Raw genomic sequence first — 57671 nt, forward strand, 5'->3', positions numbered from 1 at the left:
GCAGCAGCAGGTCGGCGGAGGCGGCGAGACCGGCGTCCATCTGTTCGAGAACGGTCAGCGTTGTCACCCAAGGAAGAGTCGCGCTGATGCCTGGACCGCCGTCCTGCACGAGCAGGACGGGCCGCAGCGGTGAGCCGGCGGGTACCTGGCCCGAATGCAACCTCAGCGACTCGTCGCCGTCCAGGCCGTGCAGCAGGGGCGCCCAGGCGGCCGGCCGGTCCGTGCTGACCAGGACGCGGGCACCGACGGCCAGCGCGCGGAAGGCGATCAGCTGTGCGCATCGGGTCGTGCCGACCAGGACCGTGCGGGTCGGCTCGGGGCGGAACGGACGGATCAGCACCGGACGGCCCTGACGGCTGCGGCCCAGCATCAGACCGTGGTTGATGGTGGGCAGGGCCGGTCCGATGCCGGGATTACCGGAAACGATGCCGGCCAGCGGAAGTGTCCCGGACAGACCGGCCAGGTGCTCGCCGTCGTGGCGCCGAACTGTCATCCGCTCGCTCGCCACGAGCCGGCCCAGATCTTGAACAGCCGGCCCCAGTAGGGGAGAGGCGATCCGGACCGACAGTGACGGCGGGTCGAAGGTCAGGGCCACGGTGGTGGCGGTCGCGGGCAGGTGCAGCAGCCGGGAGATCAGCCGCGCGGAGACGGCGGCGCCGGGTTCCGGGCTGCACCGGAACGTCGCCTGTGTCAGGCCGCCGATCGTCAAGCCGTTCCACGTCTCGTGCAGGCCGGCGCCTGCCTCGGCATGTGCCAGCTCGGCGATCACGCGTACCGTCGCTGTCTCGGTCAACGGCCCGGCGGCCGAAGTTCCCAGCTCGCGCCGCAGTTTGCGGATCGCGGCCGTCAGGGCGCGACGCAGATGCTCGTCCGGCTCGGTGCCCTGGCGCAGCGCCCGGATCGCCAGAATCATCCGGAATCGCGCCAGTGGATCACCGCGGCTCAGCGCCCGGTAGGAGATCGCGGCCGGGCCGGCGCGGGTGGTCGTCGCCGGCACGCCGGTCAGCACCAGCTGGAGCCGGATCGCGGGATCAAGATCCAGTGAGTCGAAGCGCGGCAGCGTGGGCAGCTCGACGAGCGCGGTCAGGCCGAGATCGTCGATCAGGACGGCGGCCGGCTCGCCGGACAGTCTCGTCGTCGCCAGCCGGGTGCCCGGCGCGACCAGGGCGAGGATCGCCGGCGGATCGCCGAGAGCCCGGATGCGGCGGCGCGCGGCGAATCGCGCCACCAGGCCGAGCCATTGGAACACCCAGCGCCCGCGGATGCGTACCCAAGTGATCGTCAACAAGCCGGCGGCGGCGCACGCGGCGCACGTCACCGCGAGGCCGCCGCCTGCGGCGCCGAGAAGCATCAGTACGGCGGCGGCCTGCGTTGCGACCAGCTGATTCATGGGTACGCGTAAAAGCCGTCCACTCCGGACGGATAGCTGCCCGGTCACCAGGCCATGGTAGGGCTCGGGTGGTGTCCGGACGAGGTTGTCCACAGGCGGTTGGCCCGGTTGTCCACAGGCTGCGAATCGCGCCGTCCCGATGTCCTGAATCCCGCTAACGTCGGATGCGAAATCGCACGCCTAGTGATCTGTGTCGATGGCGTGCAACAGTCCACAACAGATGTTCCGGCGAGGGTCGAGGGGTGGATCCGAAATGACCGAAACGCAGGCCGAATTGGCGGTGATGACTCGCACCGCGGCGAAGTTCGATCAGGTGAACGATGCGCTGCAAGGTACGTTGCGAGGCCTGATGTCCGAGTTGTCGGTGTTGCAGGGGGCCTGGCGCGGGCTCGGCGCGGAGGCGTTCGAGCGGGCCCGGTCGCAGTACGCGGCCGATCTGCGGCGACTCGGCGGGGCACTTGCCGAAACCGCCGAGGCGATCCGATCGGCGGGCGGCGGATATCAGGCCGCCGACGCGGGCGCGGCAGCCCGGATGGCCCGGTCCGGTGGCTCGATCGAGCTTCCGCTCTGACTTCCGGGGGAAATCGATGAACAACGGACTTCTCCGGGTCAGCTTCGTCGCGTTGCGGCAGGCCGGCGCGGACATCGACAAGGCGCTGCTCGCCCTCCGCGCTCAGCTCGATCAGCTGGAGCGCGACGCCGGCCCGCTCGTGGCGACCTGGTCCGGCACGGCCCGGGAGGCGTACGAGCAACGCCAGGCCACCTGGCGTGCCGCCTCCGAGGATCTCCAGACGATTCTGCGGCAGATCAGAGTCGCTCTGGACGAGTCAGCGGCCGATTACGCGGAGACCGAACGGGTGGCTACCCAGCGGTTCGGGTGACCGCGCCAGGCGGCGATTTGGCATCGCCCGTTCGCGTACTGACGTCGGCGACTTGCGCAACTACCATCGGTGGTTGGATGATCGCGCCCGGCGATCAATAGTGGTTCGCGGGGTCCGCTGGATCTCGTGCCGGGAACGCTGCGAAAACGACTCGGTAGTCAGCATGCCGCTGCCCATTGTGATTGCGGCCTGACCTTGTAGGTTATACGCGTTGAGTTGGCTCGTTCGCGGCGTGGCGCTTCGCAGTGTAGGGAGAGGGTGGACGTGTCCGAGTGGGAACCGGCTACGGACGCCGAGGTCGCCATGCGCGATGCGTTGCGCACCGACGATCAGGAGTCCTACTTCCGCATTCTCTCCGGTGTCGACCTTCTGTTACCAGTTTCTGCCGACGCGTTAGCGGGTCTGGCACCTCTGGGCTGGGGGACGTGGAGCACCGGTGGGCGTACGCATGTGCTCGCCTTCACCTCACAGGCCGCGCTGAAGTCGTGCCTCGCTGACTACACCGGTTCGGCACGACGTGTGCCTTATGCGGAGCTGGCCAATACCTGGCCCAACCTCGAGTGGTGGCTCGCCGTCAATCCGGGCCTGCCCGTCGAGGGATACCTTCCGGCCTGGTTCGTGGCCCAGCTCGCCCGTGGCGACCTGCGGCTGCCGACCCGTGGCCCGGGTCGCGAGGTGCAGGGCGCCGCGTCGAAGATCCAGGAGATCGGTGCGGCGGCGCTCGCTGCCAGCCGGAGCTCCGAGGCTGTCGGCGGGCCTACTCATGACTCGTCGCCGGTTGCCGTTCCCGCGGCTGCCGGTCCGGTTGCTGCCGGGTCGCCCGCTCCCGCTGTTGCGCCTGTTGCGCCGGTTGGTGCTGCTCCGGCCGGGCCTGCCGGCCTGCCGGTCCGCCCGACGGCCGCTCCCGCTTCCGCGCCTGGTGGCTTGCCGGTTCGTGGTGCGGAGGCGCCTGGTGGCTTGCCGGTTCGTGGTGCGGAGGCGCCTGGCGGCCTGCCGCTTCGTGCTCCTGAGGCGCCGGCTTCGACGCCTGCGGGCCTGCCCGTGCGGACCCCCGGCACCGCTGCTCCCGGGGGAAACCCGGCTGCTTACCAGCCGCCGGCGGCCTACCAGGCGCCGGCTGTGCCGGCGCCGGCCGCTGCCCCGCTGCCCGCTGCCCCGCCGGTTGCTCCCGCTGCTCCGGTTGCTCCCGCTGCTCCGGGGGCTACTCCTGCCCCGGCTGCAGCTCCTGCCGCCTATCAGCCGCCCGCGGTTCCGCCGTTGCCCGCTCGTCCGACCGGTCCGGCCGGTGGGTCTACGCCGGGCGTCGGTGGGTCGACGCCGGCCATCGGTGGGCCGACGCCGGGCGCTGGTCTGGCGACGCCGGGTTGGGACAAGCCGTCCGGCCAGTTCAACCCGGAACAGGACCCGCGCGGCCCGCTGCAGGACCTAGGTGCTCCGCTGCCGGTCCGGCAGCCGATGGCCAACACGCCGCCGGTTCCGGAGCACGTCGCGCCTTACGACCCGGCCGAGACGGAGTTCGCGCCGATCTGGTCGGGCCAGCGCCCGCCGGTCGCCCCCGCACCGGCAACCCCCACGCCCGCTGCTGCTCAGTTCGCACCGCCCGCGCCGGCTGCCTCGCAGTTCGCCCCGCCCGCACCGGCTGCTCCTCGGTCAGCGCAGCCTGCGCCTGCCGCTCCGGTCTCGGCCGCGCCGCCTTCCGGTGGTGGGCTAGCCGGAGCCGGAGCCGGAGCTGGAGCTGGAGCCGCTCTGCCGCGCCGCCAGCCTGGGCAGTCGGCGGGGACAGGGCAGGCCGGCAGTAGCGCTGCCGCGTTCACCAGCTTCCCCGGCTTCTCCAAGTCGGGTTCTTCACCCGCAGCGTCAGCTCCGGCCGCATCCGCGCCGCCGGCGCCCGCCGCGCCGGCTCAGGCGCCGTCGTTCCCACAGGGTCCGGCGTCCCCGCTGGCCGCGGCCGCTCACGGAGCCCTCGGCCAGGGAGCCCCCGGCCAGGGAGCCCCCGGCCAGGGTGCCTCGGGTCAGAACCTCTCGGGTCAGAACCCCTCGGGCCAGAACCCCTTCGGTCAGGGAGTCTCCGGGCAGGCGGATCCGGCTCTGCCGGTCTCGGCTCTGCAGGCCCCGGACGGACCCGGGAATGGTCTGCCTCGCCGTCAGGTCACCCCGCCGTCGGAGCGCCCTGCCTCGATGGCGGCCGCCGCGCAGGCGCTCGGCAGCCGTCAGCCGGCGGCTGAGCAGGCTCAGCCCGGCGCCGACCGCTTCGGCCCCTCCGGGCTGCCGCCGTCGATCCAGACGCTTCCGGCTGGGGTGCCCGCTGGTGCTCCCGGCCTCGCACCGCCGGTCATCCCGGGACCCCCGGCCGCCTACGCGGCACCACAGGCATACGCCGCTCCGGCAGCCGCTCCCAGCGCCTACGCCGCTCCGGCAGCCGCTCCCAGCGCCTACGCCGCTCCGGCAGCCGCTCCCAGCGCCTATGCCGCTCCGGCAGCCGCTCCGAACGCGTACGCGGCTCCGGGGTCGCCGGCTGTGCCCGGTGCTTACGCGGTTCCGGCTGTTCCGGCGCCTCCCGCTGCCTACGCCGCCCCGCCGGTGCCGCAGATCCCCGGCATGCCGCCGCAGGGCAGCCCGGCTTCGGCGTACGCCGCGCCCGGTTACGGGAACGCGTACCAGACCCAGGTCATCCCGGTGGCTCAGGCGAACTACGGGAACAACAACCCGGCCGCCTCCGGTCTCGGTGTGGCCGGCTCGGCGACCGGCGGTCAGTCGCCGGCGGACAGCGTCGACGCCGTCGAGTTCCTGCCCGCCAACGAGGTCGAGCGCGACCTTCAGGACGCCGCCGACGCGGGCAACACCGACGTCTTCCTCTCCACGCTCCTGCTGGCGAACGTGCTGGTGCCGGTCGCGAGCCACTCCCGGCCGGGCAGTTCGCCGGGTGAGTCGGGCTTCGCGTTCCTGCCGGAAGAGGTCGACGGCGAGCGGTTCCTGATCGTCTTCACGAGCCGGGACCGGCTCTCCGATCATTTCGGCGAGCCGACCCGGACGGTCGGCGTCCGGTTCTACGACCTGATCCGCAACTGGCCCGACCAGGCCTGGTCGTTCGCGGTCAACCCGGGCACCCCGGTCGGGGCGAAATACCCGGGCGCGCAGATCATCGCGCTGGCCAACTGGGCCACCGAGGCCGGCCTCGGAGCGGAGCCGGTCGACGGCCCGACCGCCGAGGAGACCTTCAGCCCGGTCCCCGCGCCGGAACCGGCAAGCGACGAGGCGCAGTCCGCGACCGTCATGCAGAAGACGATCTCCGCAGCGCAGGTCGACTACTACCTGGACCGTGGGTACGACCGGATTGCCGGTTTCGTGCACCGTGCTTCGGAAGTCGAGCACCTGCGCACTCCGGCGGAGCTGTTCGGTGCGCTCGGGCTCACCTACGAGGCCTCGCCGTTCCAGCAGGACGTCAAGGAAGCGTTCGTGCTGCGGTGGCCGGCATACCGGCCGAGTCTTTACCGGATTCCGTACGGCGGTCAGAACGAGCAGGCGCTCCGGGCGATGGACGGCTGGGTGATCGAGCGGCCGCCGTTCCGGGGCAACGGGTTCGCGCCCGGCGAGGGCCGCGACGTGATCGCCGAGTTCAAGGTGGACAGTGTCCGGCTGCCGCACGGCGCGCAGCTGTGGCAGATCGACGCGGACGGCAACGAGCGGATGCTGGCGATCTTCGACACGGACGCCCCGCTGTGGCGCCGGGTGGGTGAGCAGTGATGCGTGACGGTTACGTGGTGACCTGGCAGGGCCGTGAGTACGACGCGGCGCCCGACGGGGACAAGGTGCGCATCTACGCCACCGGTCCCGAGGAGGGCTTCGACGAGGTCAAGCCGGGACGGTACGTCCGGGTCATCGAGCCTGACGAGTACGACGAGATCGCGTACGTGCGTACCCTCTGCACGTGGCGCGGTGAGCCGTTCATCGTGCTTGCCGAGGCGGACAGCTGGCTACGCCTGGAATACACCGGTGGCCGTGCTCCCGTCGCCCGCCGGCTCGGCCTCGAAGAGTTCGATTACGGCGTCTACCAGGGCTGGGCGCCCGCCGCCGAGGTCCGCGACCTCTACGAACACAAGGTCTGAAAGCAGGTCAGGCCGGTGTCTTCAGCCAGCGCAGGATCTCGCCGGTGACCACGTCGGGTGCCTCGCGGTGCAGGAAGTGGCCGGTCTCCGGGATGAGCCGCCACTCGTACGGCGCGGTCACGTAACGCCCCGAGCCCTGTGCGGTGCGCGGCAGCACCGCGGTGTCCAGCGAACCGTGCAGCTGCAGGGTGGGCACGCTCGACGGACGCTGCATCAGCTTGACGAACCGGTACCCCTGAAGGCGCAGCGCGCTACGCGCGACCCAGCGATATGCCTCCAGCGCGCAGAACGCCGCCTGCGGGATCTGCAAGGCCTTCCGGCATCGGTACGCGTAATCGCCGAACTCCTCCGAGTCAGCGTATTTCGGGCTGCTCCACTTGGACATCAGCTCGCCGACCAGCGCGGCGTCGTCCCGGGTGAGCACGTGCTCGAACCGCGGCACCTGGAACCGCACGATGGCGGAGGACGCCGCGAACTGTCCGCGTGGATCGGCGAAGAGCGCCGCCCGCAGCCGCAACGGGTGTGCCGCACCGAGCACGACGAGCCGGTTGACCAGTTTCGGGTGGAAGGACGCGGCCGCCCAGCCGATCATGCCGCCCGCTCCGGCGCCGACCACGGTCGCCGATCGCTCACCGAGGGCACGGATCAGGCCGGTGACGTCGGCGGCCATCGTGTATCCGTCGTAACCCCGGGGTGGTTTGTCGCTGGCGCCGTAACCACGCAGGTCGATCGCGGCGGCCCGGAAGCCCGCGTCGGCGACGCTGACCATGATGTCGTGCCAGGCCCACCAGTACTCCGGGAAGCCGTGCAGGAAAAGCACCAGAGGGCCGGTGCCGACCTCGGCGACGTGGAAACGGGTGCCGTTGGCGCCGACGAAGCGATGGCTCCACGGCCCCTCCGTCAGTACGAACGACTCGTCCATGTGGTCAGACTATGCGGCGCTGTCACGGTAGCCCGCAAGACTCACTTGATCGGTTCGGCATCGGTCATCGCCATCAGGTTGCCGGGCCCGCAGTAGATCCGGATCATCGTGGTCTCCAGCTGCACCTTCACCCGATCGCCCTGGGTCAGCTCTTTGCCGTCGGCGTTGTACAGCGCGTACCGCGTACCGTCGTCGGCGGTGAAGCCGTAGCACGGACCTTGACCACCGCGGGTGACCAATCCGCTGACCCAGCCGGTCGCGGGTGGGTTGTCGCCAGGCTCGCGAGCAGGCTCCGAAGGAGCCGGAGCCGCACTGGGTGAGGTGGCCGGCGATGAAGGGGCGGCCGGCGATTCCGATCCGGTCGCGCAACCCGCGGCGACCGTCCCTGCTGCCATGGCGATGCCGATCCGGAGTGTGGCGTTTGCGCGCATTCCGTCATCCTTCCCGAACGGTTGTGTCCCGGATGAGACGAAACGCGGCGAGCCGGGGTTCCCGGGGAGCGGACTCCCCGGGAACTCACCTCACTTGGCGGTTACCGTGCCCACCTCCAGCCGCTGGTTCGCGGTGGATGCCATGGGCAGTTTCACCTCGACGATGACGTTGTACTCACCCGCCATCGGCACGTTCGTCATGGCCTCGTAAACGCCCGGCTTGCCGGACATCTCGGCCATCACGATCGGACCCTGCTTGTGCGCCGTCGGCATCGCGACCATGTCGGTGTACGCCACCACCTGACCCTTGGTGATCGGGTCATAACTGGTCGGTGAGCTGACCTTCGCCTCGATCCGCACCTGGAGGTCGCCCAGGTGCTCACTGACGATCGAGATGGCGGCCTGCGGATCGCCGGCGGCGCCATGATTCTGCTCCGCCGGCGCCTCGGCCACCGGCGCGGCCGTGCGCGGTGTGGTGAGCAGGAAGCCCGCCACACCGACAAGCAGCGCACCGGTCATCCCGATGCAGACACCCAGGATCAGGCCCTGCCGGAACGGCCGGGACCGCTGCTTCGTCCCTTTCCTGACCCGGGCCGGAGGCCGGTTCTGCTTGCCGTGCCGGAGATCGTCCGGCAATCGCCACTTCTCCTTCAGCGCGCTCATCAGGTCACCGGCCTGTCCGGCAGCGCGATCAAGCCGGTCTGCTTGGCCGCGTGCACCCGGAAGATCCCCCACTGGCCGCTGTTCAGATGCCGCTGGAGGGTGTTCGACTTGTAGAGGTAGTCCCCGGCCGCGGCGCGACGCCCTCCGGCGCCACCGGTCACCGCGGGATCAAGGACGATGGGGTACGACACCCCGGGGTTGAACTGCCCCTGGTTGGCCGCCAGCTGCGACTGGGCGTCGTTCGGCGCCCGCCGCCACAGATGGTCGTGCAACGCGAAGCTCGTCGACCGCGCGTCACCGGTCGCCTGTCCGACGTAGAACACCGTCTTGTCCCCGCCGTACGCCTGGAACGTCGGTGTCGACGGGTCCCCGTGCACGTACGAACTGAAGATGTTCGTGATGTTCTGGTCGGTCGCGTACCGATGGGACCAGGGTTCGTTCGTGTAGTTGATCGAGAATTCGCCCTGGTCCTCGGCGTCATCGGCCTCGTCGCTCGGCGTCTGGACCAGGTCGAGGTTGTCCGGGACCGGCTGGTCGTCGGCGGTGTTGCCGTTGGTGTCCTTGCGGAACAGCGCCAGGTCGCTGTTCATCAGGACGATGTTCTCCCGGAAGTCCGGCACGTTCGGGTTGGCGATCACCGCGCTGGTTCCGCTGGTCAGAGCGGCGCCGGTGGCCGGGTTGAGGTACGTGGACCCGGTCGGTTCGATGATCAGGGCGCCGTAGAGCCCGTGGGTTGCGTGGTGCATCGGGTCGGCCATGTCCCGCAGCATCGCCATGCCCGGACCGGTGTTCAGGTACCACCGGGAGGTGACCTGCTCACCGGGGCCGGCCGTCCGGTCGTAACCGCTCAGCGCACCGACGTTGACGCCGGACGAGAAGCTGTAGTGATCGGTCAGCTGTGGCTTGATCGACACCCGGTTGCTCACCTTGAGCGGCTGGAAGCCCGGGACGTTCACCTCGTTCTTGGGAGGCTGGTCCAGGCAGTCCGGGAAGCTGAGGTGGCTGTACCGATAACCCAGCTGTCCCGGCTCGACACCCTCGAAGCAATTCGGTTTCATCTTCGCGGGGTCGAGCTTGTTCTTCAGTGTGACCTCGACACAGTCACCCTGGTTGGCGCGGATCACCAGGGGTTCGTTCTTGACCGTGTTGTTCAGCCAGTCGGCTTCCAGGGCGTACTGCAGGCCGTTGGGGTCGTGGTCGCCGGCCTTGTTGTAGGTGATGTCCCGGTTGATCGCCACGATGCTGAACGCCTTGACCGGCGCTCCGGTGGCACACGGTGTGCCCGGCGGCTGGCTGACCGGCGTGGGCGGTGTGGTCGGCTTCTCGTTGATGCAGTTCAGCGCGTTGGCCGTGTTGTCCGGCAGCGGGTAGATGGTCACCGGGGGCGGCGGTGGGCCCTCCGGTCCCGGTGCGACGGCCGCGCCGTAGTACTGACATCGCATGACCCGCAACTGGCCCCAGGCGCCGAGGAAGAGGTCGTCGTTGCCGCCGAGGTAGTACAGCTCGTCCCGGTCCACCGGATAGGTCTTGTAACCCTCCTTCGTGGACTTCACGGTCATCTCGAAGTACTCGAGGATCCCGATGTGTTGAGCCGAGACTATGTTCGAGCCGTCGTCCTTCGGCTCATGTCGCCACTTGGCATCGATGTTGATGCCGTGCGACTCCTCCTGGGACAGCTGGAATATTCGCCATTTCACCCGGTCACCTGGGAACGCCGCGGGTGTCGGTGTGTACGGCAGGTTGCCCCATGGATCGTCGATCTGTGCTTCCGGGGGCTGGACCGAGAATATCTGCGATGGATCTCGGTCCCGGCGTGCTTCGAACGGCTCCAATCGATAGTTGATGCCCATCACGCCGTAATCGTCATTGCTGGACGGGAACTTCGCCGGATAGATCGGCACCCCGTCCTTCGTGACGAACTGATCGTCGTTGGTCGTGGTGGAGTCCGCCGGTTTGAACATCGGAACGTGGTCCTCGATGAAGAGGGAGACGTTCCGGTAATCGGATCCGCTGGTCACGGCGCCGTTGTAATCGGTGGTGCTGGTGCAGTGCACCGAGACGATCGTGCCGATCCTGACGTCCAGGTTCGTCTTCGGATCCTTGAAGACGCAGCCGGCGTCGTGGATCGTGCCGCCGCCGAACAGGCCGGCGTCCTGGTGGACGTTGGCGTAGAAGTGGTCGTGGAACGAGTTGGTGGAGGTGTTCTCGTGGACGAAGTTGCGGTACGTGATGGTCTGGCCGTTGCCGTTGGCCGCTCCGTCCGCGCCCTCGTCGTAATTCCACCCGTTGGCGGCGCCGTCCGAGGAGAGCACGTCGAACTGCACCATGTGCTGGTGCAGGCCCACCTCGTTGGTCACCTGCTGCCGGTCGAACGTGGTCCCGCCGTAATCGAGTGGCAGCCGGTTCGTCAGCTTGTAGATCACGCAGTCGCCGACGTTGAGAAGCGGTGAGAACGGTTCTGGCTTCTTACCGGCCAGCACCGCGTCCCGGTCGGAATTCAGCACATATATTCGAGATTGTGGATTGGTCCACTTGACCGTCGGGTTGTAGACCTGGCTGAGCTGGATCGCCGATATCTCGAATTCCTTCACCGGCCGGCCGGTCGGGCACGGGTTCTGGAAGAACCCGCCCGGCACCTGCGCTCCCGGGTCCGCCGCGGCCTGCTCCTTCGCGGTGGGAGGGAAAGCGCCGGTCGAGGCACGGCTGGATACACCGAGCGGCGGTTTCGGCGCCTTGAACCCGAACTTGCCGGGTACGAAATGCGGGTAACCGACCTTTGTCGCGTCCGGGGACGGCGGCTTGTCCAGGGCGGTGCCGGCGGTCGGCTGGTAATCGAAGTCGGCGAGCGGCTCCAGCCTCGGGATCGGCGTACCGTCCGGGTTCGTCCGGGTGCCGTCCTCCAGCTTGTCGAAGGTCCGGTTCAGCCCCCACATCCCGGTGGCGAAGTGTGGGTAGAGGTGGCAGTGGAAGATGATGTCGCCGAAGGTGGCCTGTTTGTCCTTGTGCGCCGAACCGGCGCCACCCTGCACGACCAGGTCGTAGTGCGCGCCGGGAGAGACCGACTGCACGTCCAGGATGTTCGTCGTCTTGGTGATGTGGTTCGGGCTGCTGATCGCGTCCAGCCCGCCCTCGTCCAGCGGGTCGTACGCCCACCGGTTCACGTGCCAGTGGAAGGTGTGCGTCTCGTACTCGGCGGCGTGCATGAGCCGGACCTGGGCCGGCTCGCCCCGGTAGTTCGGGAAGATCAGGTCACCGCCGCCCGGGTCGCCGTACACCCAGGACGACAGCGAGGTCTCCTCGCCGACGCACTCGTTGGCCGCGTAACCCTGGCCGGACACGCTGGCCGAGGGGCAGCCGAGCTCCTCCCGGTTGAATGTCGGTTCGGAGCGGTAGTTGAACGCGAACCACTCGAGCTTGATCGGAATCTGCTCGTGGTACTGCAGGATCGCGTCCGCGTCGCCGCCACCGAGGCCGGGAAGTGTGCCCTTGGTCAGGACCGCGAGCTGCGCCGCGGTGGGCTCGATGCACTCGCCGTTGTCGGCGGCTTCGTCATCGTCGTCGTTCCCGGTGCGGCAGTACCGCGTCAGGATGCCCGGTGCGGCCTCCACCTCGTCGTGCATGAAGAGCACGTTCTCGCGGAAGTCCTTGTTGCCCGGCCGTTTGATGATCGCTCTCGTGCCGGACGCGATCGCCCCACCGGTACGCGAGTCGACCCAGGTGGCGTCGGCCGCCTCGACGACGATCGCGCCGAACGCGCCGAAGCTGTGCGAACCGATGTACTGCTTGGCGCCGCCGGGCTGGGTCGACACGGAGGTGAAGTCCGCGCCGTCCTTGAACTGGAACTCCCCTTCGGCCTGCGCGTGCAGCAGGTACGTGATCGACGCGCCGGGAGCAGCAGTGGAGTCCGGGTTGTTGCCGACGGCCGTACCGTCTCCGGTCTTGACGTCGTAGTCGAGACCTTCGAAGTGCATCGACGCGTTCGGCGCCTTCGCCGGATCGAAGTCGATCTTCGGAGCGGTGAGGGCGGGTGCGAACTCGCGGGCACCGAGCGTCGACGCGCCGGCCGCCTTCTTGATCTCGCCGGGCAGCGTGTAGATCGCCGAGTCGCGTACCGCCCGGTCGAGTTGCGGCGCCGCTTCGTTGAGGCGGTTGGTGAACGTGACCGAGACGCAGTCGCCCTTGTTGGCGCGGATGGTGAGCGGCTCGATCAGGTCGTTGACGTTCGCCTTGGACGGGTCGGCGGCGTACTTGAAGTTCTGCCGGACCGTCGAGATGTTGGCGTCGAGGACGTACATCCGGCCCTCGGGGACCACGTCCCCGAACCGGTTGAGGAAGATCGGCAGATTGATCAGCGAGACGTTGAACGTCTTCGTCGGTGCCCCGCTGACACATGGGCTCACCGCCGCGCCGGCCTTGGGCGGAAGCACTGCCGCCGCCGTCGCCTGGCTGACCATCCACATCGCACCGGCGACCAGGCCCATCCACAGGCCTGCTCCGACGGTGAGGGCGACCCGTACCGGGCCGCTGGGCCGCCGCCGTGCGCTGAGCAGAACGTACGCGGCGAACGTTGTGACAAGTAGTAGTGGTATTAGGTCAATTGGTGTTGACACGCCACCTCCTGGACGCGGGACACAGGGCTCCGCGCAGGCGTGTCTGCCAGGTGGCGTGGCCCCGTATCCACGACAACTGTCGATCGCAAAGCTAATTTAGATATCTAGATACGTCTATCAACTTTCCGGGTTGGGAGCATGAAAAGGCCCGCCGGGGCCAACCCCGGCGGGCCTTCGCTGAACTGCGGTGATTACTCGGTGACGGCGGTCACGACGACCGAGCCGCGGCCGACGACCGCGCCCTCGTCCGTCACGATCGAGACGTCGCCGAACATCGAACGACCCGCCGGCGGGACCGCGGCAGCGGTGACCGAACCGGTGACCGTCGCACTCTGGCCGTTGGCGAGAGAGAACGGCGTGCTCTGCGTGGTGATCGCACCCAGAGCCGGGCTGTAGTAGACGTCCAGGTAGTCGTACGCCGTGGAGCCACTCGGCACCGCGTAGCCGTCCACCAGGACCGTGTAGGTGCCGGCGGCCGGGTTGGCGACCGCGACGGCCTCCTCCGAGTCGCCGTCCGCCTGCTGCGCGACGACCGCACCGGCCTCGTTGTAGAGGACCAGGTCCAGGTCGGCGGCCGCGTCACTGGTGTTGCCGATCGACACGCTCAGCCGCTGAACGCCTGCCGGCACCGCGACCTCGTAGTACTGCGACTCGTGGTCGGCGATCGTCGGCCGCGCCTTGAAGCCGCTGCCGAGCGGGCCACCCTGAGCCGTGAGGTTGAGCGGGCCGAAGTTGTTCGTGACCGTCCAGGTCAGCGGCGACGCCACACCGGCCTTGACGCTGGCGAGCGTCTGGGTGGCCGGGTCGACGGTGACGCCCTGGATCTTCGCGGTCAGCTTGTACGGGTTGTTCAGCGCCGGCGACGTACGACGGGACTCGACTTCGAGCTCCCAGATACCCGGGATCGGGTTCTCGTACGACCGCTCCTGCGGCTTGCAAGCGGCCGCGTCGGAGAAGTTGGTGTAGCAAGCGGTGCTCGCGGTCGACTCGACCGGAACGCCCCACGGGTTGATCGCGATCCACCGGGTCTGCGAGCCGGTGGCGATGCCCGCGAGGTTCACCTGCAGCGCCGTGGCGCCTTCCGGCACAACCACGAAGTACGAGTTGGTGGAGTTGCGGTCGACCGAACCCGCGAAGGTCTCGGCGTACGCCGGCTTCTTGGTCTCGACGCCGGTGACCACCGTGTTGAGCACCTCGAAGTCGATGACCGGCGTACGCGGGTCGTCGACCTTGAGGATCGCGCTGCTCGCGCCCTGAGCGGGCTTGACCTTGACCTTGACGCTGACGGTCTTGTTCAGCGGCAGGTCGACCGAACCGGCCGAGGAGAACACCTTGGTGTCGCCCAGCCAGCGCAGGTTGTGCTTCACGGTCTTGTTCGGGCCGCTGGTACGGGTGAGCTTGACTGTGACGGTCTTCTCCTTGCCGACCGGGTAGCCGCCGTCACCAGCCGCGCAGCGGTTGTAGATGCCCAGACCCTGGTTCGGAGTCGCCAGCTGCTCGGAGAGCGGCGTGCAGACCGGAGCCGAGGACGTGTAGTCCCGCGTCTCCGACTCCTTGGTGAGGAGCTTCCAGGCGGCCGGAACGTCCATCTGGCCGTAGCCCTGCGCGTGCACCTTCTCGCCCTTGATCGGGTCCGCGGTGGTGTAGAGCGCGCGGCGCAGGCCGGCCGGGGTGACACCCAGGTCGTTCTGCTTCGCGGCGGAGAGCAGCAGAGCCACGCCACCGGTGGTCTGCGGCGCCGACATCGAGGTGCCGTTCTGCATCGAGTAACCCGGCGGCAGGGTGTACGCAACGGTGTCCAGCTGGGCGAGGGTCTCCCAGGTCGGGACCGTGGAGATCGCCGAGCCCGGCGCCGCGATGTTCGGCTTGAAGCCGCCGTCCTCACGCGGGCCACGCGACGAGAAGTTGAACAGCTGCAGGTCCCGGCGGGTCACCGAGCCGTAGTTGGCGAGCCAGGTCTCCTTGGAGATGCTGGCCGCCGAGCTGATCACGTCGGTCGCGACCGACGGGTCGCCGATCGTGTTGGTGCCCGGACCGGAGTTGCCGGCCGAGATCACGATCTGCACGCCGTAGGTGTCGATCAGCGTGTCGTAGAGCCGCGCACGGGCGTTGTTGCCGTCGTTCAGCGCGGGCAGGCCACCGATCGACACGTTGATCACGTCGACGTGGCGGTTCACCACGAGGTCGATCATGCCGGTGGTCAGCGAAGCCGCGGTGCAGCCGCCGCCCCACGAGCAGGACCGCGCGGAGACGATCTTCGCGCCCGGCGCCTGTCCGTCGAGGACGGGGTTGCCGAACAGGTCGTTACCCGCGGCGATGCCGGCCACGTGCGTACCGTGCATGCCCTCGACGATGCCGATGTTGACGAAGTCGGTGGTCGCCGGCAGCGTCGGGTCGCCGTACGGCGCGAGGGAGACGTCCTCGCGGTACTCGACCACGAACGGCATCCGCTCGGCGACCGCGGTCGCCGGGTTGTCGGTGCCGAAGTAACCGACGTCGTACTTCTCCTTGTACGGCCGCATCACGGCGTCGTCGGTGAAGTCGAAGTTCTGGTTGGTGTCGACACGGATGTCGTGGCTCACCGGGTCGTAGAGGACGCCGAACTGGTCGGTGGTGTCCCCGTCCCGGTTCACGTCGCCGGCCGGCTCAGAAGCAGCCGTGATCGACTCGATGAAGCGGTTGACCTGGTACGTGCCCGCCGGAGCGGTCCAGGTGACGCCGAGGTACGCGAACGTCGGACCGGAGACCGAGCCGAGCATGCGCCGCCAGGTGCCGTCGCTCTCGACCACCGGGTCGGTCGCGGTGACCCAGTCGACGATCTTGCGCTCGCCGGTGGTGGTCTTCTGGAGCGCCGGGTGCGCGAGGTCCACACCGGAGTCCATGATGCCGATGGTCACGCCACGGCCGTCGTACGTCGAGTTCTTCTTCTTGAAGTCGACCGAACCCGTTTCCGCAGTGGGCATGTACGGGTTGTCGGCGGGCGTGGTGGCACCCGGGCCGGCCGGGAGCGCGGCCTGCTTGGCAGCGTTCTTGCTGGCCGGCAGGTCGGTCTCGGGCAGCTTGATGGTCTCGTCGAGGTCGACGGCCGAGACGCCGGGCAGGTTCGCGGTGTTCAGAACCTTGGCGGTCGGCACTGTCGCCAGGACGTACCCGACCTGGTCGAACTGCCGGTTGATGCTGCCGCCCAGGCTCTTCACCTTGGCGACGACGTCACCCGTCTTGCCCTTGTCGGTCGCGATGATCACGGTGACCCGCGGCTTCTTCTGGGCTTCGGCGTCCGCCAGCAGATCGGCGTCGTGCGAGCCCAGCGTTTCGGCCGGTGAGTCCTTGGGGGTGGCTGGCTCCTGCGATACGGCGGGGATCGTGCCCGTGCCCGGTTCCGCCGTGGCGGGAAGAGGGCTGCTCAGCGTCGTCACGCCGGCGGCAACGCCGAACGCGAGGACTGAGGTGACGGTTCGCCGGCCCCAGGTGATTTGTTGTGTCACGTACGGGTCCTCCGGAAGGAACAGCGCCCGAGGGGTTGATCGGGCGAATCCCCGTGATCCTGCGATCGATCCGGATGAAAGTCACTACGGTCTATGACGTTGTGACCGGGCCGTGACCTTGTGTCGCAGGGCCGGCGCGAGAACCGGCCCTGCGATGTCGGCGATGTTTCAGTCTTCGGACTTGGCGACGTTCATCCCCGAGGAGATCAGATCCATGACCGTCGAGTCCTGAAGAGTCGTGACGTCACCCAGCGACCGCTTCTCCGCGACGTCGCGCAGCAGGCGTCGCATGATCTTGCCGGAGCGGGTCTTCGGCAGCTCGGCGACGAGCATGATCTGCCGGGGCTTGGCGATCGGGCCGAGCGTCTTGGACACGTGGTTGCGCAGCTCCTGGATCAACGCCTCGCCGGCCGCGCCCTCGGTCTCCACGTTGCCGCGCGGGATGGTGAACGCGACGATCGCCTGGCCGGTGGTCGGGTCGGTCGCGCCGACCACGGCCGCCTCAGCGACCGACGGGTGCGACACCAGCGCCGACTCGACCTCGGTGGTGGAGATGTTGTGGCCGGAGACGAGCATGACGTCGTCGACCCGGCCGAGCAGCCAGAGCGCGCCGTCACTGTCCTTCTTCGCGCCGTCGCCGGCGAAGTAGATCCACTCGTCTCCCTGACCCGCTCCGGCCCCGAACCGCGACCAGTACGTCTCCAGGAACCGCTTGTCGTCGCCCCAGATCGTGCGCAGCATCGACGGCCACGGCTCACGCAGCACCAGGAAGCCGCCGCCACCGTCCGGCACCGACTGCGCCTGGTCGTCGACCACGTCGGAAGAGATGCCGGGCAGTGCGGTCATCGCCGAGCCAGGCTTGGTAGCGGTGACACCGGGCAGCGGGGAGATCATGATGGCGCCGGTCTCGGTCTGCCACCAGGTGTCGACGATCGGGGTGCGCTCGCGGCCGACGTGCTCCCGGTACCACATCCAGGCCTCGGGGTTGATCGGCTCACCCACGCTGCCGAGGACCCGCAGCGACGACAGGTCGTACTTGGCGGGGATGTCGTCGCCCCACTTCATCATGGTGCGGATCAGCGTCGGCGCGGTGTAGAGGATCGACACCTTGTACTTGTCGACGATCTGCCAGAAGCGGCCGCGGTCCGGGGTGTCCGGCGTGCCCTCGTACATCACCTGGGTCGCGCCGTTGGAGAGCGGTCCGTACACGATGTACGAGTGGCCGGTGACCCAGCCGATGTCGGCGGTGCACCAGTACACGTCGGTCTCGGGCTTGAGGTCGAAGACCGCGTGGTGGGTGTACGAGGCCTGCGTCAGGTACCCGCCCGTGGTGTGCAGGATGCCCTTCGGCTTACCGGTCGTGCCCGAGGTGTAGAGGATGAAGAGCGGGTGCTCGGCGTCGAACGGCTGCGCGGCATGTGTCGTGCCAGCCTGCTCGACGGTCTCGTGCCACCACTTGTCCTTCTTGGTCCAGGCGACGTCCTGGCCGGTGCGGCGGACCACCAGCACGTGCTCGATGCTCTCGGTCCGCGCCACCGCCTCATCCACTGTCGGCTTGAGCGCGGACGGCTTGCCGCGGCGGTAACCGCCGTCAGCGGTGATCACGATCTTGGCGGCGGCGTCCTGGATCCGGGTCGCCAGCGCGTCCACCGAGAAGCCACCGAAGACGACACTGTGCGTCGCGCCGATCCGGGCGCAGGCGAGCATCGCCACCGCGGCTTCCGGAATCATCGGCAGGTAGATCATCACGCGGTCGCCGGCGACGACCCCGAGTTCGGTCAGCGTGTTGGCGGCCTGCGAGACCGACGTCAACAGCTCCGAGTACGTGACGGCGCGGCTGTCGCCGGGCTCGCCCTCCCAGTGGATGGCGACCTTGTCGCCGTTGCCGGCCTCGACGTGCCGGTCCACGCAGTTGTACGCGATGTTCAGCTCGCCGCCGACGAACCATTTTGCGAACGGCGGGTTGGACCAGTCCAGCACCTGGTCCCACTTCTTGGCCCAGACGAGACGCTCGGCCTGGGTCGCCCAGAAGGCGAGGCGGTCGGCGCCTGCCTGTTCGTAGGCCTCAGCCGTGACGTTCGCGTTCGCCGCGAGTTCGGCGGGCGGCGGGAACTGCCGCGTCTCCGAGGACAAATTCTCCAGGGTCTCGCTCATGAGGGCGGCTCTCCTCTGCCTTGACCGGGGGTCTCTTCGTTGCACACTAGTTCTGCCGGATGGCCCGGCGAAGGGTTGCGAGGCGGAACGCGCCCGGCGGTGCCGTTTGCGCGCCAACCGGCCACGCGTTGATCGCTTCTGCGCGAATCTTGCCATTTCCACGCTCATTTGTGCACCCCATGTTTCCGCTGGTTTCGCCGGTTACCGTGTGCGTGTGGATCCACTAGCTCCGTTGCTCGACCTCGCCGACGTCGCGCCCGCCTTCGCGGAAGCCCGCGACACCGTCGACACCGCGATGCGGCACCGCGCACTCCGCCGGCACGGCGGTCAGGTCGCGGCCGAGTCGAGCCTGCGCGCCGCCGTCGCCAGCGCGGCCCTCGAAGGCAATAGCTACGACCTGGAAGAGGTACGCGGCGGAACCGTCACCGACCCGGTCGTGCAGGGTTCCCTGCGGGTCGCCGGGGCGCTCGGCGGTCTCGTCGACCTCTGGCCCCGCGCGCCGCGCCAGGTTCTTGCGAAGCTGCACGTGCTCGCCGCTCGTGGTGTCGTGCACGACCACGACCTCGGCCGCCTCACCTCCGGCGCGGACCGTGTCGACGCGCTCGCCGGGCTGGTCGCCGGCAACGAGGAGACGCCGCCGCTGCTGCTCGCCGCCATCGTGCACGCCGAGCTGATCACGCTGCGGCCGTTCGCCGGGCCGGCCGGTGTCGTGGCCCGGGCGGCGGCCCGCCTCACGCTGATCGGCCGGGGTTTCGACCCGCGCGGCCTGGTCGGCGTCGAGGCCGGGCACCTGGAGCGCGAGCCGGAATATCAGGGCTCGGCCGGTGCGTACGCGACGGGCACGCCGGACGGTGTGCGGTCGTGGCTGCGGCATTACGCCTCGGCGATCACCGTCGGCGGCGAGCAGATCACCGTGATCGGCGACAGCGTGCTGGCGTCGGTCTAAAAATTAAGAGCCGGCGTCCCGCAAGGGGCGCCGGCTGTACACGTCCGGACCGGGTTAACAAGCGTGCACCTGGGTCGTTGTCGACAGTCCTGACACCCTCTCGCGAGGGCGGAGGTCCCGCCGCAACGTGCCTGCCGTGGCTGATCGCGCGTGGGTTCCCGGTGGCCGTGCACGGTTCCCGTTCGCACGGGACCGCGACTTCTTTCTACGCCCTTTGCCGCATGATCGCCAGGTATGCCGGATTACTCAGACCAAAGGCATTTGCGCTGGTCATTACGCCACTGCGGCACGAGTACGCCGGTGGCGCCCATAGATCGCGAAGCCGATCGCGACGCCGACACCGACGCCGAGAGCGGCCGCTGCCACCGGCACCGCGGGGCGGTCGCGGAGGCGTTTGCCCAGCGGCACGGGGTTGCGGAACTCCAGGATCGGCCAGGCCCGCTCGGTGGCGACCCGGCGCAGAGCCCGGTCCGGGTTGACGGCGCTGGGATGGCCCACCGCCTCCAGCAACGGCAGGTCACTGCTGGAGTCCGAGTACGCGAAACACTCGGCCAGGTCGTAACCACGGGACTCGGCGAGCTCCTTGACGCCGACGACCTTGTTGGGCCCGGCCGAGTAGAACTCGACAGCGCCGCTGTAGAGCCCGTCGACGATCGACATCCGCGTCGCGATGATGTCGGTGATGCCGAGCAGCGCGCCGATCGGGCGGACCATCTCGTCACCGGAGGCGGAGACCAGGACCACGTCACGGCCGGCCGCCTGGTGCTCGGCGATCAGCACGGCGGCCTCGGCGTAAACGTACGGATTGATGAGGTCGTTCAGCGTCTCGGCGACGATCTGCTGCACCTGCTCGACACGCCAGCCCTTGCTCAGGGCGGCCATGTAGTCGCGAGTGCGTGCCATGGCCTGCTCGTCGGTGCCACCACCGAGGCGGAACATCAGCTGCGCATAACCGGACTTGACGACGTCACGGCGGCTGATCAGGCCGTCACGATAGAAAGGCCGTCCGAAGGCCAATGCGCTGGACTTGGCGATGACGGTCTTGTCGAGGTCGAAAAAGGCGGCGCTCGGGCCCACGGGCCGAAATTGTAGTCGTACCGCACCCGCGCCGGTTGATCCGGCATCCCTCGGTGACGCGCTGTGAAAACGGTCAGACGGGTAGGGAGCGTCGCATCGGGTCACATTCGGTACTCGACGGATCGGCTGAGTCTGAGGCAGACTTGTGTTCGCCACTGTGAAGCGTGTTGTTACGGACGCGTCCAGTGAGCGGATCCGCTGGCCCTCGGTGATTGCGCCCCCCGCGATCACCGAGTCGATTCGGCTCGACCCCCCCGGAGCCGAATCCAAGGACGGCCCCCGTCTCCCCCGACGGGGGTCGTTCCCTTTCCGCTGCTAGGCGCCCTGTGCCTGGCGGGGTTCGGATATTTCCGGCGAGGTCGCGGCAGCGTCCGCGTCGATCAGGCCGAAGAAGTCGGAGAGGCCTGTCACGTTCAGAACCCGGCGGAAGTTGTCGGTCGGATTGGCCACGGCGAACGAGATCCCTCGATCGGTGGCGTCCCGGTAACCCTCGATCAGGGCGCCCAGGCCGGTCGAGTCGACGAACGTCGCCTCAGCCAGGTCCACCCGCACCGCGGACGGCGACCAGTCGACGAGGGCGTCGCGAATTCCCTGGGCCACGTCGTCGGAGCTGGAGAAATCGATCTCTCCCAGCACAGAGACGGTGACAGTCCCGTCATCGGCGAGCGTGATCCGGATCGAGTTGTTCATGCCAGCTCCATCGTTCCGAGTCGGCACCACGATACCCAACCGGCGCAGGATCACACTCGCCTACCAGATCGGCCTGAGACGACCGGAGTTATCCACAGGATCCAAAGTTATCCACAGGCAGGCCGCGGCCGGTTGTCCGGTCCGGACCCGGCCCGCGACGGTGGTCGCCCGAACGCCGCCGTCGAAGCTGGAGGCTCGCCATGCCTGGCCCTCGCCGTCCCCTGGTCGTAACCGCCGACCACGAGTTGCTCGACGACCTGCTCCGGCTCGCCGCCGCCGGTGGCACCGAGGTCGACGTCGCACCCGATCCGGCCGCCGCCCGCGCCCGATATCCCGGTGCCTCCCTCGTCATGGTCGGCTCCGATCAGGTGGCCGCGTGCGTACGGGCCCGGCTGCCGCGCCGCCGGCGGGTGATCGTGGTCGGCCGGCACTCCGACATGGACGCCACCACCTGGCAGATCGCCGAACCGCTCGGCGCCGAACACGTCGCGGTGCTGCCGACCGCCGAGACCTGGGTGGTGGAGCAGTTCAGCGAGCGGCCGGAGCCAGGACCTGCCTCGCGCACCATCGCGGTCATCGGCGGGCGAGGCGGCGCCGGCGCGAGCATCCTGGCGGCCGGGCTGGCAACCACGGCCGTGCGGTTCGGGCATCGGACCCTGCTCGTCGACGCGGACCCGCTCGGCGGTGGGCTCGATCTGCTGCTCGGCTGGGAGGACATGACCGGGCTGCGCTGGCCCGGTCTCAGTGGCGCCGACGGGCGGGTTGATCCGCCGGCTCTGCTCGGTGCGCTACCCCGGCGCGGTGACCTGGTGCTGCTCTCGTTCGACCGGGAGCAGCTGCCGGGTGTTCCGGCCGAGGCGATGGCGGCGACGCTGGACGCGGCCCGGCGCGGTCGCGACGTGATCGTGGCCGATCTGCCCCGGCAACTCGACGACGCCGCGGTGCTGGCGTTGCAGGCCGCCGATCGGACGTTGCTCGTGGTGCCGGCGGAGCTGCGGGCGGCGGCTTCGGCTGCGCGTACCGCGGCCACGATCCGGATGCACTGCGAGGACGTCGCGGTGGTGGTGCGTGGCCCGGCGCCTGGCAAGCTGCGGGCCCGGGAGGTCGCCACGGCCCTGGGCCTGCCTCTGGCCGGCACGCTGCGCCCCGAACCCGCCATGTGCCAGGCAGTGGAGAACGGCACCGCGCCATGCGCGGATGGCAAAGGCCCACTCTCCGACCTCTGCCGCCGGCTTGTCGACGACCTCATGGGTACGCGTACCAGCACGGCGGCACCGGCATGAGCGTGCTGAGCACCCGGGTTCGACGGCAGTTCGCCTACGACGGCGTCGAAGCCACACCGGCCGCCGTGGTCAATGCCGTACGCAGGGAGAACGGCGCCCTCGGCGACACCGCCGTGCTGCGCCTCGCCGACCAGGTCCGTGACGAGCTGCTCGGCGCCGGCCCGCTGGCACCCCTGCTCGCCGACCCCGAGGTCACCGACGTCCTGGTGAACGAGGCGCAGGTCTGGGTCGACCGGGGCGCCGGCCTGCAACGCGCCGCCATCCGGCTGAGCGGCCCGGACGAGGTACGCCGTCTCGCCCAGCGCCTCGTCGCCGCCTGTGGCCGCAGACTCGACGACGGGCAGCCGTACGCGGACGCCCGCCTCCCGGACGGCACCCGCCTGCACGCGGTGCTCCCGCCGATCGCGGTTGGCGGGCCGTACCTGTCGTTGCGTACCTTCCGGCAGCGCCCGTTCAGCCTTGCCGACCTGGTCCGGCACGGCACGGTCCCGGCGGCCGCCGCGCCGGTGCTGGAGGCGGTGGTCCAGGCGCGTCTGGCGTACCTGGTGACCGGCGGCACCGGTAGCGGCAAGACCACCCTGCTCGCGACGCTGCTGGGCCTGGTGCCGCCGGCCGAACGGATCGTCCTGGTCGAGGACGCGGCCGAGCTGCGCCCGGTGCACCCGCACGTGGTCGCGCTCCAGGCACGCACCGCAAACGTCGAGGGCGCCGGCGCGGTCGGCCTCACCGACCTGGTACGCCAGGCGCTGCGAATGCGCCCGGACCGCCTGGTGATCGGCGAGTGCCGTGGCGCCGAGGTTGCCGACCTGCTGGCCGCGCTGAACACCGGCCACGACGGCGGCGCAGGCACGCTGCACGCCAACGCGCCCGGCGACGTACCGGCCAGGCTGGAGGCGCTCGGCATGCTGAGCGGCCTGCCCCGGGCCGCCCTGCACGCGCAGGTGCTGGCCGCGCTCCAGGTGATCCTTCAGGTGCGGCGCACCGCCCGCGGCCGGGTCCTGGAATCGATAAGCGTTCTCGTGCCGTCGGGGGAGTCCCGCCTGATCTCGGTCCTGCCGGCCTGGACGGGCTCACCCGCCCCTGGAGCCGCCGTCCTGGCCCGCATGCTCACCGAACGAGGCGTCGAGGTCCCACCCGCTCTCCACGGCCGTTCCGGATGAACGGCATGCTGGCGGCGGCCCTCCTGCTCGCTGCGGCCGCCGTGGTCCTGGGTCCGCGACCCGCCGCGCGCGTCAGGCTCGCAGGACGCCGTCGCGCTCCAACCCTTCCCGGCGTACGCGAAACAGCCGCCCGCCTCGTCACCGGACCACCCTGGAAGGTGGCGCTGAGCGCGGCGGCGTCGGCAGCAGCGGCCGGCCTGCTCTTCGGCGGCCCGGTCGGAGCCCTGATAGCGGCCGTCTACGCCGTGCTGGCCGCCGACGAATGGCTGCGCCGCGCGCGCCGGAAGCAGTCCGCCGCCGCCCGGGCAGCCGAACTCGACGGCCTGTGCGCCCTGGTAGCCGACCTGCGAGCCGGCCTGCCACCAGCCGCAGCATCCGGCAGTCCGGTCGACAGCGGTGGTGGGCGGGTTCGGGAGCTTGTAGCGGCGGTGTGGCGGCTCGCCGAGCAGACCGGGGCACCGGCCGCCGACCTGCTCGACCGGATCGAGGCGGACGCCCGGGCGGCTGACCGGGCTGTCGCCGGTGCGGCGGCCCAGGCGGCCGGTGCCCAGGCGACAGCGTTTCTGCTGGCCGTGCTGCCGGTGGGCGGGATCGTGCTGGGTTACGTGATCGGGGCGGACCCGCTCGACGTCCTTCTGCACACCCCGATCGGCGCCGGCTGCGCGCTGGTCGCGGTGCTGCTCCAAGCCGGTGGCCTGCGCTGGTCCCAACGTCTCGTCGACGGGCCACCGCCGTGATCGGGATCGTGGCGGGCTGCGTGCTCCTCGCTGTCGTACTTCTGGTGCTGCCGAGAGCCGGGGCGGGGCGGCGGCTGCGGCGGGTCAGCGCCACGGCCGCGAAACCGGCTGGGGACGGCCGTCGTTCCCGGATGCTGCTGTCGGTGCTGGCCGGACTCGGGGTTCTGGTGTTCATCGGGAACGCTTGGGGCGTACCCATGGGCCTGTTGGCGGCACTCGGAGCGGAACGCGCGCTGCGGCGCCGGGAATCTCCCGGCTCGCGGCGTGAGCGGCAGCGAGCGCTCGCGGACCTCCCCCTTGGCGCGGACCTGCTGGCAGCGGCCCTGCGTGCCGGTGCACCGGTGGACAGAGCAGCGGCGGCGGTGGCAGACGCACTGGGCGGTCCGCTAGGCACCCGGCTGGAACGCGTGTCCCGATCACTGCGCCTGGGTGCGAGCTCGCCCGAGGCCTGGTCCTGCCTCAGCGACGTGTCCGGTGCGGAACGGCTGGTAGCGGCCGCGGTCCGCTCCAGCGCCAGCGGCGGAGCACTCGCCGGAGCGTTGGAACGCCTCGCCGTCGACCTGCGCTCCGACCGCACGGTGGCGGCGGAGGCAGCCGCCCAGCGCGCCGGCGTCCTGATCGTGCTGCCGCTGGGTCTGTGCTTCCTGCCGGCGTTCCTGCTGGCCGGTCTGGTCCCGGTCCTGGTGGCGGTGCTGGGCGACGTGCTCTGAGCACTTTGAGACCCGGCACGGCATTCCGCCGCGCCGTTTGTTGACCGGCACGGCAACGGCGCCGTGCCGCCTACCCGAGGAGGATCCACGTGCACAACCTCGTCACCCGTTTCCGGCGGCTTCAGGCGGAGGCCGGCGACGCCGGAATGAGCACCGCCGAATACGCCGTAGGCACCCTGGCCGCGGTGGCTTTCGCCGGCATCCTGCTCAAGGTGGTATCCAGCCCGGCAGTGCAACAGGCACTGACCGGCATCATCGGCCGGGCACTGAAGTGAGACAGCGCCGGCGGCCCGGCCGCGGTTCCTCGGTGGCGCGGCACCCTGGCCGTAGTTCCTTGGTGACGCGGCCGCCCGGCCGTGACCGGGGTTCCTTCACCGCTGAACTCGCGGCCGGGCTGCCGGCGCTCCTGCTGCTGTTCTACGCGGGCCTCACCGCCGTGGTCGCGGTGATGGACCAGGCCCGCTGCCTGGACGCGGCCCGGGAAGCAGCCGTGGCAGCCGCCCGAGGCGAGACCTCGGCGCAGGCCGAGCGCCTGGCTCCGCCAGACGCAACCATCCGGGTGTCAGGCGACGCGGAGACGGTCACGGTGGTGGTCATTTCCCGGGTACGCACACCAGGCGGCCACCTACCAGGCCTGACCGTGCAGGCGGAGTCCCACGCCGCCCGAGAGCCCGCCCAGGTCCCGTGGTGACCGCCCACCGTGATCGGGGTGCCGCGTCGATTCTGGTGCTGGCGTTCGGACTGGTCCTGCTCACCGCCGGCCTGGCCGCAGCAACCGTGGGAACCGCCCAGGTAGCCCGCCGCGAAGCTCGCAACGCTGCCGATCTAGGTGCCCTGGCGGGTGCTCAAAAGGCAGTTCTGGGCACTGAGCCGGCATGCCACGAGGCCGCCCGAATAGTCGCGCTCAACCACGCCCGGATGACCTCGTGCGTCCTGGACGGCCTGGACCTGGTGATCCACACAGAGGTGCCAACCGGCCGCCTGGGCACAGCCAGGTCGGCAGCCCGAGCCGGCCCGGTCCACATCCCAGGCTGAGCAACCACCGCACACCGAAGCGTGTCGATTCGGGGTGCGGAGTCCCCCTCAACTCAACTCAACGCGGCCGGTCGGTTCCGGCTCTTGTGTCGAGTTCGGGCGCGGTTCGGTGTGGCGGGGGCGGTGAGCGCCGATCGGCTGAGCACGGGCAAGGAGCGCACGCGAATTGCTTGCGCCAGGGCCCTGCGCGCACGCGGATTGCTTGCGCCAGGCACTGCGCGCACGCGGATTGGCCGGGCGGGACTGCGCCCACGCAGATTGGCCGGGCGGGGCGGTGAGCGCACGCGGATTGCTTGCGCGTGCACCCACCGCCCTTGACCGCTCAGATTGCGGAAAGGGCGTGGCCGGCGCGGTGCGCGGTGCGCGGTGGCGCGGTGGCGAACCCGCGCTGCCGATCTTGTGAGTTTGCGCCGCCTGGCCGACCACAAACTCACCATATTGGCGGATGGCTGGCACACGGTGAGGCGCTGCCTGCGGCAACTCGCCGAATCTTGTGAGTTTGTGCCGCCGCGCCAGCCAGAGACTCACAAGATTCGCCTGCTTCAACGCCTTCACCGCCGGCCACGACCCTCATCGCTAGAACTCTCTTAAGATCGGGCTGCCTGCCTGCCTGCCTGCCTGCCTGCCCTGCCTGGCTGGGGCTGGCGGGGCGGGGGCTGGCGGGGAGCCGAGCGAGCGCCCACACGATCTTGAGCGATTTTGCACACCGGGGAGTCTTCTTCTTGAGGGCTGGTGGGGTTGTTGTCGATGCCTTGTTGGGGTGGTTTCGGGTCCCTCGTTGGGGTGGTGGGGTGGGAAGTGGTGGGTGTGAGGGCGTAGAGCGGCAGGTATGGGACGTCGTTTTCGTGGGCCTGAGCAGCCGGTGTCTGAGCAGGTGCGGGGGTGGGCGGATCCGGAGATCTTCCGGTTTCTCGCGTTGGCGCAGCGTGTTGACATGTCGGGGTTCGAGCAGGATTACCGGGCTGATGGGGTGGGCGGGTTGCCGTATGACCCGCGGTTGATGCTGGTCACGGTGTGGTGGTGTTACCGCCGGCAGTGGCGTAGTCCGCAGGACATGGCCCGGGCGTGTCGGGAACAAGCGTCGTTGCGGGTGGTGTGGCAGCGCGAGCAGGTGCCGTCGGCGGCGTGTCTGCGCCGGTTCGTGCAAGGTCATCGCCGGGGCTGGCAGACGGTCGCGGACTCGCTGATCAGGGTCTCTGGTCAGGCGGGACTGGTCGATGTATCGGTGACCGCGACGGATAGCACTCCGGTGATCGCGCCGGCCGCGTTGTCGAAGACGATGACGGCCCCGCTGATCACTACCCGTATCGACGCGGCGCGTCGTGAGCTGGCCGGGTTGCAGCAACGCCGTCAGGACATGCTCGACGATCCTGATCTGGCGAGGTTCCTCGAGCACGGCTACGCAGAGATGATCCGCGCGGAGCAGTTGCTGCTGGTCCGGTTACGGCGTCTGGAACAGGCCGAGGCCGAGGCCCGCGAACGCGGACGGCCGGCGGCCGCACGACATGACGAGCAGATCACCCGTTGGCAGGCCCGCGTCGATCGGCATACCGCTGAACTGGCCGAGATGACCCGCCGCCAGCAGGACAAGTACGACACCTATCAAGCGCGAGCCGCCGCCGGGCAGCCGCCGCGCGGCGGGCCGCCGTGTCTGCCCGAGCAGCACATCCGTATCCGCGGCAAGCAGCAGGCTCTGGCCCGGGCTCGGAGCCGGCTCACTCAAGCCCAGGCCGGCTCCGGTACCGCTCGCGACGGCCCGGCCGCCCGGGCCAACCTCACCGACCGGTCCGCCCGGATCCTGAAAGGCAAAGCGAACACACCCGCCTGGATTCTCGGCTGGCTACTGACCATCACCGTGATCAGCGGACAGTTCATCATCGCCGGGCTGCTGTCGCAACACGGCAACGACGCCCACGGGCTGCTGCCCAACCTCACCGCCGCTGCCGGCACCTGCCGCCAAGCCGGGATCATCGAGCCCTTCGGCCACCACCTCGCCGACGGCGCTTTCCTCGCCCCCGCAGTACCCGCGACCATCACCGGCATCCCACTAACTGGCGTGACCAGCAAAGACAGCGACACCGACCAGCAGCTCTACACCCGCCGCAGCCCGATGATCGAACCCGTCTTCGCGCACCTGCTCCGCACCGACCGGCGCCTACACTCCCGCGGCGACGCCGCCCACACCGAAGTCATCGCCATCACCACCGCCTACAACGCCACCAAATACCTCCGGAAAACCACCCGAACTAAAACTTGACAACCACATCCCAACAAACCAAGAAGAAGACTCCGGGCGGTCGAGAATCGCTCAAGATCGGCGGGCGGCGGGCGGCGGGCGGCGGGCGGCGAGCGGCGAGCGGCGAGCGGCGGGCGGCGAGCGGCGAGCGGACGGGCGGCTTGCGACGTGCGGGCGGCGAGCGGGCGGGCGAGGTGCGGGCGGACGCGCGGCGTGCGGCGAGCGGGCGGCGGGCGACGTGCGGTGGGCAGCGAGCGAGCGGGCGGCGGGCGCCGGGGCGGGGCGGGCGGTGGGTTAGAGGTGGGGGTTTAGGGCGACCAGCACCGTGTCCAGGACTTTTACGGCTGCGTCCTTGTCCAGGGGGTTGTTGCCGTTGCCGCATTTGGGGGACTGGACGCAAGCTGGGCAGCCCGCCTCGCAGACGCACGCTGCGATCGCCTCGCGGGTGGCTTGCAACCATTCTGAAGCGACCGCGTACGCGCGCTCCGCGAACCCCGCCCCGCCCGGATGCCCGTCGTAGACGAAGACCGTCGGGGCCTCCGTGTCCGCGTGGCCGGCTGTCGACAGGCCGCCGATGTCCCAGCGGTCGCATGTGGCGATCAGCGGCAGCAGGCCGATGCCGGCGTGCTCGGCCGCGTGCAGGGCGCCCGGGAAGTCGGACGGTTCCACACCGGCCCTGACCAGGGCTTCCGGTGAGATCGTGAACCAGACCGCCACGGTACGCAGCTCGCGCACCGGCAGATCGAGCGGCCGAGTGTCGATCACCTCGCCGGTGCCGATGCGACGCCTCTGGTACGACACCACCTGGTTGGTCACGTCCACCTCGCCGAGGAAGAGCCCGACCGGTCCGGCGTCCACGTACGAGCGGACGTTCACCACGGACAGGTTCGTGACGTCGCGGGCGTGGGTGGACCAGTCCGGTTCCTCCTGGTGGACCAGGGCGATCGCGTCGTCCAGGTCCAGCTCGTCGACAATGTACGAAACGCCCTGGTGCAGGTGGACCGCCCCGGTGTGCAGCATCGCGTGCGAGGAGCCCTGGTCGACCGTGCCGAGCAGGCGGCCGGTCGACGACTCGACGACGGATACCGGTGCGCCGCCGGTGCCGCGCAGGTCCACGTCGGGCCGGCCTCGATGGGTCCAGTAAAAGCCGGACGGCCGGCGTCGCAGGGCGCCTTCCTCGACCAGCGCCTGAACCGCGGCAGCCGCGGCCGGGCCGCCGAACAGCTCCAGGTCGCTCTCGGTTATCGGCGCCTCGGACGCGGCGCAGCAGAGTTGCGGGCCCAGAACATAGGGGTTGGCCGGGTCGAGCACGGTCGCCTCGACGGGACGGCCGAAGACCGCTTCCGGATGGTGCACCAGGTACGTGTCGAGCGGGTCGTCCCGGGCGATCAGCACCGCGAGGGCCTCGCCGCCGGCCCGCCCGGCCCGGCCGGCCTGCTGCCAGAGCGACGCGCGGGTGCCGGGATATCCGCAGATCAGCACGGCGTCCAGGCCGACCAGGTCGACGCCGAGTTCGAGGGCGTTCGTCGAGGCCAGGCCGAGCAGCTCGCCGGAGAGCAGTGCGCGCTCGATCGCCCGCCGGTCCTCCCGCAGGTAGCCGGCGCGATAGGCGGCGACCCGCTCGCCAAGGCCGGGCACCGCCTCGTCGAGGGCGCGCCTGGTCATCGAGGCGACCACCTCGGCGCCACGCCGAGATCGGATGAAAGCGAGGGTACGAGTACCGGCCACGATCGCGTCGGTCAGCAGATCCGCGGTCTCCCGCAGCGCCGACCGCCGAATCGGCGGCAACTCGACATCGACAAAAAGCGACTCGGCATCGACAGAAAGCGACTCGGCATCGACAAGAAGCGACTCGGCATCGGCAGGGTCCGGCGAATCATCAGAACCGGACGAGACCGGAGACACCGACTGGGCCGGCACCGACTGGGCCGGCACCGACAGCGTGGACTGCGGGAGCAGCGGCGGCTCCCACAATGCGAACGTCACTCCACCACGGGGCGACGTGTCCTCTGTGACCTCTGTCACCGGTAGCCCGGTCAGCCGGGATGCCGCGCCGGCCGGATCGCCCGACGTGGCCGAGGCCAGGACGAACGTGGGAGCGGACCCATAACGCGCCGCCGCCCGCCGAAGACGACGCAGAACATGGGCCACGTGCGAGCCGAAAACACCGCGGTAGGTGTGGCACTCGTCGATTACCACGTACGAAAGGCGCCTGAGAAAGACCCCCCACCGAGCGTGACCGGGCAGCAAGGAGTGATGCAGCATGTCGGGGTTGGTCAGCACGAAGCGCGCGTGCTGGCGGACCCATTCGCGTTCCTCGCGCGGCGTGTCCCCGTCGAAGGTCGCGGGGCGCACTCCGTCGAGTCCGAGGCGGGCGACGGCGCGTAATTGGTCCGCTGCGAGCGCTTTGGTAGGTGACAGATAGAGCACGGTCGCCTTAGGGTCCGTGGCGAGCGCGCTGAGAGCCGGCAGCTGGTACGCGAGGGATTTGCCCGACGCGGTGCCGGTGGCCAGCACGACGTGCTTGCCCTCCCAGGCGAGGGTAGCGGCGGACGCCTGATGCTCCCACGGAGCGAGGATCCCGGCGGCGGCGAACGCGTCGCGCACCGAGGGATCGGTCCAAGTGGGCCACGGCGCCTGTCGTCCTGATCTGGGTGGCACCCGTTCCACGTGTGTGATCGGCGACGCCTCAGCGGTGCCGCGAGCTCGCAGCCGATGCAGCAGCTCAGCGGGACCGAAGGCGGTGGAGGTCACGCATTGCACTGTGACACCGGTATGCCCCGAACCTCAAACGGGTAGGGACGGTGGGTGCCACGCGTCGCCCGCAACCCGTCGGTGGTTAGATTTCGCGGGGGAGATCAGGGAGGAGGACCGATGGAGCTGTCGCTGGCGGACCGTACCGTCGCGGGCCACACCGTGCTCGAGGTCGGTGGCGAGGTCGACGTTTACACCGCTCCTCGGCTGCGTGAGCGGCTGATCGAGCTGGTCGACGCGGGTGCGCGTGACGTGGTCGTCGACCTGGAACGGGTCGAATTCCTCGATTCGACCGGGCTCGGCGTGCTGGTCGGCGCCCTGAAGAGGCTGCGTACGGCGCACGGGACCTTCGGTCTCGTCTGCGCGAAGGAGCCACTCCTCAAGATTTTCCGGATCACCGCGCTTGATCAGGTTTTCCCGATCTTCCCGACTGTCGAGGCTGCCACCGAGCGCGACGGCAGCGGTCCTGTTTCGTGATGGCGACGGTTCGGCTCTCCTTCTCGCCGGCTCCGGTGCACGTGCGCACCGCGAGGCTGGTCGGTGTCGCGGTCGCACGCCGGGCCGGTGTCGCCGAGGAGTTGCTCGACGAGGTCCGGCTGGCGATCGGTGAGGCGTGCACCCGCGCGGTGACCCTGCATCGTCAGTACGGCCTCACCGAGCTGGTCACCGTGGAGATGTCCGACTCGGACTCGTACACGGTCCGGGTCATCGACCATGCGCCGATCGAGGCGAGCGTGGGGCTGACGAAGCTGCCCCCGGACGAGCTCGCCGACGAGTCGCTGACCGACGACGCCCTGACGACCGGTGTCGGTTTCGCGCTGCTCGCCGGATTTGTCGATGACCTTCAGGTGCGGCCGGTGGACGATGGCCCGGGCACCGAGGTCCGCATGGTCTGGCCCGTCACCCGCCGCTGACCCGAAAAGGCGGCGCCACCAGCGGAAAAAGATCAACCGGTCCCAATACGCGCTCGCCGCGGCGCTAGCACAGCGGCAAACATCATCGCGACACGGCTGTGCGCAGGTGTGACGATCGCCATATCGGCCCTATACAGTACGCGAGTTGTCAGCTACTGCTGGTCCGCGTCCGCGGGCCTGATCGCTCGCTCCCCGCGATCCGGGGAATGCGCCCGGAGGTCTCGTCCACCGTCCGGGTGCGGTCGGTGTGTACAGGAGGACATTGATGTCCGGGACCTCGATAGACCTCGCCGCCGAGGGTGGCGGGGTGTCCCTGAGCGGTGAGAACCTCTCCTACGTCATCGTCGCGCTGGTGTTCGCGCTGGTGGCGCTTGGCTTCGCCGCGATGTTCGTTCAATCCGTGCTGCGCAACGGGCGTGGCACCCAGAAGATGCAGGAGATCGCCGGCGCGGTCCAGGAGGGCGCTTCGGCGTACCTGATCCGGCAGTTCCGGACCCTCGCGATCTTCGTGTTGATCGCGGTCGTGCTGCTGTTCCTGCTGCCGGTGCACGCGACCGAGAACGAAACGCTCGTCAAGATCGGCAGATCTCTCTTCTTCATCGTCGGTGCCATTTTCAGCGCGTTCATCGGTGGCGCCGGCATGGCCCTGGCGACGCGGGCGAACCTGCGGGTCGCCGCGGCAGCCGGTGAGCCAGGCGGTCGCGAGAAGGCGATGGGCATCGCGTTCCGTACCGGTGGCGTGGTGGGCTTCCTCACTGTGGGCCTCGGTCTGTTCGGAGCGGCCCTGGTCGTCCTGATCTTCAACAGTGACGCGCCCACCGTTCTTGAGGGCTTCGGCTTCGGCGCCGCGCTGCTCGCCATGTTCATGCGGGTCGGCGGCGGCATCTTCACCAAGGCCGCGGACGTCGGCGCCGACCTGGTCGGCAAGGTCGAGCAGGGCATCCCCGAAGACGACCCGCGCAACGCCGCCACGATCGCGGACAACGTGGGCGACAACGTCGGTGACTGTGCCGGCATGGCCGCCGACCTCTTCGAGTCGTACGCGGTGACCCTGGTCGCGGCGCTGATCCTGGGACAGGCCGCGTTCGGCCAGGACGGTCTGATCTTCCCGCTGATCGTCTCCACGATCGGTGTGCTGATCGCGATCGTCGGTGTCTTCATCACCCGGCTGCGGCAGAGCGACCGTAACGGCCTCACCGCGATCAACCGGGCCTTCTACATCTCGGCCGCGATCTCCGCGGTCGCGGTGGCCGTGGTCAGCTTCCTCTACCTGCCGGACACCTTCGCCGGTTTCGGCGACAGCGGGATCGACGAGGGAGTCCTGGCGAGCGGCCAGAACCCGCAGCTGATCGCGATCGGCGCGGTCGTCATCGGCATCGTGCTGGCCGCCGCCATCCAGGCGCTGACCGGGTACTTCACCGAGACCAACCGCCGGCCGGTGCAGGACATCGGCAAGTCGTCGCAGACCGGCGCGGCCACCGTGATCCTGGCCGGCATCAGCGTCGGCCTGGAGTCGGCTGTCTACTCGGCGCTGCTGCTCGGTGCCGGCGTCTACGGCGCGTTCCTGCTCGGCGGGTCGTCGCTGACGCTCTCGCTGTTCGCGGTGGCGCTGGCCGGCACCGGCCTGCTCACCACGGTCGGCGTGATCGTGGCGATGGACACGTTCGGCCCGATCTCGGACAACGCGCAGGGCATCGCGGAGATGTCCGGTGACGTCGACGAGCGCGGCGCGCAGATCCTCACCGAGCTCGACGCGGTCGGCAACACCACGAAGGCGATCACCAAGGGCATCGCGATCGCGACGGCGGTCCTGGCTGCCACGGCGCTGTTCGGGTCGTACACGAACAGCCTGGCCAGCGCGCTGGCCGACGCCGGGGTGACCGAGGTGGGCAACGAGATCCTCGGACTGCTCAACATCGCCAACCCACGCAGCCTGGTCGGTCTGCTGATCGGTTCGGCGGTGGTCTTCCTATTCTCCGGCCTGGCGATCAACGCGGTCTCCCGCTCGGCCGGCGCCGTCGTGATGGAGGTTCGCCGCCAGTTCCGCGAGTTCCCGGGGATCATGGACGGCACCCAGCGTCCGGAGTACGGCCGTGTGGTCGACATCTGCACCCGGGACGCGCAGCGTGAGCTGCTCACCCCCGGCCTGCTGGCGATCATGGCCCCGATCGCGGTGGGCTTCGGGCTCGGCCCGGGCGCCCTGGCGGCGTACCTGGCCGGCGCGATCGGCACCGGAACGCTGATGGCGGTCTTCCTGTCCAACTCCGGTGGCGCGTGGGACAACGCGAAGAAGCTGGTCGAGGACGGCTCGTACGGCGGCAAGGGCTCCGAGGCGCATGCCGCCACGGTGATCGGTGACACGGTCGGTGACCCGTTCAAGGACACCGCCGGACCGGCGATCAACCCGCTGCTGAAGGTGATGAACCTGGTCTCGCTGCTGATCGCTCCGGCGGTCGTGGCAGTCAGTTACGGCACCGACGCGAGCATCGGCGTCCGGGTCGGTGTCGCGATCCTCGCGGTGGCGATCGTGACCGCCGCGGTGGTCTGGAGCAAGCGTAAGCCGATCTCGATGGGTGACGACCCCGCCGAGGCCTCGGCTGCCGGCGCCGCTGACGCCGCGAAGGCCGCTCAGGACAGCCACGAAACGTCGGCTTCCCGGGTGAAGGACAACGTCTGACCAGGACGAATCGCATCATGAAGGGCACCCGGCCTCCGGGTGCCCTTCGCTATGACTCGATCGAGGCGTGTGGAGTGTCCGCCGGTGGCCGTACTCTGCTCCCATGCGCGCGGTCCGACCGATCTCCCTGGCTCTCGTTCTCGTGCTCGCCGTGCCGCTGAGCGCCTGTTCCGGGCAGCCCGGAGCACAGGCCTGGGCCGCCCTGGTCTGCACCTCGCTGAACCCGTGGCGCAGCGAGATCGACTCGCTGACGAGTCGTGCACAGGCCCAGATGACAGCGGGCACCACACCGGGCCAGGCGAAAGAAAACCTGGCCCGTCTCTTCGACGGCGCGGCCACCGCGAGTGAACAGGCCAGAGCCGGTGTGGAGCGCGCCGGGGTGCCCGCAGTGGACGACGGCCAGGAGATCGCCGACGGGTTCCTGGGCTCGCTGGCCGGGATCCGGGACGCGTACGGGCAGGCGCGTACCGGCGTCGAGGCGCTCGCCACCCGGCCCGCGGACGCTTTTTACGCCGAAGTGAGCAAGGTGCTCGACCGGCTCACCACGGATTATGAGAAGAGCAACCTCGACACCACGAAACTGGAGTCGGTCGAGCTCCGGCAGGCTTTCGACTCCCTGCCGGAATGCCAATGAGCGCGGAGTCCCGGTGAGATGACCGACGCGGGGTGGCCGCTGATACCGCGCGAGATCCTTCCTCCGCCGGTCCCGGTGGCGAAAAGGATCATCCAGCGCGGCGCGGCAGGCCGGCGGCCCGGCCGCCAGCTGACGATGTTCGGCGCGGAGACCATCGAGCCGTCGCCGGCCGATCTCGCCGGACTGCTCGCCGGCCCCGGCAAGCTCGGCCGGATGGGTGGCACGGCCCGCGTCTCGGTTCAGGTGGATGCCGCCTGGCGGGTGCACGTGCTGGTCGCCGAATTGGTGGCGCGCGGCCTCGCCGCGGGCTGGGAGCCGGTCGAGAAACCCGAAGAGCCCAGCGAGCTCGATGAAGCCGGACACAGTGAAAGTGACGAACACGACGAACTCGCCGAGGAGCCGGAGCCTGTCCAGCAGCTTTTCGAGGTCCGTACCGCGTACTCCCGAAGGTTGAACGCCCTGGCGAACGGGTGGCCGCAGGCCGCCGCCCAGCTTTTCCTCAGCGGACCTCGGCTACGGCTCTGGGTGGCCGCCGCAGGCGGACCCCACGCCGGCGGTTACGCGCTGGGACTCGACCCGCGAAAAGATCCTCTTCCGGTGGAAGCCGCGCTGGTCCGGGCCGGTTTGGCGGGCCGGGTGTCGGATGATGGACGGATCTATCTCGTCACCGGCCGGCGGCGGCTCACGCGACTCGCGGAGCTGGTCGGTGAGCGTCCGTCAGCAGCGCCGCAGGAGGTTTGGCCAGGCAGCGCAGCCGCGTGATCTTCCGGGATTGTGTCCGACACGACACAGGTTTCCCGGTGTACGGTGTCGCGGTCGGACGCATGCGGTGGCCGGACCGTTACCATCCGGCTGCGGGGTTCCCGGGGAATGCAGGCCCGTCCGGCGCGTTACGTTGAACATCTGTGCTCCGCCGGGCAAGAGCGCCGGGCAAGTGGGGGAGCGCCGAGTATCGATAGCTGGGAGTGCCGTGCCGAGTAACGCCAGGACGACCCGTCTGGTCATCGTCGAGTCTCCGTCGAAGGCCAAGACGATCGCCGGTTACCTGGGCCCCGACTACTTCGTCGAGGCCTCCTTCGGTCATGTCCGCGACCTGCCGCGCAACGCCGCCGACGTCCCCGCGAAGTACAAGGACGAGGCGTGGGCCCGGCTCGGTGTCGACGTCGACAACGGCTTCAAGGCTCTGTACGTGGTCTCCCAGGACCGCAAGGCCCAGATCGCCAAGCTGGTGAAGCTGTCGAAAGAGGTGGACGAGATCTTCCTCGCCACCGATGAGGACCGCGAAGGCGAGGCCATCGCCTGGCACCTGGTCGAGACGATCAAGCCCAAGGTGCCGGTCAAGCGGATGGTCTTCCACGAGATCACCAAGCCGGCCATCCAGGCCGCGGTGGCGAACCCGCGCGAGATCGACCGTTCCCTGGTGGACGCACAGGAAGCACGCCGCATCCTGGACCGGCTGTACGGCTACGAGGTCAGCCCGGTCCTGTGGAAGAAGGTGATGCCGAAGCTCTCCGCAGGGCGTGTGCAGTCGGTCGCCACCCGGATCGTGGTCGAGCGCGAGCGGCAGCGCATGGCGTTCCGCTCCGCGGAGTACTGGGACATCCTGGCCTCCCTCTCGGTGCAGGGCCAGGTCGAGGGCGCCCGCAGCTTCCAGGCGACGATGATCGCGCTGGACGGCGACCGGATCGCCACCGGCAAGGACTTCGAGCCGACCACAGGCAAGGTCAAGCCGGGCGCCGGTGTGGTGCATCTGGACGGTGACGGCGCCCGAGGGCTCGCCGCCCGCCTGGAGGACCGGCCGTTCACTGTCACCCGGGTCGAGGAAAAGCCGTACCGGCGCCGGCCCTACGCGCCGTTCATCACCTCGACGCTCCAGCAGGAAGCCGCCCGCAAGATGCGGTTCTCCGCTTCGCAGACGATGCGCACCGCGCAGAAGCTGTACGAGAACGGTTACATCACCTACATGCGTACCGACTCGGTGAACCTCTCCGAGACGGCTCTGACCGCGGCCCGCCGCCAGATCGCCGAGCTGTACGGAGCGAACAACGTTCCGCCGCAGCCGCGCCGCTACACCGGCAAGGTGAAGAACGCGCAGGAGGCGCACGAGGCGATCCGGCCCGCCGGTGACAACTTCCGTACGCCGGGAGAGGTCGCCAAGGAGCTGACCACCGACGAGTTCAAGCTCTACGAGCTGATCTGGCGGCGCACCATCGCCTCGCAGATGACCGACGCGGTCGGCAACTCGGTGAGCGTCCGCATCCGGGCGATCTCCACGGCGAACGAGGAGGTCGACTTCTCGGCCTCTGGCAAGACCATCACCGACCCCGGCTTCCTCCGGGCATACGTGGAGTCGTCCGACGACGAGACCGCCGAGGCCGAGGACGCCGAGCGCCGCCTGCCGAACCTGGTGAAGGACCAGCCGCTGACCGCCGACGAGCTTGCCGCGGTCGGCCACCACACCTCCCCGCCGGCGCGTTACACCGAGGCTTCGCTGGTCAAGGCGCTGGAAGAGCTGGGCATCGGCCGCCCGTCGACGTACGAGTCGATCATGCGGACCATCCAGGACCGCGGTTACGTGGAGAAGCGCGGCCAGGCGATGATCCCGTCGTTCCTGGCGTTCGCCGTGATCGGCCTGCTCGAAGGGCACTACCCGCGGCTGGTGGACTACAACTTCACCGCCTCGATGGAGACTCAGCTCGACGACATCGCCGGTGGCGACCACGCCGCGCTGGACTTCCTCACCTCCTTCTACTTCGGCAGCCAGACGCCGGGCGCGGACGACGCGATCGCCAAGGCCGGCGGCCTGAAGAAGATGGTCACCGACAACCTGAGCGCGATCGACGCCCGCGCGGTCAACTCGATCCCGCTCTACACCGACGAGCAGGGCCGCGGCATCGTGGTCCGGGTCGGCCGCTACGGTCCTTACCTGCAGCGCGAACTGCCGGGCGCGGACGACGAGACCCCGGGCGACCGCGCCTCCATCCCGGAGGGTGTCGCACCGGACGAGCTCACCCCGGAAAAGGTCGACGAGCTTTTCCTCGGTGGCGGCGGCGAGCGCAGCCTCGGTGACGACCCGGCGACCGGCGAGTCGGTCCAGCTCAAGTCCGGCCGCTTCGGGCCGTACGTGCAGAGCGGCGAGCGCAAGGCTTCGCTGCTCAAGACGCAGACGCCGGACTCGCTGACCCTGGAGCAGGCGCTCAAGCTGCTGGAGCTGCCGCGGTCGGTGGGCAAGGATCCGGACGGCAACGAGATCCTGGCGAACAACGGTCGTTTCGGTCCGTACGTGAAGCGTGGTGACGACTTCCGGTCGCTGGCCAGTGAGGACCAGCTCTTCACGGTCACGCTGGAGGAAGCGCTCGCCCTGCTGGCCGCGCCGAAGACCCGTCAGGCCCGCACGGCCAAGCCGCCGCTGCGCGAGATGGGCAACGACCCGGCGACCGAGAAGCCGATGATCATCAAGGAGGGCCGGTTCGGTCCTTACGTGACCGACGGCGAGTACAACGCGTCGCTGCGGCGCGGTCAGACGCCGGAAGAGCTCACCATCGCGGAAGCGTCCGAGATGCTCGCTGAGAAGCGCGCGAAGGGCCCGGCCCCGAAGAAGAAGGCCGCCGCGAAGAAGGCGCCCGCCAAGAAGGCCGCCGACGGCACCACGGCAGCGGCGGCGAAGAAGGCTCCGGCGAAGAAGGCGACCGCCGCCAAGAAGACGACCGCCGCCAAGAAGACGACGGCCGCCAAGAAAGCCACCCCGGCCAAGAAGGCGGCGCCGCGCAAGGCGGCGGCCACCACCGAGTGACGGTCAGGCTCCCAGCACCCGGTCCAGGTAATTGTTGGTAAAAACCCGGACCGGGTCCAGGCGGTCGCGCACCGCCACGAAGTCGTCAAATTTCGGGTACGCGGGACGAAGCGTCGCCGCATCCCGATAGTGCAGCTTCCCCCAGTGCGGCCGGCCACCCAGCGGCTCGCAGAGCGACTCGACAGCCCGGAAGTACGGCTCGTACTCGCTGCCGAGGAACTGGTGCACCGCGATGTACGCGGATTCCCGCCCGTACCCATGCGACAGCCAGACGTCGTCCGGTCCGGTGAACCGCACCTCGACCGGGAACTGCACCTTGAACGGCAGCACGTCGTAGATCCGGGGCAGGGCGTCGAGCACCTCGGGCAGCGCCGCCCGCGGGATCTCGTACTCCATCTCGGTGAACCGCACCCGCCGCGACGAGCAGAAGACGCGGTCCGACCGGCCGGTGTACGACCGGGGGCTGAGCGCGCGAGCCGCGAACGAGTTCACCGCCGGGACGGTGTTGGGAAATCGCTGGCCCAGGCTGCAGACGCCCTGCCAGAGCGTGTTGGACAGGAATTCGTCGTCGAGCCAGCCCCGGAACCTGGAGAGCGGCTTGTCGTGCACGTCCACGATGTTGTTGCGCTTGAGCTGCGCCCGATCGGTGTACGGGTACCAGTAGAACTCGACGTGGTCGTTGGTCCCGATCCACTCCTCCATGCCGGCCAGCACGTCGGCGAGCGCCATCGGCTCCTCGTCGGCACGCAGCACGAATTCGGGCACGCACCGCAGCGTCACCTCGACGAGCACACCGAGCGCGCCGAGTCCAAGCCGGACAGCCTGGAACTCCGGTGCGTCCGCGGTGAAGCGTTCGACCTTCCCGGCCGCGGTCACCATGGTCACCGCCTCCACGCTGGACGCCAGGGTGGAGTGCGCCGCGCCGGTGCCATGAGTTCCGGTGGAGATGGCGCCGGCGACCGTCTGCGCGTCGATGTCGCCCAGGTTCGGCATGGCCAGCCCGTTGGCGGCGAGCAGCGCGTTGAGTGTGGACAGGCGCATCCCGGCCTGCACGGTGACGAGCGGGCCGTCGATCGAGACGAGCTGGTTGAGCCGGTGAACGGTCATCCGCTGGTCGTCAGCGACCGCGATCGCGGTGAACGAGTGTCCGCTGCCGACCACTTTCACGCGACGCCCGTTTGCCGTGGCCTGGTTCACTGAGGCGGCTACCTCGTCGACACTGCCGGGGGTCAGAAGCTCCGCGACGGCCTCCTGGTTGCGTCCCCAGTTGGTCCAGCGCCGAGCGTTAACGGGTGTAGTCATTCCGGCTTTTGTCCTCCGTCCGAGCGGACACCGGTACACGGCGTCCCGTCGATGCGCCTCGCTCGTTGATCCGAGTAACGTTCTTTTTAATACTGCTGAGAGGGAGTGGCGACGCGTGTCGACACCAACCGTCAGCACCGGACCGCTGCGGCGGGTTCCGGTGCAGGGCAGAAGCGTTGCCCGGGTACAGCGCATGCTCGACGCCTGCGCCGAGCTGGTGGATGAGGTCGGTTATGAAGGACTGACCACCACCCTGCTTGCCGAGCGCGCCGAAGTCGCCATCGGCTCGGTCTATCAGTTCTTCCCCGACAAGAGGGCCATCGTTCAGGCTCTGGCTCTGCGCAACATGGATGCGTACCTCCAGAGTCTTTCCGATCGATTCGCCAGCGAGACGTTCACCCATTGGTGGGACGCCGTCGATGCGGCGATCGATGGGTACATCCACATGCACCGCAGTGTGCCGGGTTTCCGGACTCTTCACTTCGGCGATGTGGTTGATCTTCACCTGCTCGATTCCGACCGCGACAACAACGCGGTCATCGCCGAGCGCCTGGCCGAGCTTCTGGTCGAGCAGTTCCAGTTGATCGACCGGGTTCGGCTTCGGTTCGCTCTGCAGATCTCGGTGGAAGCGGCGGACGCGCTGATCAAGCTGGCGTTCCGTCGTGACCCGTCGGGTGACGAAGCGGTCCTCATCGAGGCGAAAGCGTTGATAAGGGAATACCTGCACCGTCACGTCAACGCCTGAGGTTTTCTCACCCCAGGAAGGCATGACCTTCTCCGCGGTACGTGGGGGCCGGCGTCGCTGTGTCACCGTCGATCAGTTGTACGTGATTGACGCGTTCACACAGCTCGCCGGCCTTGGCGTGCCTGAACCAGACCCGGTCGCCGGGCCGTAACTCGTCGGCGACCGTACCGAGCAGGGGCGTCTGCACCTCGCCGGCGCCCTCGTCACTCTTGAACTTCAGACCCTCCGGCAGGTACGGAGTAGGCAGCCGCGACGCCTCGGCCGGGCCGGACGCGATCCAGCCGCCGCCGAGCACTGTCGCGATCCGCGGCGCCGGGCGGCGGACCACCGACAGCGCGAAGAACGCGGCCGGGGCCGGCTTCCAGCTGCGGTACGAGTCGAACAGCGTCGGGCCGTACAGACCGGAGCCGGCGGTCACCTCGGTGACGGACGGGTCGGCGCTGGTCGCGGCGACGCTGCCGGTGCCGCCGCCGTTGACGAACTCCAGGTCGGCGTGCTGCCGGATCGCATCGACCGCGGCGCCGCGCCGGCTCAGCAGCTCGGGCAGCGCGGTCTTCTGCATGAGGCGGATGGCCCGCGCCCGGAGCGCCCGGCCGGGCGGATCGTCGCCGACGCCGGCGATGTGCGCTTCGTACGACATCACCCCGACCAGCGTGAAGCCCTGCCGAGCAGCGATCTTGCGGGCCAGCGTGCCGGCCTGGGCCGCCGAGTGCACCGGCGAGCGCCGGACGCCGACGTGCAAGGGCCCCGCGGGCTTCCAGGAGGCGTCCACGTCGATGCAGAGACGGATCGGCGGCCGGGACCCGGGCGCCGAAGTCTGGTCGATCAGGTCCAGCTGAGAGGGGTGGTCGACCATGATGGCGATGGAGGCGGCAAGCGCCGGGTCGGCGGCCAGCTCGCGCAGCGCGGTGCGGTCAGCCGTCGGGTACGCCACCAGGACGTCGTCGGTCACACCGGCGCGGACCAGCCAGATCGCCTCGGGCAGCGTGTACGACATGACGCCCCGCCAGCCAGGCCGGGCCAGGACACGTTCGAGCAGTGCCCGGCAGCGCACCGACTTGCTGGCGACGCGTATCGGCTTGCCGGCGGCACGCCGGGTCAACTCGTCGGCATTGCCGTCGAAGGCGACCAGATCCACCGCGGCGACCGGGGTCTCCAGGTGGTCGGTGGCCTTGTCGAGCCGCTGTCGCAGGGCAATGCGGTCAGTGAGCACGTCAGTACGTTAACCGCTCAGAGGGGCAACGCGAAAGACATTCATCTCTGCGCCACTCGAACGTGCGGATCCGGGCTGGAGCCGCCGGACCCCCGGTGAGCTGCGGCGGCCGGTTAGAGTGCTCCGAGCAGTGACCACGGGAGGTATGGGCCATCAGTACGGAAAACCGCCAGGAGAGTGGCCCCGTCGACCTGTCCGGAGCGGCAGCACTACGCTCCGTGCTCCGGCTCCGAGGCTTCCGCCGGCTCTGGCTCGTCCTCGCAGCGGCGTCGTTCGGTGACTGGATCGGCATCCTCGCCACCGGTCTGTTCGCCTCGGCCCAGTTCGACAACCCGGCGGCACAGGGCGCCGCGTTCGGCGGAACGATCGCCGTACGCCTGCTGCCCGCGCTGCTGCTCGGCCCGATCGCCGGAGTCATCGCCGACCGCTTCGACCGCCGCTACACGATGGTCATCGTCGACCTGCTGCGATTCGTGATCTACCTGTCGATCCCGCTCGTCCCGCTGTTCGGCGGGTCGCCCGGCCTCACCGTGGCCTGGGCCACGATCGCGACGTTCCTCGGCGAGACGATCACGCTGATCTGGATCCCGGCCAAGGAGGCCGCGGTTCCGAACCTCATCCCGAAATCGCGGATCGAGATCTCCAACCAGCTGACCCTGATCACCACGTACGGGATCACGCCGATCCTGGCGGCGCTGCTGCTCTCCGCGCTCACGGCCGGTCTGCAGCAGTCCGGCGCCTCGCTGCCGGACTGGGCGCAGCCGGTGCAGATCGCGCTCTACATCAACGCGTTCTCCCGGCTGGCCACCGCGATCGTGGTGTTCTTCGGCATCAAGGAGATCGGCGGCAAGAGCGCGGCCCGCGAACAGGCCGCCGAGCAGAGCCTCGGCAAGCAGTTCACCGCCGGCTGGAAGTACATCGGCAGCACCCCGATGGTCCGCGGCCTGGTGGTGGGCATCTTCGGTGCGTTCGCGGCCGGCGGCATCGTCATCGGCGCGGCCCGGACCTACGCGGTGTCGCTCGGTGCCGGTGAGGCCGCCTTCTACCTGCTCTTCGGCACGATCTTCATGGGTCTGGCGCTCGGCATCGGCCTCGGCCCGATGATCGTCCGGGACCTCTCCCGGCGTCGCTGGTTCGGCATGAACATCGTGCTCGCCAGCGGCTCGGTGATGTTCCTCGGCCTCGCCTTCCACCTATCGATGGCGCTTGTCGGTGCCCTGCTCGTCGGCGCCGGCGCCGGCATGGCGTTCCTGGCCGGCACCACCCTTTTGTACGCCGAGATCGCCGACGAACTGCGCGGCCGGGTCTTCGCCGTCGTGCAGATCGGCGTCCGGATGGTCCTGCTGCTGGCGATCACCCTGTCCGGTGTCCTGGTCGGTCTCGGCAGCTCCCGCCGGGTCGACCTGGGCGCGTTCAGCGTCGACGTCTCCGCCACCCGGGTACTGCTGCTTGTCGGCGGCGCGATCGGCATCTGGGTCGGCATCGGCTCGTTCCGCCAGATGGACGACAAAAAGGGTGTTCCGGTCCTCGCCGACCTGTGGGGTTCGCTGCGCGGGCGCCCGCTGTCACCGGCTGAGTCGTTCGTGCAGGCCGGCGTGTTCGTGGTCTTCGAGGGCGGCGAGGGCGCAGGAAAATCGACCCAGGTCACCCTGCTCTCCGAGGCGTTGCGCGAACAGGGCCGGGACGTGGTCGTCACCCGCGAACCGGGCGCCACCGACCTCGGCTCCCGGATCCGCGGCCTGGTGCTCAACAAGGTCGAGGACGCGCCTTCCGCTCGGGCCGAGGCACTTCTGTACGCCGCCGACCGGGCACACCACGTCGCCACTGTCGTCCGGCCGGCTCTGGCCCGCGGTGCTGTCGTGGTCAGTGACCGTTATGTCGACTCTTCGCTGGCTTACCAGGGCGCTGGGCGTACCCTGCCTGTCCAGGAAATCTCCTGGCTGTCGTCCTGGGCCACCGGCGGGCTCAAGCCCAACCTCGTGGTGCTGCTGGACGTGGAACCCGGCGTCGGACTGACCCGGGTCGACTCCCGTGGCGACGGCGCCGACCGCCTGGAGAGCGAGTCCCGAGCCTTCCACGAGCGGGTGCGGTACGCGTTCCTCGACCTGGCCGCCGCCGACCCGAAGCGTTACCTGGTGCTGGACGCGTCCCGGCCGGTCGACGAGCTCGCCGCGGCGGTGGCGACACGGCTCTCCGGGTTGCTCAGCGAGGTCGATGAGGCGTACCCGGAAAACGCTCCTTCTTGAGTCACCCTCGCCAGAGGGTGACCATCATCGCTTCCAGGGCGATGTCCGGTTTCACGTTGCGTTCGATGGCGTCCTGGCAGGCCAGAACCGCCTCCAGGCGCCGCAGCACGCTCTCCGGCGACCAGCGCTCGGCGGCGGCCGCGGACACCTGCTCGATGTCGGCGTGCACCACCGCGACCGGCGCCCGAAGCCCGGTGATCAGCACGTCGCGGTAGAAACCGGCAAGATCCTTCAGCGACCTGTCGAGCGCGTCACGCTGCGAGCGGGTCGACCGGGATTTCTGCCGTTTCTCCAGCTCCTTGATCTGGCCGGCCGAGCCGCGCATCGCCGTGGTCGCGCCCCGGCCGGTGCCGCCCGCGCCGAGTGCCTGCTCCAGCGCGGCCTTTTCCGCAGCGTCGGACTCGGCGACCGCGTCGGCAGCCTCGCGCCGTGCCGAGTTCACCATCGCCTGCGCCAGGTCGAAACACGCCCCGATGCTGCTCAGTTTGCGCGGCACCGCGAGCACCTCCTCACGCCGGAGGCGCGCCTGCTCGTCGGTGGCGAGCTGCCGGGCCCGGTCCACGTCACCCTGCGCAGCGGCGGCCGCCCAGGCGGCCCGCTCCGGATCGATCCCGTCCCGGTTGGCCAGCACCTCGGCGACCGCGGCCGCCGGAGCCTGCCGCAGCGGAACCACCCGGCACCGCGAACGGATCGTCACCGAGATGTCGTCCGGATGCACCGACGGGGTGCAGAGCAGGAACACGGTCCGTGGCGACGGCTCCTCGACGGCCTTGAGCAGCGCGTTGCTGGCCCGCTCGCCGAGCCGATCGGCGTCCTCGACGATCACCACCTGCCACCGCCCGGCCGACGGCGAACTCGCGGCACGCATCACCAGGGCACGCATGTCACGCACGGCGATCGACAGCCCTTCCGAGACCACGATCCGCACGTCGGCGTGCGTCCCGCCGAGCGTCGTGTGACACCCGTGGCACTCGCCGCAGCCGACACCGTCCCGCTCACACTGAAGCGCCGCCGCGAACACCCGAGCCGCCGTCTGCCGCCCGGCCCCCGGCGGCCCCGTGAAGATCCACGCATGCGTCATGCCCCCGGCACCTGCGGGGTCACCCGCGATCGCCCGAGCCGCGGCGGCAGCCGCCCGGCGGAGCATTTCCACCGGCTCGTCCTGCCCGACCAGTTCCGCGAAGACATCACCCACCTGACGATGGTATTGCCCCGCCCCGACATTCCCCGCACGCCGTGTCGCCCCTACCCCCGAGGTGGGGCCCCACCAGGCGACCCGCCGCAGGCTCCAATCCCACGGGTACGGGGTAGCCGCTCGCGCTTGCCCGTCTTTGCCTGAGTTTGTCCGTTGCCGCTCGTGCTTGTCGGTTGTTGCTCGTGCTTGTCGGTTGCCGTCCGTGCTGGCCCGTCGCCGTCCGTGCTGGCCCGTCGCCGTCCGTGCTCGTCCGTCGTTGCCGGTGCTCGTCCGTCGTTGCCGGTGCTCGTCCGTCGTTGCCCGTGCTCGTCCGTCGTTGCCGTGCTCGTCCGTCGCCGGGTTGCGTGCCGGGAGCACACCGTGCGCTCGTGGTCGCCCGAGGCCGGCCAGTCGGTGTGGGCCGGCTGGTGCTCACGATGACGTGGAGGCGGCAACGCGGCCACGAGCACCCGATTTCGCCGTTTTGTGGCGCTGAGGGTGGGTTCGGTCATGGCGACTGCTCTTCGTGGCGAAGCGTTGCTCCAGATCTTGTGCGGTTTGGCCGTCCGATCGACCGCTAACTCACAAGTTGCCGGGCAGACCGGCGTGGCGGGTCGTTTCGCGTGTGCCGGAAGCTTTGTGGTCACGCGCTGTTACCGCAATGGTGGAGAGTGATGGCTTTGCGGAAACCTGTGGGGGTCAGAGCACCCACAGGTTTCCAAGATCGGGCCGGCCCCAGCGCACCCCTTCGCCAGGCACACCCTCCGTGATGATCCAGGCGAAGAGTGACGCAGAACAGCCATCCGGCCCCACCGTGGGCCCCCGTCTCGCGGAGCCGATGGCTCACCGTGTGCTCGTGTCTCGGCGAGCCGCCGGTCCACCGTGGGCCCCCGTCTCGCGGAGCCGCCGGTCCACCGTGGGCCCCCGTCTCGCCGAGCCGACGGCTCACCCCCCCACCACCACCACCCGCCGGCTACTTTCGGTCATCCTCACCGTCACCACCGTCACCCTCAGTTGCCGAACCCCGGGTTATCCACAGGCACCCGGTTGCGGCGTAGCGGGACCGTCACCGAAGCGGTACGGTCTGATGCCGGAACGCTACGGCGGCATGACACGCGGTGAGGAGCCGGAATGGCCCGCGAGATCGACGAGGCGTGGATCGACGAAGCGATCGAGCGGTACCGGCGCGTCGAAGACCTGCGGTCCGAGTTTGATCGGGCGGTGGCCGCGCATTCCGTCTCGGTGCACTCGCCGGACCGGTCGATCGAGGTTGTGGTCACCGCCGCTGGGGCCATTGTGGACGTTCGGCTGCACGGTGAACTGCGCCATCGTGATCCGGCTGAATTCGCATCGGAGATCAAGGCCGCCGTGGTGAGCGCGGCCGAGGCGGCCCGCTGGGCGAGAGAAAAACTGCACGGCGAAGTTTTCGGATCATTCCGTACGCTGGAGGGGCACTGAGGTGGACCGACTCGCCGACCAGATCGACAATGCCGCGGCTGTTCTGTCGACGATGGACCGACAGTTGCCGTTGCTGGCACCCGCCGCGGCCGCTTTCGGGGCCGACAACTCGGGCCGGCCCGGGCGGATCGGCCGCGCGCTCTACGCCGGTTGGACCTCTGTGCTTGCCGCACGGTCACGGGAAGCGGCCGCGGCCTCCGTGTCGCTGTCCGAGATTGCCCAGGCGGTGCGGTCCGGGGCACGTTCCTATTCCGATACCGACGAGACGGTCCGCCACAGGTTCCAGCGGGGGCTCTAGATGATGGACCGGCTGGATCACCTGCTGGACGCCGCCAGCCCACTGCTGGACCGGGTGGATCGGGTGCTCTCCACGGTCGGCGCGCCCGAGGGCCACCCGGTCTGGACCGAGCTGCGCCGGGTCCGGCTGCTGCCGGGCGATGCGGCGCGGGCGGTGGGTGCGCTCTACCCGGAGGCGATCCGCGACGCGGTGCCCGAGCTGCGTGCCAACGTGCGGGCCTACGCGGCGGTCGCTGACGCGTTGCCGCTGGCGGGCGCGTGGGAGGGCGAGGCCGCTGATGCGTACGAACGTGCACGCCGCCGCACCGCCGAAAACCTGAACGGCGGCCCGGACAGCCTGAGCCGCCGGATGGAAGCGACCGCCGACCTGGCGGACGCGCTGACGAGCTGGATGGCCCGTTCTCGCGGCGATCTGGCGGCGATGCTGGCCGCCGCGCTGGTCTCAGTGGAAGCGGTGGCGCTCACTACCGAGACTCTTCCGCCGGACGAGGAGGCCCGCCTCGCCGCCGCCGTCGCCACTCCATTGCTGCGAACCGTGGCCGACAGTTATGACCGAGGCGAAACCCTCTTGAATCACTCGGCCACTCTGCAAAATTGACCGGGGCAAGGAAGGGTGGACGGTCGCGGGCCGCCACCTCGCGACCGTCCACAGTGTGCTTTTTCAGACTTCCCGGCGCCTGCGGCTGCTCAGGAGGAAAGCGCACATCCCGCCGATCACCAGGCCGGAACCGGCCAGCAGCAACGGGATCAAGCCCGGCCCGGTGATCGGCAACCCGGCCGCGCCGACACCAGCCGCGTCAGCACCCGAATCACTCGAGCCTGCGGAGACGCCCGTGGAGACGCCCGTGGAGACGCCAGCGGAGACGCCGGTCGAGGCCCCGGCACCGCCGGCATCATCGGAAGCGCCGGGAACGCGGCGAGGCGCCACGGCCGCACCCTCAAGCATGCCCAGCCCCAGGTCAGCGACGACCGCCCGGGAATCATCGCTCTCGCGTACCAAAGAGATCCTGACCGCGGTCGCTCGTGCCGCGATGGCCTTGCCCTTGGTCGCCTGCCGCGCCGCCCCGAGGGAGATGCGCAACCTCGCGCCACTGGCACCACTCGCGGGAGTACTTTCCAGATCGCCCAGCGCCGGCAATCCGGGGATCGACGGCAATGGCAGCGGGTCAGCCGCCGTCAACCCGGTCGGCAGCGACTCCAGCGGCACCGCTTCCTCACCCAGGGTCACCTCTTTGTAGTCACCCGGAGTGTTGAGAAGCGTCGGCTTGCTGTCCCTCTGGGTCACCTCGACTACCGGCGGCTGGTAATCGACCTCGCTCCGCCCGGCACTCGACATGCTCACCCGCAGCGTCGCCGCCCTCAACACCCGGATGCGCACCTCGCCGTCAGCCAGAATCAGCCGTCCGGCGGCCAGCGTCGCGGTCGACACGGACTCCGGCTTGCCGCCGCGTTGCCGCACGCCGGTGCTGCTCGACGCGGTGAACCTGTCCGGCACGCGAACCAGCGACTGGTTTCCGCCGCCGGTCAGCGTGACCTGGTTCAGCTCCGCCGACGCCGCCGACGCCTCGCCGGTGATCGAACCGCAGGCCAGGCCGTCGTTCCAGCGGGCCAGCGCGGACAGGTTCCCGGAACCGGCGCGCAACGGTCCGAAACGCTTCGCGCCCAGCAACTGCGTGCTCGCCTTGCGATTGCCCGGCGGCGCCTGCTGCACCACGAGATCATTGCGCGAGGCGCCCACCCTGTCGTCGCGCGAGGCGGCGCCCGCTTGGTCGTTGCGCGAGGCGCCGCCCGTGACCCGTCCGTCCAGGGCCCGGGACGCCGCCGCCGACTTGACCGAGCCGCTCGCGATCAGCACGCTCCGGGCGTCACCCAGAGCGACTCCGCTCACTGCGGGTGCGCTTTCGTGCGTACGCCCGAAGCCCTTGCCCTGAGATGCAGAAGAGGGACTCGCGGCACCACCGGAAGGCACCGCAGGGGCCGCGGCCGGTGAGGGGGAGCCGGCCCACCCGCCTTGGCCACCGGCAGCCTGTGAAGATCGGGTCGCGGGTGCGGCCACCGCGCCGAGCTCGAGCCGATTGATCCGCAGCAACTGGGCCGACGACTGCGCGGCGTGACTGCCGGGCTTGGCGCAGGACGAGGCATGGGCGAACGCGGGCAACGGCACGGTGATCGCGCCCGCGACGCCCAGCGCGACAACGCTGGTGATCACCGACCTGGCGGGTGTCATGGAGGGGTCCTTTCGAGGCGGCGTCTACGGGACTGGCCAACGACCGTCGATCAGGCCGGATGCGTACCGTCAATGCGACAACCCGCGCGGGTAGTTCAAAACCGGCATTTGGTACGGCTTGCCGGGGGTCGTAGGGTTGATCGCATGGGCATGCTGTGCGCGGTCAGCTTCAACCGGTACGGCCGCCTCTACTACCTCGATCCGAACGGGTTCACCCCGGCTGTCGGCGACCGCGTTCTGGTGCCGACCGACGACGGTCCCGAGGTGGCGGAGTGCGTCTGGGCGCCGCAATGGGTCAGCGAGGAGACCGACGGTTTCCCTAAGGTCGCCGGGCTCGCGGACGACCGCGACCTGCGGCGCGACGAGCTGCTGCGCAAACGCAAAGCGGAGGCGAAAGTCGCCGCCAAGAAACTGATCAAGGCGCATGAGCTGCCGATGAAGGTCGTCGCCGTCGACCACGTCCTGGAGCAGGGCGACTCACCCGGCGGCGCGCGGACGACGATCTACTTCACCGCGCCACACCGGGTCGACTTCCGATCTTTGGTACGCGACCTCGGCGCGACCCTGCACTGCCGGGTCGAGTTGCGTCAGCTCTCCGCCCGCGACTCCGCCCGTGTGCAGGGCGGCATCGGTTCCTGCGGACGTGACCTGTGCTGTGCCACGTTCCTCACCGACTTCGAGCCGGTCACCATCCGGATGGCGAAGGACCAGGACCTTCCGCTCAACCCGCTGCGGATCTCCGGCGCCTGCGGCCGGCTGATGTGCTGCCTGAAATACGAGCACCCTCTGTACGCGAAATTCCAGGCCTCGGCCCCGGCGGTCGGCACCCGGGTGACGACTCCCGAGGGCGACGGCCGTGTCGTCGGGCACAGCGTGCCCAAGGACGCCGTCGTCGTCCGGCTCGACGCCGACGGGTCGCGCTGCTCGTGCAGCCGTGCCTCGGTCTGCGGGCCGCGACAGGCCCACGACGCGGAGTACAACAGCTCTACGGGCGAGGCGCCCCCGGCCCCGCAACCGTGACCGGCGGCTCGATCCGGTGCGGGTCGAGCGGGGTTTTCGGCCGTAGCCACGGGCTCGCAGGCGTACCCGTGGGGTCCGGCACCCACTCGTGGCAGACCTTGCGCAGCCCGATCGGGTGGATGGTCAGCGTCCCGTCCGCGTCGATGTGCATGCGCAGGAAACTCTTGCCGTCCTCGATGCCCTGACCGGCGTACAGCTCGTTGTGGTTCACCCCGAGACCGGCCGCGATCAACAGGTAGACAGCGGTCAGCTGGGTAGCCAGCACCGCGATCAGCGGACCGTACGCGACAGCGGCCACCACCAGCGGGCCCGGCCACTCCCACAGCCGGAACTCCAGCCGCAGCCAGATGTACGTGCCACCGACAGCAAGGGCGATCTGCGCGAAACCGTGCAGGATCCCGAGAATCCAGTGCCGTGCGTGTTTCGGTGAGGACGCGCCCGGCGGCTGTGCGAACAGGATCGTCGCCGCCATGATGATGACCAGCATCAGGACCAGCGGAATCGTGAACAGCCGCTGGATGCTCCCACCCTGGCTGGCCGCTCCCGCACCGGCCATCGCCAGCATCGTCAGCGTCTGGATGATCCCGAGCATCGTGGCGAACCCGGCGTTGCGGCGCGGCAGCCGGTGAAAGACACCCCAGCCCCACTTGCGCGACGTCGCCGCGTCCGGGAAGCGTTCGGTCAGTTGGTACGTCCGGCTGCGGCTCTTGCTGCGGGTCAACGTCTCCCGGGCCGGCACGGTCAGCTCCTCCGGCAGGTTCTGGGTGCCCAGGAGGTATGCCCCGCCGCCACCGCAGGTGATCAGCTCACGGTCCTCGCCGGTGTACCTCGCGTAGTGGTGCAGGTCGCCGGAGACGAGCACCCGCACGTGCGCCCGGGTCGGCGCCAGGATCGTCCGGATGAAGTAGTCGACGGCGTCGTACTCCTCCGGGGCGTCCGCCGCCTTCACCCAGGTCGGCGACGGTGTCATCAGGATGATCCGGTCGTCCGGCCCGACCCCTTCCGCGGCCCGCTCGAAATACAGCAGCTGCGGGTCGTCGATGTACGCCCCGAACTGCTCGTCCACCGCGAACAGCCACCAGTTCGCCGGCAGCTTCACCGCGAAGTACGACCGGCGCTGCTCCGTCCGCCAGCCGCCGATGTGGCCGTCCTTGCGTCGGGCGAAGAGCCGGAGGAAGGCTGTCAGCCCGTCGTACCAATCGTGGTTGCCCGGCAGCGCGAAAAGCGTGGGTCGCGGCTCGCCGGCCGGAGCCTCCGGCAGGGCCGCGCGGTACGGGCCCTTCATCCGGTTCTCATAACCGTCGCCGCTGGCCAGCGGATAGACCTGGTCGCCGCCCATCAGCAGCAGCCGGCCCCGGGGGAGCAGGTCACCGTCCACTTCCAGCTCGGGCCGGGCGAGCAGGTGAGCCATCGAATACGTGGCGTCGAACCCGTCGCCGAGATCCGCCACATAGTCCAGCCACAGCTCGCCGTCAGCCGTCGCCGAGTGGTCGAAGACGTCGTCGTCCAGCGCGTTCTGAAGCTCACGCTTGTCCAAGTACGCCCCGAAGAGGATCGCCAGCAGCGCCCGCAGCCCGGTGCTGAGCAGCAGAAGCGGCGCCAGCCAGCCGATTGGCCCTTTAGGCGTGAAGCCGAGCTCCTGAGGGTCCATGCTGCTGGGCCGATCAGGAACGGTCTGTTCGGACTCCGCCGGATCCTGTCGTGGAACGAAGGACATCGACTGATCCTAGTCAGGCCTGGGGCATCTGGCGTCCCCCGCTCCGAGCCGCCGGACACATGCCGTACACTGATTTCTCGTTGCCGCCTTAGCTCAGTCGGCTAGAGCGACGCACTCGTAATGCGTAGGTCGACGGTTCGATTCCGTCAGGCGGCTCAGAAGGAAACCCCAGGTCAAACGGCCTGGGGTTTCTTCTTTTGTCAGTTCAAAGCCCGGGGCTCTCCGCGCTGTGAGGGCTCTGCCGTCGGGGCCTGTCCGCTCGGACGCCCTGGCTCGGACTGGCCGGGGGAGCGGGGCAGTCCGCGGCGCCCTTCGGCCATCGCATCTCCATCGAGATAGCTCATGCGATAAGAATTCGTAAAACCATTCCGGAATGAGACACGGCGACATTCCTCGAATATCAACCGGTTGAAAGGCGCAGTAAAGTTTTGCTGCGGCGGTAAGCGGCCAGCCCACGATGGCACTCGTCGGAGTGAAGCGGATCCGCGACGATGCTGGTCAGATGTCCTATCCCTATTGAAGGGATAGGACAATGCCGCGAGCTGCCCTTTTGTCGTCTGCCTTCCCCTGAGAGGGGGATCGAAAAGCGACAAGAGCACGATGCTTAGCGTTTCAAAAAAGTACGCCGGCTGGCCGGGGAATGGACCGGGACCCGCTGAGGTTCCGAGCGCTCTTCCCAGCGGCCCTGTACCTCTTCCGCCGCCGGTGACGTCGGCGGGGTGAAGGCCCACCGTGGGCTTGGGGCTACGTGGCGGGTGGATGGGGGCGCACGCATGCCGGGTGTGGCGTAGGTGGGGTCGCACGGTTGCGGTCTGTGTGGCTTCATCACGGCCAGGGCGTGGATCCGGGCACACGGTGGCGTTGTGTGCGACCTGATCCACCCTGCGACAGAGCCCCGCTGGCTTCCGGCGCTGCCTCGCGACCGTTCTCGCAGCGCTGAGCACCAGCCGGAACGGCCAGGACTCAGGTCACCCGGTCACCCGGTCACCCGGTCACCCGGTCACCCGGTCACCCGGTCACCCGGTCACCCGGTCACCCGGTCACCCGCCGGCTCGGCTGGGGTGCTGGCTTGCGGGAACCTGCGGTGGAAACCTGTGGGGGTCGGAGCACCCACAGGTTTCCTGGATGGAGGTCGGAGCGGGCTGCGTTCTGCCGGGTGCTCGCTCTCCGTGGCGGTTCCGGGAGCGAGTGACGTCGGCCGGCAGTCAGGTTGCGCGGCTGCCTGTTGCGGCGCGGGCGAAGGATGGGGCTCGGCCGTTTGCCAGTTCGCTGGTGAACCAGGCGCCGAAGATCGCGAGACCGAACGCGAGCAGCTCGACGGCGAAGAGGCCGCCGCCGACCACACGGTCGGACGTGTGCACGCGGAGCATCAGGATGACCGCGAAGATCACCAGTACGCCCATGTTGATCAGGCCGCGCAGCACGCCGAGGCGGCGCGTGTCGGGGTTGTGCACGAACATGACGTCGACAGCTCCGGCCAGTGCGGCGAGAAGCCCGCCGACCAGGCCGGCGATGATGTTCCAGTAGGCCAGTGCGCCCAAGATGCTAGGGCCGCCCAGCAAGTCGGCCATATCGAACAATACGGCCATCGCGAATAGGCCAAGCGGGAACATCACCAAGATCGGCTGCACCGCCTGTCCCGCGACACTCAGTCTGCTCTCCATTCGGCATTCGCCTTCCCACCTGCGTAAATACAGATTCGTCGCGGCATCCGAGTTTGGGCTACCCGGTCCGCTGAGGGCTGAAACGCCGACGCGGCGAGCGTGGCCGTGCCCACAGGAGGGCTTAGCGGCTTGTACGCAATCTGCAACATGGCAGATTGAGTGATGGCGGACAGCGTTGTGGCGTGCTGTACTACGAATACGGCAACAAAGGGGTGGAGTCGGAGGGAGAGACAAACAACGGCACCCGGCGGCAAACGGGTGCCGTTGTCGCTCTTCACGACTGTTCTTGCTTCACGGCACTGATCTTGCTTTGCGCCTGAAGATCATTTGCGGCACGCGAGGCCGGGGATGTCCTTCGCGCCAATGGTGGTCCGCTCCCCTCCCCCTCGCAAGGAAAGTGAAGAGGAGTTCGCCATGCGCACACGCACCTATTACTCCGGGCCCGACGCCATGGTGACCGACGATCAATTCGTCTGGATAACCGTTTCGACCCAGCACACCTTCACCGTGCGAGACCTGCGCAATGTCGGCCTCGTCCAGGCGCCCGCGCGCATGCGGCCGTTCGCTCCCGCGCTCGCCGTCGGCACTCTGTTCGCCGCAGTCGCCGGGTGGAGCCTGATGCCGAGCCCAACCTGGTTCGTGTCCGGCTTCGTCGCTGTCTCGGCACCCGCTGTAATCGCCCTCTGGCGTAAGCCGAGGCATTGGGAGCTGCACGCGCAGTACCGGAACCAGGCTGTCGTGCTCTACTCCTCGGCCGACGCTCGCGTTTTCAACCAGGTGAGCCGGGCGCTGCGACGCGCCATGGAGGACACCGGACGGACACCCTGGGGGTACGGGCTAGCTGCCGCGTGAGCAGGTATTTCGCGAATACCTCTCGGGTGAGATCTCTATTTGATCAAAACCGCACCTTGCCCCTGTCGTTCTGATAGGACAGTAATAGGATGTCCGCGACCTCGCTGAATGCCAGTTGGCAATCTGCGAGGTGGCACCTCCAGGACATCCATTACTTCGGCTACACCCACACTTCGACGTTGAAGGACTCATGGCTGAGGGCGATTCGCCTACGATCGCACGCCGACGGGTGCGCCTCGCGCTCCGTGAAGCGCGCGAGCGAGCAAATCTCACTCAGGGTCACGTCGCCGAGGCGATGGAGTGGTCGACGAGCAAAGTGATCAGGATCGAGAACGGGGATGTCAGCATCTCCCCGAACGATCTGCGCCCATTGCTCGTACTGCTCGGCATCAAGGACAAGGCCACGACCGCGGCGCTTCTCGCGGACACTCGGATCGCCCGCACGCGGCAACGGCAGGCGTGGTACCAGACCGCCGAGTTCCGCGAGAACCTCACCGACCCGATGCGCAAACTCATCGAGTACGAGATCGAAGCCACCGAGATCCGCTCGTACGCGATCTACTACATCCCGGGCCCGCTGCAGACCACCGCGTACGCCAGCGCCCTGATGACCCGGTTCGAGGACGAGCTCTCCGAGGACGAGCGCAATCTGCGCATCGAGGCCCGGACCAAGCGGCGCGAGGCGCTGCTCCCCAGAGCCGGCAGCCAGGTCAGGTTCATGCTGATGCTCGACGAGTCCGTGCTGCGACGCACCATCGGCGGTCCGCGGATCTTCGCTGAGCAGCTGCGATACCTGAAGGAGCACGCGGAAGCGGGCACGATCCAGGTACGGATGGTGCCGTTCTCCATCGATGCGTCAGTGACCAACAACGCAAGCTTCGACCTGCTCGTTCTGAGCGAGGGCGAGGTCCTCTACCGGGAGACCGGTTTGAGTGACGAAATGATCGAAGACCGCGAAGCGACCGCGAAACACCGCGCTCGTTACGACAAAGTTTGGGAAGAAGTCGCCGATGAGCAAGACACGATCGAATTCATTCAGCGACAGATTGTAATCCTCGAAGGCGGCGGAATCGATCAACCGCCTGGGGAAAGCCGATAGCCAAGGCCGGGGCCGCCTTGAGCGGCCCGGCATCTAAACGTGAGGTCCACAATGGGAGAGACAACCGTGCCCGCATGGCGGAAGAGCAGCCGTTGCGCCACGTCAACCTGCGTCGAGGTTGCCAAGGTCGACGATCAGTACTTGATCCGTGATTCGAAGAATCCCGAGGTCACGCCCCTGAGCTTCACGAAGGCCGAGTGGGAAGCGTTCGTGTCGGGCGTGAACGCGGGCGAGTTCCGCTTCTGAGGTCGTCGGCCTGCCCGCCCTGCGTGTGAATGGTTGATGACAGGGCGGGCCGGTCAAAAAATACTCACAAAATTCATATTTCATCCCGAACGAGCGCCGCATACCTCACATTTGAGGTGATAAGCGGCGTTGTTTTGTTTTCACTCATGTGCGCGGCCGCCTACGTCCGGTTCATTCGCTTACCGTGGATTCGAGCCGTCATGGAGGTGCGCAAAATGATCAGAAAGACGGAAGGACCGCGCTGGCGACGAAGCAGACAATGTGCCAACGGGGCATGTGTCGAGGTGGCGAAGTCCGGAGACGAGGTTCTGATCCGGGATTCCAAGAACCGGCATGTCACCCCGCTGGCTTTCAGCCGAGCCGAATGGGATGCGTTCGTCGCCGGAGTCAAGGCCGGGGACTTCGGTTTCGAATGAGGTCGCTTCGCCCGAAGCCACTCAGCGCCGCTGGCCGTGCGCGGCATACTGCACTGGTGGACGGCTATCAGCACGCCACCGACACGGACCGCTTCAAGGTGCTCCACGATGCGGCCGACATCCTGCTGGATGAACTCTCCGAGCGCTGCCTGGTGGAGCGCCGCGAGACCAAGGAACCGTTCGGGCTCGACGACGCGCTCGTACGGACCGTCCGGCTCATCCCCCGTTCTCCCGCCGGAGCGCCATTGGCGATCCACTTCACCGATCCGGGCTTGATCCTCCGGCTCGGCCGCTGGTGGGAGGAGTCCCTTCCGACCTGCATCTGCGACACCTGCGCCGAAGACCCGAGAGGCCTGGTGGAACGGTTGCGTGCCCATGCCGCCGCACTGATCGAGGGCGGTTTGTGGGAACGTGTCCGTCGCGGGGTGGGCGGATCGTGGTTCGAGACCAGGTTGATCGGCACCGGAGTCAGCGGTGGCCGGGAGGGCCCGCTCTCCGCGGCCGGCGCCCGGGAAGCCCGCCGTGGCGGCTTCGCTGCCGCGGTGCAGTGGGCACCCTGGCAGCTCCGGGCATAACGTCCCCAACGATTCAGCCGGGCAGTCCCCGGCAGCTGCGGTCATCGGCGGTTCCCGGCAGCTGCTCCTACCCGGCCAAACGACCCGGACGCACGACCCGCGGCCGGCCGGTCCTCTCCCGGTCGGCCACCA

Annotated in this window: 46 protein-coding genes and 1 tRNA gene (1 of these 47 running past the window's edge); 31 read left to right on the forward strand and 16 right to left on the reverse strand. The window is 69.1% G+C overall.

Annotated elements, in window-relative coordinates; all coding sequences use genetic code 11:
- A protein-coding gene (locus tag ACQP2E_RS01280; protein ID WP_433828056.1) for a type VII secretion protein EccE crosses the window boundary here: on the reverse strand, positions 1 to 1438 show its 5' portion. It extends 224 nt beyond the left edge of the window; 1438 of the gene's 1662 nt are visible here — the first part of the coding sequence; the start codon lies at positions 1436 to 1438; the stop codon falls past the left edge of the window.
- Positions 1439 to 1643: 205 nt separating this feature from the next.
- Here ACQP2E_RS01280 and ACQP2E_RS01285 point away from each other — a divergent pair, with 205 nt between their 5' ends.
- From ACQP2E_RS01285 to ACQP2E_RS01300, 4 genes are all read left to right on the forward strand, one after another.
- On the forward strand, positions 1644 to 1961 hold the full coding sequence (locus ACQP2E_RS01285) for a WXG100 family type VII secretion target (RefSeq protein WP_111651971.1): 318 nt from the start codon (positions 1644 to 1646) through the stop codon (positions 1959 to 1961).
- Between the two features lie 16 nt (positions 1962 to 1977).
- Entirely contained in the window at positions 1978 to 2271 is a 294-nt protein-coding gene (locus tag ACQP2E_RS01290) for a WXG100 family type VII secretion target (RefSeq protein ID WP_433828057.1), read from the forward strand.
- A 264-nt stretch (positions 2272 to 2535) separates the two neighbouring features.
- Positions 2536 to 6015: an SseB family protein gene (locus tag ACQP2E_RS01295; RefSeq protein WP_433828058.1), complete on the forward strand. Its 3480-nt coding sequence runs from the start codon at positions 2536 to 2538 to the stop codon at positions 6013 to 6015.
- Positions 6012 to 6377, forward strand: coding sequence for a hypothetical protein (locus ACQP2E_RS01300; protein WP_433828059.1), 366 nt, complete (start codon positions 6012 to 6014; stop codon positions 6375 to 6377). The genes ACQP2E_RS01295 and ACQP2E_RS01300 overlap by 4 nt, the downstream gene beginning before the upstream one ends.
- 7 nt (positions 6378 to 6384) lie before the next feature.
- Here the strand turns inward: ACQP2E_RS01300 and ACQP2E_RS01305 are convergent, their stop codons facing one another.
- From ACQP2E_RS01305 to acs, 6 genes are all read right to left on the reverse strand, one after another.
- A complete protein-coding gene (locus tag ACQP2E_RS01305) occupies positions 6385 to 7299 on the reverse strand; it encodes an alpha/beta fold hydrolase (protein WP_433828060.1) in 915 nt (304 codons plus the stop codon).
- A gap of 41 nt (positions 7300 to 7340) precedes the next feature.
- Positions 7341 to 7730 carry a hypothetical protein gene (locus tag ACQP2E_RS01310; RefSeq protein WP_433828061.1) on the reverse strand — a complete coding sequence of 130 codons (390 nt, stop codon included), beginning with the start codon at positions 7728 to 7730 and terminating at the stop codon, positions 7341 to 7343.
- Positions 7731 to 7820: 90 nt separating this feature from the next.
- Complete coding sequence (locus tag ACQP2E_RS01315; RefSeq protein WP_433828062.1) at positions 7821 to 8393, reverse strand: FixH family protein; 573 nt, start codon at positions 8391 to 8393, stop codon at positions 7821 to 7823.
- Positions 8393 to 13003 carry a hypothetical protein gene (locus ACQP2E_RS01320; protein WP_433828063.1) on the reverse strand — a complete coding sequence of 1537 codons (4611 nt, stop codon included), beginning with the start codon at positions 13001 to 13003 and terminating at the stop codon, positions 8393 to 8395. The genes ACQP2E_RS01315 and ACQP2E_RS01320 overlap by 1 nt, the downstream gene beginning before the upstream one ends.
- A gap of 191 nt (positions 13004 to 13194) precedes the next feature.
- Complete coding sequence (locus tag ACQP2E_RS01325; RefSeq protein WP_433828064.1) at positions 13195 to 16488, reverse strand: S8 family serine peptidase; 3294 nt, start codon at positions 16486 to 16488, stop codon at positions 13195 to 13197.
- A gap of 168 nt (positions 16489 to 16656) precedes the next feature.
- The gene (gene acs / locus ACQP2E_RS01330; RefSeq protein ID WP_433828065.1) at positions 16657 to 18642 is read right to left on the reverse strand and encodes an acetate--CoA ligase; all 1986 of its coding nucleotides are present in this window, start codon (positions 18640 to 18642) and stop codon (positions 16657 to 16659) included.
- Positions 18643 to 18850: 208 nt separating this feature from the next.
- On the opposite strand from acs, the gene ACQP2E_RS01335 reads away from it, so the two are divergent.
- On the forward strand, positions 18851 to 19588 hold the full coding sequence (locus tag ACQP2E_RS01335) for an oxidoreductase (RefSeq protein WP_433828066.1): 738 nt from the start codon (positions 18851 to 18853) through the stop codon (positions 19586 to 19588).
- A gap of 273 nt (positions 19589 to 19861) precedes the next feature.
- Here ACQP2E_RS01335 and ACQP2E_RS01340 read toward each other — a convergent pair whose 3' ends face one another.
- On the reverse strand, positions 19862 to 20665 hold the full coding sequence (locus tag ACQP2E_RS01340; RefSeq protein ID WP_433828067.1) for an HAD family hydrolase: 804 nt from the start codon (positions 20663 to 20665) through the stop codon (positions 19862 to 19864).
- Positions 20666 to 20980: 315 nt separating this feature from the next.
- Positions 20981 to 21355 (reverse strand): STAS domain-containing protein, encoded by a 375-nt coding sequence (locus tag ACQP2E_RS01345; protein ID WP_433828068.1) that lies wholly within the window; start codon positions 21353 to 21355, stop codon positions 20981 to 20983.
- 200 nt (positions 21356 to 21555) lie between these two features.
- Here ACQP2E_RS01345 and ssd point away from each other — a divergent pair, with 200 nt between their 5' ends.
- From ssd to ACQP2E_RS01385, 8 genes are all read left to right on the forward strand, one after another.
- Positions 21556 to 22638 carry a septum site-determining protein Ssd gene (gene ssd, locus ACQP2E_RS01350; RefSeq protein ID WP_433828069.1) on the forward strand — a complete coding sequence of 361 codons (1083 nt, stop codon included), beginning with the start codon at positions 21556 to 21558 and terminating at the stop codon, positions 22636 to 22638.
- Positions 22635 to 23798, forward strand: coding sequence for a TadA family conjugal transfer-associated ATPase (locus ACQP2E_RS01355; RefSeq protein ID WP_433828070.1), 1164 nt, complete (start codon positions 22635 to 22637; stop codon positions 23796 to 23798). Before ssd ends, ACQP2E_RS01355 begins: the two co-directional genes overlap by 4 nt.
- The gene (locus tag ACQP2E_RS01360; protein WP_433828071.1) at positions 23795 to 24535 is read left to right on the forward strand and encodes a type II secretion system F family protein; all 741 of its coding nucleotides are present in this window, start codon (positions 23795 to 23797) and stop codon (positions 24533 to 24535) included. Before ACQP2E_RS01355 ends, ACQP2E_RS01360 begins: the two co-directional genes overlap by 4 nt.
- Positions 24532 to 25245 (forward strand): type II secretion system F family protein, encoded by a 714-nt coding sequence (locus ACQP2E_RS01365; protein ID WP_433828072.1) that lies wholly within the window; start codon positions 24532 to 24534, stop codon positions 25243 to 25245. The genes ACQP2E_RS01360 and ACQP2E_RS01365 overlap by 4 nt, the downstream gene beginning before the upstream one ends.
- A 146-nt stretch (positions 25246 to 25391) precedes the next feature.
- Positions 25392 to 25520: a DUF4244 domain-containing protein gene (locus ACQP2E_RS01370; protein ID WP_221402608.1), complete on the forward strand. Its 129-nt coding sequence runs from the start codon at positions 25392 to 25394 to the stop codon at positions 25518 to 25520.
- Positions 25521 to 25579: 59 nt separating this feature from the next.
- Positions 25580 to 25936 (forward strand): TadE family type IV pilus minor pilin, encoded by a 357-nt coding sequence (locus ACQP2E_RS01375; protein WP_433828073.1) that lies wholly within the window; start codon positions 25580 to 25582, stop codon positions 25934 to 25936.
- On the forward strand, positions 25933 to 26280 hold the full coding sequence (locus tag ACQP2E_RS01380; RefSeq protein WP_433828074.1) for an Rv3654c family TadE-like protein: 348 nt from the start codon (positions 25933 to 25935) through the stop codon (positions 26278 to 26280). The genes ACQP2E_RS01375 and ACQP2E_RS01380 overlap by 4 nt, the downstream gene beginning before the upstream one ends.
- A gap of 934 nt (positions 26281 to 27214) precedes the next feature.
- A complete protein-coding gene (locus ACQP2E_RS01385) occupies positions 27215 to 28537 on the forward strand; it encodes a hypothetical protein (RefSeq protein WP_433825281.1) in 1323 nt (440 codons plus the stop codon).
- A 273-nt stretch (positions 28538 to 28810) separates the two neighbouring features.
- Here the strand turns inward: ACQP2E_RS01385 and ACQP2E_RS01390 are convergent, their stop codons facing one another.
- Complete coding sequence (locus ACQP2E_RS01390) at positions 28811 to 31279, reverse strand: DEAD/DEAH box helicase (protein ID WP_433828075.1); 2469 nt, start codon at positions 31277 to 31279, stop codon at positions 28811 to 28813.
- A gap of 111 nt (positions 31280 to 31390) precedes the next feature.
- Here ACQP2E_RS01390 and ACQP2E_RS01395 point away from each other — a divergent pair, with 111 nt between their 5' ends.
- The 6 genes from ACQP2E_RS01395 to topA all read left to right on the forward strand — a co-directional run bounded on the left by ACQP2E_RS01395 (position 31391) and on the right by topA (position 39288).
- Entirely contained in the window at positions 31391 to 31747 is a 357-nt protein-coding gene (locus ACQP2E_RS01395) for an STAS domain-containing protein (RefSeq protein WP_014440444.1), read from the forward strand.
- On the forward strand, positions 31744 to 32184 hold the full coding sequence (locus ACQP2E_RS01400; RefSeq protein ID WP_111651988.1) for an ATP-binding protein: 441 nt from the start codon (positions 31744 to 31746) through the stop codon (positions 32182 to 32184). Before ACQP2E_RS01395 ends, ACQP2E_RS01400 begins: the two co-directional genes overlap by 4 nt.
- A 265-nt stretch (positions 32185 to 32449) precedes the next feature.
- Entirely contained in the window at positions 32450 to 34861 is a 2412-nt protein-coding gene (locus ACQP2E_RS01405) for a sodium-translocating pyrophosphatase (RefSeq protein WP_433828076.1), read from the forward strand.
- Between the two features lie 103 nt (positions 34862 to 34964).
- Entirely contained in the window at positions 34965 to 35495 is a 531-nt protein-coding gene (locus tag ACQP2E_RS01410; protein ID WP_433828077.1) for a hypothetical protein, read from the forward strand.
- Positions 35496 to 35513: 18 nt separating this feature from the next.
- Positions 35514 to 36257, forward strand: coding sequence for a hypothetical protein (locus ACQP2E_RS01415; protein WP_433828078.1), 744 nt, complete (start codon positions 35514 to 35516; stop codon positions 36255 to 36257).
- A 208-nt stretch (positions 36258 to 36465) separates the two neighbouring features.
- Positions 36466 to 39288, forward strand: a complete 2823-nt coding sequence (topA, locus tag ACQP2E_RS01420; RefSeq protein WP_433828079.1) for a type I DNA topoisomerase — start codon at positions 36466 to 36468, stop codon at positions 39286 to 39288.
- 3 nt (positions 39289 to 39291) lie between these two features.
- On the opposite strand, the gene ACQP2E_RS01425 is transcribed toward topA, so the two are convergent.
- On the reverse strand, positions 39292 to 40590 hold the full coding sequence (locus tag ACQP2E_RS01425; protein WP_433828080.1) for a D-arabinono-1,4-lactone oxidase: 1299 nt from the start codon (positions 40588 to 40590) through the stop codon (positions 39292 to 39294).
- 115 nt (positions 40591 to 40705) lie between these two features.
- Between ACQP2E_RS01425 and ACQP2E_RS01430 the strand changes: the two genes are divergently transcribed.
- On the forward strand, positions 40706 to 41335 hold the full coding sequence (locus tag ACQP2E_RS01430; RefSeq protein ID WP_433828081.1) for a TetR family transcriptional regulator: 630 nt from the start codon (positions 40706 to 40708) through the stop codon (positions 41333 to 41335).
- 7 nt (positions 41336 to 41342) lie between these two features.
- On the opposite strand, the gene ACQP2E_RS01435 is transcribed toward ACQP2E_RS01430, so the two are convergent.
- Positions 41343 to 42548 (reverse strand): amino acid deaminase/aldolase, encoded by a 1206-nt coding sequence (locus tag ACQP2E_RS01435; RefSeq protein ID WP_433828082.1) that lies wholly within the window; start codon positions 42546 to 42548, stop codon positions 41343 to 41345.
- A 218-nt stretch (positions 42549 to 42766) separates the two neighbouring features.
- On the opposite strand from ACQP2E_RS01435, the gene tmk reads away from it, so the two are divergent.
- Entirely contained in the window at positions 42767 to 44794 is a 2028-nt protein-coding gene (gene tmk, locus ACQP2E_RS01440) for a dTMP kinase (RefSeq protein WP_433828083.1), read from the forward strand.
- 1 nt (position 44795) lies between these two features.
- Here the strand turns inward: tmk and ACQP2E_RS01445 are convergent, their stop codons facing one another.
- Positions 44796 to 45989, reverse strand: coding sequence for a DNA polymerase III subunit delta' (locus tag ACQP2E_RS01445; protein WP_433828084.1), 1194 nt, complete (start codon positions 45987 to 45989; stop codon positions 44796 to 44798).
- Positions 45990 to 47099: 1110 nt separating this feature from the next.
- Here ACQP2E_RS01445 and ACQP2E_RS01450 point away from each other — a divergent pair.
- Genes ACQP2E_RS01450 through ACQP2E_RS01460 form a run of 3 tightly spaced genes read left to right on the forward strand, consistent with a single transcriptional unit; the run spans position 47100 to position 48321 of the window.
- Entirely contained in the window at positions 47100 to 47426 is a 327-nt protein-coding gene (locus tag ACQP2E_RS01450) for a YbaB/EbfC family nucleoid-associated protein (protein ID WP_433828085.1), read from the forward strand.
- A gap of 1 nt (position 47427) precedes the next feature.
- Positions 47428 to 47724 carry a hypothetical protein gene (locus ACQP2E_RS01455; RefSeq protein WP_433828086.1) on the forward strand — a complete coding sequence of 99 codons (297 nt, stop codon included), beginning with the start codon at positions 47428 to 47430 and terminating at the stop codon, positions 47722 to 47724.
- Entirely contained in the window at positions 47725 to 48321 is a 597-nt protein-coding gene (locus ACQP2E_RS01460) for a hypothetical protein (protein ID WP_433828087.1), read from the forward strand.
- 63 nt (positions 48322 to 48384) lie between these two features.
- Here ACQP2E_RS01460 and ACQP2E_RS01465 read toward each other — a convergent pair whose 3' ends face one another.
- The gene (locus ACQP2E_RS01465; protein WP_433828088.1) at positions 48385 to 49950 is read right to left on the reverse strand and encodes a hypothetical protein; all 1566 of its coding nucleotides are present in this window, start codon (positions 49948 to 49950) and stop codon (positions 48385 to 48387) included.
- A gap of 144 nt (positions 49951 to 50094) precedes the next feature.
- On the opposite strand from ACQP2E_RS01465, the gene ACQP2E_RS01470 reads away from it, so the two are divergent.
- Positions 50095 to 50970: a PSP1 domain-containing protein gene (locus ACQP2E_RS01470; RefSeq protein ID WP_433828089.1), complete on the forward strand. Its 876-nt coding sequence runs from the start codon at positions 50095 to 50097 to the stop codon at positions 50968 to 50970.
- Here ACQP2E_RS01470 and ACQP2E_RS01475 read toward each other — a convergent pair.
- Complete coding sequence (locus tag ACQP2E_RS01475; protein WP_433828090.1) at positions 50936 to 52687, reverse strand: metallophosphoesterase; 1752 nt, start codon at positions 52685 to 52687, stop codon at positions 50936 to 50938. The genes ACQP2E_RS01470 and ACQP2E_RS01475 overlap by 35 nt on opposite strands.
- A gap of 82 nt (positions 52688 to 52769) precedes the next feature.
- On the opposite strand from ACQP2E_RS01475, the gene ACQP2E_RS01480 reads away from it, so the two are divergent.
- A tRNA-Thr gene (locus ACQP2E_RS01480) sits at positions 52770 to 52843 on the forward strand.
- Between the two features lie 1049 nt (positions 52844 to 53892).
- Here ACQP2E_RS01480 and ACQP2E_RS01485 read toward each other — a convergent pair.
- The gene (locus ACQP2E_RS01485; RefSeq protein ID WP_433828091.1) at positions 53893 to 54351 is read right to left on the reverse strand and encodes a DUF2231 domain-containing protein; all 459 of its coding nucleotides are present in this window, start codon (positions 54349 to 54351) and stop codon (positions 53893 to 53895) included.
- Between the two features lie 414 nt (positions 54352 to 54765).
- Between ACQP2E_RS01485 and ACQP2E_RS01490 the strand changes: the two genes are divergently transcribed.
- The 5 genes from ACQP2E_RS01490 (at position 54766) to ACQP2E_RS01510 (ending at position 57539) form a co-directional block, all read left to right on the forward strand.
- On the forward strand, positions 54766 to 55203 hold the full coding sequence (locus tag ACQP2E_RS01490) for a DUF6232 family protein (protein ID WP_433828092.1): 438 nt from the start codon (positions 54766 to 54768) through the stop codon (positions 55201 to 55203).
- Positions 55204 to 55432: 229 nt separating this feature from the next.
- Positions 55433 to 56302, forward strand: a complete 870-nt coding sequence (locus ACQP2E_RS01495) for a helix-turn-helix domain-containing protein (protein ID WP_433828093.1) — start codon at positions 55433 to 55435, stop codon at positions 56300 to 56302.
- A gap of 51 nt (positions 56303 to 56353) precedes the next feature.
- Complete coding sequence (locus ACQP2E_RS01500; RefSeq protein WP_111652007.1) at positions 56354 to 56548, forward strand: DUF397 domain-containing protein; 195 nt, start codon at positions 56354 to 56356, stop codon at positions 56546 to 56548.
- 284 nt (positions 56549 to 56832) lie between these two features.
- Positions 56833 to 56964, forward strand: coding sequence for a DUF397 domain-containing protein (locus ACQP2E_RS01505; protein WP_433828094.1), 132 nt, complete (start codon positions 56833 to 56835; stop codon positions 56962 to 56964).
- A gap of 56 nt (positions 56965 to 57020) precedes the next feature.
- Positions 57021 to 57539, forward strand: a complete 519-nt coding sequence (locus ACQP2E_RS01510) for a DUF6226 family protein (protein WP_433828095.1) — start codon at positions 57021 to 57023, stop codon at positions 57537 to 57539.
- The last annotated feature ends 132 nt before the right edge of the window (positions 57540 to 57671 follow it).

The organism is Actinoplanes sp. CA-015351, from assembly GCF_050955685.1.
Classification (GTDB): domain Bacteria; phylum Actinomycetota; class Actinomycetes; order Mycobacteriales; family Micromonosporaceae; genus Actinoplanes.

What these genes read in the sequence shown, in the direction of transcription:
- ACQP2E_RS01405 (WP_433828076.1), top strand. Translation starts at nt 32,450, where the DNA reads ATGTCCGGGACCTCGATAGACCTCGCCGCCGAGGGTGGCGGGGTGTCC.
- ACQP2E_RS01450 (WP_433828085.1), top strand. Translation starts at nt 47,100, where the DNA reads ATGGCCCGCGAGATCGACGAGGCGTGGATCGACGAAGCGATCGAGCGG.
- ACQP2E_RS01460 (WP_433828087.1), top strand. Translation starts at nt 47,725, where the DNA reads ATGATGGACCGGCTGGATCACCTGCTGGACGCCGCCAGCCCACTGCTG.
- ACQP2E_RS01500 (WP_111652007.1), top strand. Translation starts at nt 56,354, where the DNA reads ATGGGAGAGACAACCGTGCCCGCATGGCGGAAGAGCAGCCGTTGCGCC.
- ACQP2E_RS01470 (WP_433828089.1), top strand. Translation starts at nt 50,095, where the DNA reads ATGGGCATGCTGTGCGCGGTCAGCTTCAACCGGTACGGCCGCCTCTAC.
- ACQP2E_RS01475 (WP_433828090.1), bottom strand. Translation starts at nt 52,687, where the DNA reads ATGTCCTTCGTTCCACGACAGGATCCGGCGGAGTCCGAACAGACCGTT.
- ACQP2E_RS01290 (WP_433828057.1), top strand. Translation starts at nt 1,978, where the DNA reads ATGAACAACGGACTTCTCCGGGTCAGCTTCGTCGCGTTGCGGCAGGCC.
- ACQP2E_RS01310 (WP_433828061.1), bottom strand. Translation starts at nt 7,730, where the DNA reads ATGCGCGCAAACGCCACACTCCGGATCGGCATCGCCATGGCAGCAGGG.
- ACQP2E_RS01465 (WP_433828088.1), bottom strand. Translation starts at nt 49,950, where the DNA reads ATGACACCCGCCAGGTCGGTGATCACCAGCGTTGTCGCGCTGGGCGTC.
- ACQP2E_RS01415 (WP_433828078.1), top strand. Translation starts at nt 35,514, where the DNA reads ATGACCGACGCGGGGTGGCCGCTGATACCGCGCGAGATCCTTCCTCCG.
- ACQP2E_RS01385 (WP_433825281.1), top strand. Translation starts at nt 27,215, where the DNA reads ATGTCGGGGTTCGAGCAGGATTACCGGGCTGATGGGGTGGGCGGGTTG.
- ACQP2E_RS01360 (WP_433828071.1), top strand. Translation starts at nt 23,795, where the DNA reads ATGAACGGCATGCTGGCGGCGGCCCTCCTGCTCGCTGCGGCCGCCGTG.
- ACQP2E_RS01410 (WP_433828077.1), top strand. Translation starts at nt 34,965, where the DNA reads ATGCGCGCGGTCCGACCGATCTCCCTGGCTCTCGTTCTCGTGCTCGCC.
- ACQP2E_RS01425 (WP_433828080.1), bottom strand. Translation starts at nt 40,590, where the DNA reads ATGACTACACCCGTTAACGCTCGGCGCTGGACCAACTGGGGACGCAAC.
- ACQP2E_RS01285 (WP_111651971.1), top strand. Translation starts at nt 1,644, where the DNA reads ATGACCGAAACGCAGGCCGAATTGGCGGTGATGACTCGCACCGCGGCG.
- acs (WP_433828065.1), bottom strand. Translation starts at nt 18,642, where the DNA reads ATGAGCGAGACCCTGGAGAATTTGTCCTCGGAGACGCGGCAGTTCCCG.
- ACQP2E_RS01355 (WP_433828070.1), top strand. Translation starts at nt 22,635, where the DNA reads ATGAGCGTGCTGAGCACCCGGGTTCGACGGCAGTTCGCCTACGACGGC.
- ACQP2E_RS01485 (WP_433828091.1), bottom strand. Translation starts at nt 54,351, where the DNA reads ATGGAGAGCAGACTGAGTGTCGCGGGACAGGCGGTGCAGCCGATCTTG.
- ACQP2E_RS01395 (WP_014440444.1), top strand. Translation starts at nt 31,391, where the DNA reads ATGGAGCTGTCGCTGGCGGACCGTACCGTCGCGGGCCACACCGTGCTC.
- ACQP2E_RS01345 (WP_433828068.1), bottom strand. Translation starts at nt 21,355, where the DNA reads ATGAACAACTCGATCCGGATCACGCTCGCCGATGACGGGACTGTCACC.
- ACQP2E_RS01370 (WP_221402608.1), top strand. Translation starts at nt 25,392, where the DNA reads ATGAGCACCGCCGAATACGCCGTAGGCACCCTGGCCGCGGTGGCTTTC.
- ACQP2E_RS01315 (WP_433828062.1), bottom strand. Translation starts at nt 8,393, where the DNA reads ATGAGCGCGCTGAAGGAGAAGTGGCGATTGCCGGACGATCTCCGGCAC.
- ssd (WP_433828069.1), top strand. Translation starts at nt 21,556, where the DNA reads ATGCCTGGCCCTCGCCGTCCCCTGGTCGTAACCGCCGACCACGAGTTG.
- ACQP2E_RS01490 (WP_433828092.1), top strand. Translation starts at nt 54,766, where the DNA reads ATGCGCACACGCACCTATTACTCCGGGCCCGACGCCATGGTGACCGAC.
- ACQP2E_RS01305 (WP_433828060.1), bottom strand. Translation starts at nt 7,299, where the DNA reads ATGGACGAGTCGTTCGTACTGACGGAGGGGCCGTGGAGCCATCGCTTC.